Source organism: Pedobacter sp. AC190, assembly GCF_979258025.1.
In genome coordinates this window covers 1,730,146-1,787,816 of the sequence record NZ_OZ409824.1, presented here as the reverse complement: position 1 = coordinate 1,787,816, position 57,671 = coordinate 1,730,146, and the positions used below count along the sequence as shown (strand labels likewise).

The window sequence follows — 57,671 nt, the reverse complement described above, 5'->3', positions numbered from 1 at the left end:
TCGTTTTCGTATGTGAGTCTAAATTATGTAACCGTATTTAATTAAAATGTATATTTACTGTTCGGAGATATAATAAATGGAAAAAAGATGGGTGCAATCGTCAAATTGTAATGATGATACCATAACAACAATAGCAGAACAACTCAATATAGATAAATCGCTTGCACAAATATTAGTACAAAGAAATATTTGTGATTTCGATTCGGCAAAAGACTTTTTTAGACCTGATTTAGACCATCTTCACAATCCTTTTTTAATGAAGGATATGGATTTAGCAATCGAAAGAATTGAAACAGCTTTAGCTACTCATGAAAAAATTCTGATTTATGGCGATTATGATGTCGATGGAACAACCTCTGTTGCATTAGCTTATAGTTTCTTTTCTCAGCTCACTAAAAATATCGAATACTATATTCCAGATAGATATTTGGAAGGATATGGCATTTCTAATGCTGGAATAGATTATGCAAATGAAAATGGTTTTTCGCTAATTATTGCGTTAGATTGTGGCATAAAATCTATCGATAAAATTGATTATGCAAATACATTTGGAATCGATTTCATTATTTGCGATCACCATTTACCTGGAGATGAGCTTCCTAAAGCTGTAGCTGTTCTCGATCCAAAACGTTTGGATTGCGAATACCCTTTCAAAGAACTGGCTGGCTGCGGAATTGGTTTTAAACTGGCTCAGGCTTATGCACAAAAGCATAATTTACCCAAAGAAACCTATTTGCAATATCTTGATTTAGTGATGGTAAGCATTGCTGCCGATATTGTGCCTGTAGTTGGCGAAAACAGAATTTTAGCTTATTATGGCATCAAAAAACTCAATACAAATCCATGCGAAGGTTTAAGAGCTTTAATGGAAGTTTCGGGTAAAACCGAAAACTACACAATTACCGATGTGGTTTTTACTTTAGGTCCACGGATTAATGCTGCAGGTAGAATAGATCATGCAAAACACGCCGTAGCTATGTTGCTTTGCCAGGTTGATGGCAATTCATCAGAACAAAGCGAGCTGATCAACTTAAAAAATACCGAACGCAAAACTTACGATCAGGATATAACCCGAGAGGCTTTGGCTTTGATAGGCGACAGCGAAGTTTTAATTAATAAAAAAACAACCGTGGTTTTTAATGAAAACTGGCATAAGGGTGTAATTGGAATCGTAGCATCACGCTTAACAGAAAAATATTATCGACCAACGATCGTTTTAACCAAGTCGAACGGACACGTGGCAGGCTCTTGTCGCTCGGTTGTTGGTTTCGATTTATACGAAGCTTTAAGCGGTTGTGCACATTTGCTCGATCAATATGGTGGACATAAATTTGCCGCAGGCTTAACCATGCAGGAAAGTAATGTTAATGCCTTCGCTGATAAATTTGAAGAAATTGTTTCCGCAAGTATTACAGATGAGTTATTAATCCCAATGATTCGGATTGATGCGGAAATAGATTTGGCTCAAATTGATGGTAAATTTTATCGTGTTTTGGCACAAATGGGCCCTTTCGGACCAGAAAACATGGCGCCTATTTTTGTAACACATAATGTTTACTTAGCTCAGCACGCAATGGTAGTTGGCGCAAATCATTTAAAAGTTAATATAAAACAACAAAATTCGAGTATTTTTGAAGGCATTGCTTTCGGACTAGCAGAATTTGAAAAACTTTTACAACCAAAAGTACCTTTCTCTGTTTGTTATACTATTGAAGAAAATGTGTGGCGTGATAAAAAACGTTTGCAATTAAATATTAAAGGAATAAAAGTTAATTAGTAAATCTACAAAAGATGTCATCCTGAGTTTATCGAAGAACTCAACAACGACATCAACTGTTAAGTTATATATGATATTAAGAGCCGAAAATCTGGTTAAAAAATATAAGCAGCGTACTGTTGTAAACGATGTTTCTTTTAATGTAAGCCAAGGTGAAATTGTTGGTTTATTAGGACCGAACGGTGCTGGTAAAACAACCTCATTTTATATGATTGTTGGTTTAATTAAGCCAAATGAAGGTCGCATATTTTTAGAAGAAGAAGACATTACCGAAGATGCAATGTATCGCCGTGCACAGAAAGGTATAGGTTATTTAGCTCAGGAAGCATCGGTTTTCAGAAAACTTACAGTAGAAGATAACATTCTTGCCATTTTGGAAATGAGTAATATGAGCAAGGAAGAACAACGGGATAAGCTGGAAGAATTAATTAACGAATTCAGTTTACACAAAGTTCGTAAAAACCGCGGCGATTTATTATCTGGAGGCGAGCGAAGACGTACAGAAATTGCCCGTGCTTTGGCTGCAAATCCTAATTTTATCCTTTTAGATGAGCCTTTTGCAGGTGTAGATCCAATTGCTGTTGAAGAAATTCAAAGTATTGTAGCGAAGCTTAAACATAAAAATATTGGTATTTTAATTACCGATCATAACGTGCAGGAAACCCTTTCGATTACCGATCGAGCATATTTACTTTTCGAAGGAAAAATTTTAGAGCAGGGCGTTCCTGAAGTGTTAGCCGAAAACGAAATGGTAAGAAAAGTTTACCTGGGTTCGAATTTTGTTTTGAAGCGTAAGAATTTTGATGTTTAATATTAACCACAAATAAGGATGTGCACTGATAATATGACTTCAAAAAAAGAGATGAAATTAATTATAACACAAATAAATCAATGTTTATCTGTGTTCATCAGTAGTAGAAATCAGAAGTTTAGGGGTTAATATGGCATTTGTAAATTCAATTTTTACCTGGCTAATGAAAAAGCGGATCCATCAGATCGAGCTTTTTATGAAATATCCTCACGATGTTCAGCAAGAGTGGTTTCATACTTTAATAGATAGTGCTGAAAATACCGAGTGGGGAAAAAAATACGATTACAAAACGATTCTAACCACTTATCAATATCAGGAACGGGTTCCGATTCAAAATTATGATACGTTAAAGCCATACATCGAGCGAATGCTGAATGGCGAGCAAAATATTTTATGGCCATCCGATATAAAGTGGTTTGCAAAATCATCGGGAACTACCAGTGATAGAAGTAAATTTATACCAGTTTCGGAAGAATCTTTAGAAGAATGCCACTTTAAGGGCGGCAAAGATATGCTTTCCATTTACTGTAATAATCGGCCAGATAACCAGATGTTTACTGGAAAGGGTTTGGTTTTGGGTGGGAGTCATCAGGTTAATCAACTAAATGAAGATTGTTTTTACGGTGATTTATCAGCGGTGCTGATTAAAAACCTGCCAATTTGGGCTGAGTTTTATCGCACTCCAGATATGTCTATCGCCCTGATGGATAATTACGAAATTAAGATCGATAGAATGGCTGAAGCTACCATTCAGGAAAATGTTACCAGTATTTCAGGTGTGCCAACATGGACAATTGTTTTAGCTAAAAAGGTTTTAGAACTCACAGGTAAGAAAAATCTGCTTGAAGTTTGGCCTAATTTGGAGCTTTACGTTCATGGTGCTGTAAATTTCGGACCATATCGCGAGCAGTTTAAGCAGTTAATTCCATCTGATGATATGTATTATCTGGAAACCTACAATGCATCAGAAGGTTTTTTTGGTATTCAGGATCAGGATAATTCAGAAGAAATGCTTTTAATGCTTGATTATGGTATTTTCTATGAATTTGTTCCGATGGAAAACATTGGGGATGAAAATCCAAAAGCATTGTTGTTGGGCGAGGTAGAGTTGCATAAAAACTATGCAATTGTGATATCTACCAATGGGGGATTATGGCGCTACATGATTGGCGATACGATTCAATTTACTTCGTTAGCACCGTACCGAATAAAGATAACTGGCCGAACCAAACATTTTATTAATGCGTTTGGCGAAGAAGTAATTATCGATAATGCCGAACAAGCTTTAACAAAAGCCTGCGGCGAAACAGGTGCAGAAATTAAAGATTATACGGCAGGACCGATTTACTTTAAGGATGAAAAAGCTGGTGGACACGAATGGATTATTGAGTTTGATAAACAACCCAACGACTTCGAGAAATTTATCGATGTGATGGATAAAACCTTACGCGAGGTTAATTCTGATTATGATGCAAAGCGATTTAAAGATATGGCTTTATGTCGTCCAAAAGTACATAATGCTCCTGCTAATACATTTTACAATTGGTTAAAAGCTAAAGATAAGTTAGGCGGGCAACACAAGGTTCCGCGTTTAGCCAACGAGCGGAAGTATGTAGACGATATTTTGGAAATGATAAAAGCGCAGTAGATTAAATATTTTATTCCCTATTTAATCGTTGATTAATAAAGCAATTATGAAATTGGACAGGCAGAAAATATTAGATTTCTTCAAAAAATCAGAAAGCAAAGCTTCGGTTATATTAAAAGATAAAGCCAAAGCTGGCGATACCATTAAAGAGGCGCTGGGTAAAGCCGTTACGAATAAAAGTGATTTGGAAGGAGTTTGGGCAAAAATGCTGTTGCTCTTTGCCGTTGCAAAAGATTATGTAAACGGAGATTATACCGAAATCCCTAAACGCTCCATCGTAGCCATTCTGGGCGGATTAATTTATTTCCTTTCGCCAATTGATGTTGTACCAGATTTTATACCTGTTTTAGGTTTTATTGATGATGTTTTTATATTAAATCTCGTTTATAAACAAGTTATTAAAGATCTGGAGCTGTATAAAATTTGGAAGGATAGTCAGCTAAAAATAGTCGGTACAATTGATGAATCTAATGCATAGCTTTTTAGATTGGTTAAGTCTACACCTGTTAAGTTGCCCATTTAAATCTCACTTCGGGATAGATTGCCCTGGCTGCGGCTTACAAAGATCAGTTTTAGCTTTGCTTAAAGGCAATTTTATCGATTCTTTTAAATTATATCCTGCAACAATACCATTAATTTTTATCGTGGTTTTTACTTTTATTCACCTTAAAGTTGATTTTAAATTTGGCGCTCAACTTATAAAAATCACCTTTGTAGCTATTGCGGTAATTATTCTAATCAATTACATTTACAAAATATACAACCATCAACTTATAAACTAAATTAACTTTATGTCAGAAGAACAAGGAAATCCGCAAGAAAATCAACCTGTTAATCCAGTAAATAATGATGTTCCTGCATTTGGCTCAGTATCTCAACCGCCATTAACTCCGCCACCTTTTCAGCAAAATCCCCAGTTTAATCAATTTGGCGGACCGCAAAATTTACCAAACTCAACTGTCGCTTTAATTTTAGGGATTTTATCAATTCCAGCTTGTTGCTGCTACGGGTTAGGCTTAATTTTTGGAATTATCGCTTGGGTTTTAAGTGCTGCGGATATTAAAAAGTATAATCTTAATCCTGCTAATTACTCAATATCCTCATATAAAAATACTAAAGCAGGTAAAGTTTGTGGCATAATTGGTTCAATCTTAAGTCTACTTTATATCATCTGCCTTGTTGCTATGCTAATTTTATTTGGTTGGGCTGCACTAAGAGATCCAGAAGTTATGAAAGAGCTATTGAGAGAGAAAGGGTTACAATAAATAAATTTACCTTAAAAATATAAATCGAATGGCTCATGCTGTTCGATTTTCTTATTTTTGTACCGTAGAAATTGTAAATAAAAAATTAAAGATAATGTATCCAGAATATTTAGTAGAACCAATGCGTAAGGAATTAACTAACGTTGGTTTTGAAGAATTAAAAAATGCACAAGAAGTAGATCAAGCCATTAAAGGCGAAGGAACTGTTTTAGTAGTCGTAAACTCGGTTTGTGGTTGTGCAGCAGCAAATGCTCGCCCGGCAGCAAGAGCAGCGGCAGCACACGAAAAACATCCTGATAAATTGGTTACTGTATTTGCAGGCATGGAAAGAGAAGCAGTAGATCAGGTAAGAAATTATATGATGCCTTTTCCTCCATCATCACCAGCAATGGCTTTATTTAAAGATGGTAAATTGGTACACATGATCGAGCGTCATCAGATTGAAGGCCGCCCTGCACAAATGATTGCCGATAACTTAATCGGTGCTTTTGAGCAATACTGCTAGTTTTTTGGCTTTTGGCTGGTTAGTTTTTTGGCTTTACAGGATTCTAACCAACCAACACCCAAACATTAAAAAAACTAATTAAAAATCTTTATTAAGCAGTTTCTCCAGTTCTCCAAAAGAAACATTCATTCTTACACGCCCTTGTTTGGCATAAGATATTTCTCCAGTTTCTTCCGAAATAATTACCGCTACAGCATCTGTAGTTTCAGAAACACCAATTCCAGCGCGGTGTCTTAGTCCAAATTGCGAGGGTAACTGATCGTTATCGGTTAGGGGTAAAATACAACTTGCGCTTTTAATTTTATTCTCAGAAATTACAACAGCACCATCATGCAGCGGACTGTTTTTCTGAAAAATACTTTCCAGTAAACGTTTTGAAATTTTAGCATCAACAACCTCGCAGCTATTGGCAAAAAATTGTTCATCGTAAAACTTAACAAATACAATTAATGCACCTGTTCGGGTTTTCTTCATCGTTTTACAAGCATCAATAATTGGCTTAATCCGTGTTAAGTTATTTCTTTCTATCTCTTTCCTGCCGAATAAATAACCCCACCAAGCTTTATTTTTTTGTAAAAAGGCATTTTTTCCGATTAGCAACAAGAACCTTCGAATCTCCGGATGGAAAATTACAATCAAAGCGATAATACCAACACTCATAAATTTATCTATGATGGTTGTTAGCAATTCCATATGTAATCCTTTTACTATCCAGTAGAAAACCGTGATAATAAACATGCCCACCAATAAATTTACGGCAAGCGTGTTACGAATTAACGTATAAACGTAATAGATTAATAATGCAACTAAAATAATGTCAACGGCATCCGTTACAGATAATTTAAGAAAATCGAAGTCGAAGCTTTTCATCAATGCCAAGATAGTTGTTTTTTGGGAAACTGTTTTAATTGATGTTAAATTGGTTGATTGTGGGAATTGTTTAGCTTTTATGTATTAATGTCTAATTTTTCAAAATCGATTTTCGTAATGCATTTAATTTATTAGTCAATTGGTCGAGCTTTTGTCTAAAAAGTATATAATCATCAGTCGATATATAACCCAAATCATGTGCCCAATTATATGATTAATTGTTTCCATTGCACTTGCATAAGACATTGAAACAAAATGGGCTTTATCTTTAGCTGTGATGCGGGCTGAGCCTTCGGCTAAACAACCTCCAATACTACTTGCTGATCTTTTAATTTGACTTGTTAAGCCAAAGATTTCATCTTTTGGGAAATTCTTGACCAGTAAGTAGATTTCTTTTCTGAAAACTCTGGCTATTTGCCAAGTCTCCAGTTTTTCAAATGAATAAATATGCATAATAATTTAATTAATCATTAATGCAATCCTAACAATAGGTAGATGTTTTGTTCTGCAGTTTTACAGTAGTAATTTATCAAATAACCAATTCAAACAAATAATAGTTAAGTTTTTCAGAAAATGGTAATTAACGATTTAAGCAAATAACCAATTTAAACAATTAACCCTTTTATCCCAGCATTTCCACTAGCTTCACACATTCAACAGCTTCTTTTACATCATGCACCCTTAAAATTTTTGCGCCTTTTTGGAGTGCAATGGTATTTAAAATTGTTGTGCCATTTAATGCTTCTGCAGCTGTATTTTTTAAAACTTTATAAATCATGCCTTTTCTCGAGAATCCTGCTAAAACAGGCAATTTGAAAATTTTAAATTCCTGCATTTGATTTAACAATTCGTAGTTGTGCTCAATCGTTTTTCCAAAACCGAAACCTGGGTCAATAATTACATCATGAACTTTTAGTTTTTTTAACATATCGATTTTCTTTACGAGATAATCAATAACGTCCAATAAAACATTATCGTAAACAGGATTTTGCTGCATGTTTTGCGGTGTACCTTGCATATGCATCATAATGTAGGGTACTTGAAGACGGGCAACGGTTTCGAACATTTTATCATCCATATCGCCTGAAGCAATATCATTAATAATGTGTGCTCCTGCAAAAATGGTTTCTTCTGCTACCTTTGCTCTAAAGGTGTCGATAGAAATTATCGCTTCTGGAATATTTTTGTTTATTGCCTCAATTACAGGAATAAGTCTGCTAAGTTCTTCATCTGTTGAGATATCTTTTGCACCTGGCCTTGAAGAATAGCCGCCAATATCAATAAAAGTTGCGCCATCATTTAAGAAAGTTTCCGTTTTTCTAAGTGCTTCATCAATCGAATTTGTTCGGCTATTGTTATAAAAAGAATCGGGCGTAATATTTAAGATGCCCATAACTTTAGGCTTACTTAAATCGAAGATTTTACCTTTAATATTTAGGCTTTGTTTTGGTTCAAAAAAGTTTTTTTCTGCCATATTAAACCCTTTCGGGATTTGGGTTTCGCTTTAAAAATGTATCTTTAGCTTTTGTTTTTCCACTACAAAAATACACTAAAACTAAATAATTATTGGCCTTGGCACAAACAAATACCTCTTCTGAATTCGATGCTGTGATTGCAGTTTGCAGATCACTATTTCTTAAAAAAACTAAAGATTATGGCACTGCATGGCGCATTTTAAGGCCAAGCTCTATCACCGATCAGATTTTTATTAAAGCGCAGCGCATTCGTACTTTAGAAGAAAAAAAAGTAAGTAAAGTAGGCGAGGGCATTATTCCAGAATATATTGGCATTATTAACTATTGTGTTATCGCCATGATGCAATTGGAGTTAACGGAAAATGATCCATTAGAAGTGCCGTTTGCAGAAGTACAATCTATATTCGATGGCAAAGTGCAGGAAACAAAGGATTTAATGTTTGCTAAAAACCACGATTATGGCGAAGCCTGGAGAGATATGCGAATCAGCTCTTTAACGGATTTAATTTTACAGAAAGTTTTTAGAGTTAAGCAAATAGAAGATAACGAAGGGCAAACACAAGTATCAGAAGGTGTAAATGCAAATTACCAGGATATGTTAAACTATTCGGTTTTTGCATTAATTAAACTAGGCGTAAAATAATGAAGAATATACTTTTAACCTTTTCCAGAATTTTTGTCGGGGTATTATTTATCTTTTCAGGATTAATAAAAGCCAATGATCCATTAGGATTTGGTTATAAGCTTCAGGAGTATTTTGATGTCTTTCATATTAGTTTTTTAAGTCCGATTGCTACGGGAATAGCGATTTTACTTTGCACTTTAGAAATTATTTTAGGCGCATTGCTCTTGCTGGGTTTCTGGGGTAAAAAAGTTTCCTGGGGATTGTTGATACTTATCATTTTCTTTACCCTTTTAACTTTTGTTTCTGCCTTTTTTAAAGTAGTAACCAGTTGTGGTTGTTTTGGCGATGCCATTCCACTTACGCCTTGGCAATCTTTCGGTAAGGATCTTGTATTATTGGTGCTGATCGTTTACGTATTCCTTAAAAAGGATTTTATTAAGCCTGCTGTCCAAAAGGCGAAATCGCAACGGAATATTGCAATTGTAGTTTCAGTTGTTTCGTTGCTTTTTGGTTTATACACCTATAATTTTTTACCCGTTATCGATTTTCTGCCTTACAAAGTCGGAGCGCATATACCTTCTTTAATGGTTATCCCGCCAGGAGAAAAACCCGATGAGTTTCAAATCATGTATCACCTTAAAAATAAAAAAACTAAGGCTGAAAAAGACATGAGTGATAAGGACTACCTTAAAACTGAAATCTGGAAAGATGATAACTGGGAAATTGTTGGCGAACCTTCGAAAACATTGGTTAAAAAAGGGTACGAGCCTAAAATTAAAGATTTGATTATTACCGATGCATCGGGAACTGATTATACAAAAGAGCTGATCGAAAACCCGTATTATAGTTTGGTTTTTGTGGCTTATAACTTAAACGATACGAATGAAAAAGCTATAGGCGATTTAAATGCCTTAGCACTAAATGCCACGCAGCAATTTAATATCAGAAGTGTTTTACTTACCTCCAATTCGGCTAGTGATGCAGAAAAATTCATCAAAAAATATAACCTTTTCTCTGAAGTTTTTTATGCAGATGCAGTTCCATTAAAAAGTATGGTAAGGGCTAATCCAGGTGTTTTGCTTTTAAAAAATGGAGTAGTTATAAGTAAGTGGCATTTTCATAATGTGCCAAGCTTCGAACAATTGGGCAGTAAATATTTTAGCAAATAATGTTAGGTTACGCGATTAAAAAACTCTTATACGGATTACTGGTTATGGCTGGGGTTGTATTGGTTGTTTTTGTATTGTTTAACATTTTGCCTGGCGACCCTGCAAGAATGACGATGGGGCAAAGAGCTGACGTGCAATCGCTGGAAGCCGTACGTAAAGAGTTTGGTTTAGATCGTTCGAAACCTATGCAATTTGTTTTGTACATCAACGATTTATCGCCAGTTAGTGTTTTAGACAATGATAGTTTGACACAAAAAAAATATCACTATGCAAAACTTATTAATTTCGATAAAAAGGCTTTGGTGATAAAATCGCCATATTTACGAAGTTCTTACCAAACGAAAAGAGATGTTACGGCTATTCTTTCCGAAACTGTTCCAAATACTTTTATTCTGGCCTTAACCGCAATGATTTTTGCAACGCTAATCGGCGTATTCTTAGGCGTGCTTTCCGCAGTTTATAAAGATTCCTGGATCGATAAATCGGCCAATGCATTTGCTATTTTAGGCATTTCGGCGCCATCATTTTTCGCAGGAATTATAATTGCCTGGCTTTTCGGCTTTGTATTAAGTAATTACACTGGATTAAAAATGAGTGGTAGCTTATACAGTTACGACCCTTTTAACGGAGAAATTTTAACATTAAGAAATCTTTGGTTACCCATGATAACTTTAGGTTTAAGGCCTTTGGCAATAATTGTTCAATTAACTAGAAGTGCTATGCTTGACGTTTTAGCTCAAGATTACATTCGCACAGCAAAAGCAAAAGGTTTGAGTAGAAATGCTATTATCTACAAACACGCCTTAAAAAACGCAATGAATCCTGTTATAACCGCTATTTCTGGTTGGTTTGCGTCGCTACTGGCTGGTTCATTTTTTGTTGAATATATATTTGGATATAACGGATTAGGACGAACTACAGTAACCGCCCTCGAAATGTCTGATTTCCCTGTCGTAATGGGTTCCATTTTATTTATTGCCTTTGTATTTGTGGTGATAAATATTTTGGTTGATATTCTTTACGCGTATGTTGATCCAAGAGTTAAATTGGTTTAAAATGATTGAAGAATTTATTGCCTATACAAAACTAGCCGACACAAAGGTGATGGATGTTTTTTCTTCCATTGATAAAAATCTACCTGACGCAGAAAGATTATTTAGCCACATTCTAAATGCACAGCATATCTGGGCCAACAGAATTGTTGGGTTAAAACCTGTATTTGAAGTTTGGCAGGAACATGATAAACATAATTTTCAAGCAATTTCTAAAGACAATTTTGCATTGATAGAATCTTGCCTGGATAATTTATCGCTCGAAACCTTAGTTTTGTATTATGATTCTCGTGGCAATGAACATAAAAATACGATAGGCACCATGTTTATGCAGATGTTAAATCATTCAACTTATCATCGCGGGCAAATTGTGTCGATGCTTAAAGCTGCTGGAATTGAACCACCAGCAACCGATTATATCTTGTTTAAACGTAATAACCTTTTATGATAATTTTTCTGATCGGCTACATGGGCTGTGGCAAAAGTACCAAAGCTAAACAACTTGCACATAGATTAGATTGCCCAGTAATTGATTTAGATGCAGAAATTGTTTCCAGAACAGGGAAAACAATTGCCGAATATTTCGAAGCTTTTGGTGAAAGCGGTTTCCGGGATTATGAAAGTGAAACGCTTAAAACACACAGCTATCCTGAACATTGTGTTGTAGCAACTGGTGGTGGATTACCTTGTTTTTTCGATAATATGGATTGGATGAATCAAAATGGCATGACCGTTTACCTCGAAATGGAGCCTGCTCAATTGGTATCTAGGTTGCAGAATCGACATAAACGACCTTTAATAAAGGATTTAGATGATGAGCAACTATTAGACTTTATAAATGTAAAACTTGCTGAGCGCAATCCTTTTTACACCCAGGCAAAAGTAATTGTTAATGCTTTCGATTTGGATGCAGAAAAATTAGAAGAAGCAATTAAAGAGAAAACAAATAGCTAAGCATTGCCCTCGTCTTCCTGCGCAAATTGTTCTTCAATATATTTTATTTTCGTTTTGCCATGTGGTGTTGGCTCGCCGTAATCGTTAATGTTTACGAAAACAATTTTATCGATTGTTAAAATACTTTTACGGGTAATTTTGTTTCTTACCTCGCAGCACATCGTAATCGAAGTGGTACCAAAATTTGTTGCTGTGATACCCATTTCAATAATGTCGCCTAACTTGCCTGAGCTAACAAAGTTAATTTCCGACATATATTTGGTTACTACCTTTGGGTTTTCAAGTTGAACAATAGCGTAAATTGCTGCTTCTTCGTCAATCCATTTTAAAAGACTTCCGCCAAATAATCCTCCGTTAGGATTTAAGTCTTCGGGTTTTATCCATTTGCGTGTGTGAAAATTCATAAAGTGATTTTTTATTGAAAGACATTTCAGATGCCTTGCAAGCAAATATATCCTTTTAGGCTTTGGGAAACTTCAGATTATCGTCAATAATTTTAGCAGATAATAAAGCCAAAGGAATTCCGCCTCCTGGATGCACACTTCCACCGCAGAAGTATAAATTTTCTATTTTTGAACTGAAGTTAGAATGCCTTAAAAATGCTGCAAACTGGTTGTTAGAGCTGTTGCCATATAGTGATCCTTGATAAGAGCCCGTTTGTTGCTCAATGCTTCTTGGGTCGAGAATTTGCTCGCAAATAATATCTTCAGCTATGTTTTTCTTTAATAACCTGCTTAGCTTTTGAATGATATTTTGTCTTGCTTTAGCGATAAGTTCGTCCCAGTTTTGATCATTATTTGCAGGAACATTTATCATTACAAACCAGTTTTCGCAATTAACTGGCGCATCGTTTTTAATATATTTCGATGTGATGTTCAGGTAAATTGTCGGATCGGTATGAATTTTTCGATCATGCCATATTGCATCGAATTCTGCCTTGTAATTTTCTGCAAAAAAAATGTTGTGTAACCCCAATTCTGGATATTCGTTTTTTATACCCCAATAAAAAATTAGGGCAGAACTGCTTCTTTGCTGAGCAAGCAATTTTTCAGGTGCTTCAAATTTTGGGAGTAGGTTTTTGTAAGTAAACCAGATATCTAAATTCGAAACAACTAAATCAGCTTCAATGGTCGAGTTTTTAATTCTTATGCCTTTTACAACATCTGCCGAATAGATGATCTCTTCGACTCTGGAATCAAATTGAAATTTTACGCCCAAATCTTTGGCAAGCTTTACTAAAGACGTGATGATACTATACATCCCTTTATCAGGAATGAACGCACCAAAATGATATTCAAAATGCGGAATTACATTTAAAGTTGCAGGCGCCTGATACGGATTGGAGCCATTATAAGTAGCATAGCGATTGAAAAGCTGAACAATTCGCTCGTCTTTAAAAAAGCTTTGATTTGCCTTATTTTGATCTCTAAAAGCATCGATTTGACCAAATCGGAGTGCCGATTTTAGCGTGTCCCAATGTAAATAACTTTTGAGTTTGTGTAAAGTTCTTTCTAAAAAAACCTTATGTGTTATCTCATATATGGTTTCACTTTTAGAAAGGTATTTATGAACTTCCCTTGCCGATGAATTGGTTTTTTGCTCAATTTCTTTGGCAAATTCATTTATATCGGCTGATGCAGTTAAGTTTAAGCCATCTTCATAGAAATACTTACAAATTTCTTCCAGTTTCTCATATCGAAAGTAATCCCAAGGATTTTTACCCGCAAGCGTAAAAAGTTCATCTACGTATTGAGGCATGGTAAATAAGCTCGGTCCAGCATCAAAACGAAAACCATCGATATTAATTTCAGTAAGTTTTCCGCCAGGATAAGAATTTGATTCGAAAACCATTACTGCATAACCTTTTACCGCCAATCTTATTGCAGTTGCAATTCCTGCAATTCCCGAACCTATAATTACTGCTTTTGGCATTTAATGCAATTGAACTACTTTAACTCTTCTAAATAAGTTTTTGTTTGTTTTTCAATTTCGCCAGTAGCAACTTTTATAGCTGAACCCACTCTTGTTGTTTCGGGTTTAACTGGCATTTTATTAATCGTAGCCAAAGCATCAATATACCATTTACTCCAAACCTCTATAATGTGTTTTTCATCAGTCGCAGATTTTCCGTCTGCAATTGCTTTTTTACTGAGGTCAAATTCAGTTTTAAGTCGAACCAAAGCGTCAGCTTTAACTTGCGAAACCGTTGCGGTTGCTGTGCTTTCATCGGCAGAAATTAAAGTATAAGCAGCGGTTAAAGCGCTTATACCAACGTTCTTCATTTCCGTTGGCGATACTTTATCTAATCGATCATTATCTGTATGATAAAAAACATCTGTAAAGTGCCACATTAACAAGCCTGGAATTTTATTTTGCAGAAAAGGCGTGTGATCGCTTCCACCTTCAAAAGGATTATAGTTAACCGTCCAGTTTGCGAATTTCCCTTGAGCTTTACAGATATCGAAAATAAAATCGTTGAAATAATGCGGGAAAAGGTCTTTCTCCGTCACATCTCCAGCACCCCATTCCGTGTGTTTATCCGTTCCTCGTGTCCAGATTGCAGATGGGTCTGGCATTTTTTCAATTAAGAAAGAACCACCCGTTTTTTGCGTGTCTTCGCCAACCATATCTAAACTCATTCCCCATAAAATACCTTTTGCACGAGTGGTATCTTCTGTAATGTATCTTTTGGTCGATACAATTTCATCGCCCCATAAAAAGGTTAAGCTGCGCTTTGGACTAATCTTTTTTGCCTTGTAAAGCTCAGCCGTTAATCTGGCCATTTCTGCAAGCGTACCTACACCGCTGGCATTATCATTGGCGCCAGGTTCCTGAACGTGGGCACTGAATACGAAGCGTTCATCAGGTTTTTCACTGCCTTTTAAATTGGCTACAATGGTTAATTCCTCAGCCTGATAGATTTTAGTTTCAATATTAACCTTCAGTTTTGTAGAACCCTTTAAACAAGCTGCTTTTAGCTTTTCCTTAGCGCCGTAAGATAACAACAGGGTCCATACATCACTATTAGCAGCCATTCTTCCAAACTGAATTGAAGTTTGATGAATTTCTGGTTTAGTATAGGCAGGCATAGAATAACCTAAAACGCCAACAGCACCAGCTTTCGCTGCCATAGCCAATAATCGGGCTGGATTTGTTTCTGAAAAAAGAATTTTACCTTTTAAATCCATTTTATCGATTTCGGCTTGAACAACTTTGGCAATGTAAACCACCTCTGCCGTAACGCCTTCTGCTGGTGTAGATTGGCAGTTAATCGGAATCATGTTGCGATTGGTTTTGAAAGAAATCAAAGGCTGTTGTTCTCCAACGATATCGATATTTGCGTTAACAGGTTCCCAGGTTTTGTTTTTCATCGCTCGTTTTTCGATGCGATAAGTTAACGGTGCTTCAAACTCATTTTGTTTTTGCGCTACAAAACCTGCTTTTTTTAAAATATCTTCTACATGATGAATACTTGCATCAAAACCCGTGTTGCCAGGCAAGCGAAAATACTTCTCTACAAAGGCCGTGATTTGAAACGCATTCTGTTCTTTAAATGCAGGGCGGGTTAATTTGAAATTTGCCTCTGGCGAGTTTTGCGCATAACTCGAAAATCCCGCTAAAAGCAGGCCTAAAAATATCTTAGTTTTCATGAAAATCAGCTATAAAGGCTGAAAGATACTAAGAATAGTTTTTAATTAGGCTAAGCTTTTTGTTAATCGTAACGCTTGCCTTTTTTGTTTTTTAAACCTTCATCAACAGATAATGGTCCTGAGCCAACAACCCAAAACAGAATTAGCATAAATAACACTATAACCGATAACCAAAGCTCAGAATTTAGCATCGAAAATCCTCTGGTAAGGTTTACAAAAAATACCGCAAACAGTAGTATTGGAATTTGAATAACCACTGCAAAACGTGTTACCAAACCAAGCGTTATTAAAATGCCGCCTACTAAATGAGCAAACGCAACGATATGTATCGCTACACTGATTAATACGCCCGAGAAGCCAAAAACATTGTTCTCTGTAATTAGATTTTGAAGTGTTGTAGTGTCGCTGATAAAAGAAACGCCCCTTCCAAAAATAATCAAGCCTAATATAATTCTGAGAAAATCAAGCCATTTTGTTTGATGAACATCGCCCCAATGTTCAATTTTACGGATTACGTTCATGATGAACCTCCTTTTTAGGTGAAATGATGTATTAAGTTACGGATTTAATAAACGTAATCCAATAAAAATCAGTTTATTGTGACGTTTTGATTGTCAGTATTTTTGTCGTGTTCAAAACGAAAATATGGTCGTTTCTTGTTCGTTAAACCCCAGCAAGATAAATGTGATTTTTCTTTCAGCGAAGCGCCTCTTTTTTGAGACTGTTATCGAAATTTAGTTCCTTTTAAATTTAAAATAATATATTCGATTTTTATAAAGACTAAAGTAGTAAAATAAGGCCTCCCTACCATAATTATGCATCGTGTCACTTTACGGAATCACTATCTTTTAATAAAGCAAAACTTATTATCTATTGTATTATATCTTGTAATAATTACCATTGCATTGTTAGCACAGTTTAAAGGTTCTGAATTGTTTATAATATTCATGACACTTGGTTTCTCTCCAGTCACAATTCTTCACTACACTTACTATATGCAAGCTAAAGATATGCAGATAGAATTTACCACTGATGGCATGAAGGTTTTTCAAGGAGAAGCTTTGCAGATTATAAAAGATGAAGATATTGTGCGAATTGATCTTTATATGTCGGTGTCGATGTATGAAACAGGCTACGCTTCAGGTAGGCTTCTTTCAGAGGAATACTACTATGCAATAATTGTAACAAACTCTGGAGAAATTATAATCAACAACTTACTTTATCCTGATCTTCTGAATATTGACAGGTATTTGAATCTCAGTAAATTTAAGTATCATACAAAACTATTCGCATTTTTGCCATGAAAATTAAATTAATATTGCTCTTTACATTTCTTTACTTTTTCCTCATTATGGTTATTTACGCTGGATGGGCGGATACTAAAAATAGTGATGGAGCTGTTGCCAAAATTTTCAGTGGACTTACAACATTTTTTTCCTATCCTTTGATTGTTTTAAGAGATTCTTTGGGAGTAAAATTAAATCCATACTTATTGACAATTAATTACATTATTGTTTCCCTAATTTTAGCAGTCATCACAGAGAAAATTAGAAAAAAATATGGCAAGTAATTTATAACAATTTGAATAAATAGCTCATTCTTTTCATATCCCAAAAGATATAGATCTTAATTAAACCTTAATTCTATCATTCATGTAATTTTAACTTAAATTTAATTTGAACCGTTTGGGTTTTTGGTCTGAATTTTGTATTATTGCTTAAATAGATTAAGTTTTTTATCATGAGCAAAGAAATATTAGAGTTTTCTGTACAGGTAGATGAAAAATTTGACTTAAAATTTAACTGGTTAGATGGCTTTTGGGGCGCGGCATTTAAGTTTTTTGGCAAATAATCATTCATAGCTAAAAATTACCAAATCAAACGCTACTGTTTGAGCGGGTTTTTATTGCCTTTTATTTTCAGATTACATTCGTATTTCACATTTTTCTACTGTACTTATTTGTATTCATTCTTACCTTAGCTTTCCACTTTAGTCTTTCAGGTTTTACCCTTATCTTTGCGGCATAATGAGTAGAAGAAAACCAGGTACGGTAACTATAATTCCGAACGTACAAATAATTGATATCGCCGAAGAAGGAAAGGGTGTAGGTAAAGCCGATGAATTGGTAATTTTTGTGGATAAAGCCGTTCCAGGAGATGTGGTTGATGTTCGCTTAACCAAAAAGAAAAAGAATTTTGCTGAAGCCATTATCGAACAGCTACATGAGAAATCAGCTTTGCGTACTGATCCGTTTTGTCCTCATTTTGGTACTTGTGGAGGTTGCAAATGGCAACACATGGGTTACGATTCTCAATTAAAATTTAAACAAAAAAATGTTGAGGCCGCTTTACAGCGCCTTGGAAAAATAGATACTTCGTTTGCCGAGCCGATTTTAGGTTCGGAAAAAAACAGATATTACCGCAATAAATTAGAGTTTACGTTTTCGAATAAACGTTGGTTGGATAGAACCGATATAGAACGCGACGAAGATTTCGATATGAATGCACTTGGCTTTCACGTTCCATTGCGTTTTGATAAAATTTTGGATATAGAACACTGCTATTTACAAGACGAGCCTTCTAATCAAATTAGAAATTCCGTTCGTAAATATGCACTCGAAAATTCGCTTTCATTTTATGATTTAAGAAACCATGAGGGGGTTTTGCGCAACCTGATTATTCGTACTTCATCAACTGGAGAGGTAATGGTTGCAGTCGTATTTGCATATCCAGAGCAAGAACAAGTTGATGGTTTAATGAATTTCCTGAAAACCGAATTTCCCCAAATCACATCTTTATTGTACATTATTAATCAAAAGAAAAATGATACAATCTTTGATCAGGATGTTGTTACCTTTTCAGGTCGCGATCATATTTTTGAAGAGATGGATGGTATTCGATTTAAAATTGGCGTGAAATCTTTCTATCAAACCAATTCTGAACAAGCTTTCGAATTGTATAAAATTACAAGAGAATTTGCTGGCTTTAAAGGCGATGAACTGGTTTATGATTTATATACGGGTGCAGGAACCATTGCAAACTTTATAGCTAAAGATGTTAAACAGGTTGTAGGGGTAGAATATGTACCAACTGCAATTGAAGACGCAAAATTTAACTCAGCATTAAATGGAATTAATAATACCATTTTTTATGCTGGCGATATGAAAGACATTTTAACAGGTGAGTTTATTACAGAACACGGCAAACCTGATGTTGTAATTACCGACCCGCCAAGAGCAGGTATGCATGCCGATGTTGTGCAACGTTTATTAGAAATGGAAGCCGAAAAAATTGTTTATGTAAGTTGTAATGCAGCTACACAAGCAAGAGATTTAGAGTTATTAAAGGATAAATACGATGTTGTTCGTATTAAACCCGTTGACATGTTTCCACATACACAACATGTAGAAAATGTAGTATTGTTAAGGTTGAAGGCATAAGGTATGATTGCCTTAAATTAATTGTCAAAACCTTATCCCTTAAACCATATACTTTTACTATAAATGGATAGAGAAGAATTATTAAACGCAACGCCAGAAGATAGCGGAGCACCGAAAAAACAAGAGAGCCCTTTAGTTAGTTTAGAAAAAGATTTAGAATTTTATTCAGATACAATTAAAGAAGTAGCAATAGAAATTATGGTTGAGGGAATTTCAGCTCATCCAATTTTTATAGCGCATCAACACCAGGTAAGCATTGGCGAACTTATTCTGAATAGGGAAGAGCTGAATACCGATTGGTCTATTCAAGCATCAACATTAGAAGAGTTTGTAGAAAAAGGAATTATTAATAAAGAGAAAAAAGAGCCGTTTTTAAAGGTTTACAAAAAGCCAGAGAACTTTATGTGTGTTTTTGTAATCGTACCAGAAGGAGCGAATTTTATTTATTATCCTTATAAAAAAGCTTAGAAAAGAGAACGACCGTAGGTTTCAGAAATGATTGGCAGTATAACCTTTTAACCTGTCGTCACCTTCAAAAAAAAGCGCTGTCTTGCCCAGGCAAAACAGCGCTAATAAAATGATTTAAACTAAACTTACTAATTTACTTTAGTAACATCGCCACTTTTAGATGATGATGTTTTCTTTAATGAAGCATTTCCTTTATAATGTACATCGCTTCCGCCTGAAGCACCTGCCTCTAAACCTTTTGTTACGTTTATATTTGCATCAGAACCTCCAGATGCAGTTACTTTTGCATAATCGACAACGAAATCATAAGCATCAACATCGCTACCACCACTAGTTTGTAATACCATATTTTCTGCTTTTCCTGTTAATTTAACATCACTGCCGCCACTAGTTTGTAATTGTAAATCTTTACAGATTAAGTTAAGTTTAACATCGCTGCCACCAGAAGAACGTAAAGCAAATTTATCTGCCCTAACCTGATTCTGACTGTAAACATCGCTTCCACCTGAAGCCGTTAACGCCGACAATATTTTAAAGTTTAAATAAGCTTTAATTGTCTGGTTTTTAAACATGCTACCCCAGTTTATGCCTTCCTTCATTTTAATCGTTAGATTTCCTCCACTTGACTCAACAACAACGTTTTTTAATAGATCGGAACTTGCTTTAATGTTTAAACTTTCGCTATTGCCTTGCGTTAGGTATAAATCAATGCCGCTACTTACGGTTACACTGTTGATGTTTTTTATCTCAACAGTTTTAGTGTCCTGTGCTTTCGTTATATAACTGCTTACAACGATAAATAATAAGGTAGCGGATGTTTTTAAGATGTTTTTCATAATATGTTTAATTAAATGCTTCGGGTTTATTTTAATTTTTATGAGCCGAAATAGTGGATTGATTTTGTTTTTTGGTTAATCATTAGACGTTGCCATTGGCAAAACGTTGCAAACGATTTAAATTATTTTTGAAAATGCTTGAATTTAATCCTTAAAATCGTTCTTTTTGTATTCAAACCTTTTTGAAATGGCCGCATCGCAATTCCTTATTCTGAATAAAAAACAAATACAACAAAAAATAGATCGTATAGCCTACCAAATTTTGGAAGATAACCTAAACGAAAAAGAAATTGTACTTGCTGGAATTTGGGATAGAGGTTATAAACTGGCCTTAAGATTGGAAAAAGTGCTAAAAAAAATCTCTGACTTTAAACTCACCTTACTTCGCATCGATCTGGAAAGAGAAGCAAGTAAACTTATCGCATCAACAGATTTAGATGAAAGCCAGTGGAAAAACAAAGTAATTATTCTGGTTGATGATGTTTTAAACAGTGGAAAAACTTTAGCTTATGGCTTAGGTGTTTTCTTAAATACGCCACATAAAAAGATCAGAACCGTTGTACTTGTTGATAGAAGTCATAAAATTTTCCCGATTGCTACCGATTTTGTAGGACTGGAGCTGGCTACCATTTTAAAAGAACATGTAGATGTTGTAATGGATGTAGAAGGCGAGGAAGACAGAGTTTATCTGAGTTAAATCGAAGTTCATTTGCAATTAACCCCAATTTTTTGCAATTTCCCGAAATGTATCAGCCCCGAAGAAATACAATCATTCATAAATTTTTCAGCTGGTATATTCAATTCATTATAGATAAAGATTTCGCCGCTTTTAATTTTGATCGGGCAGCACTTAAAGAAGATTCATCCGTTTTAATTCTCGCAAACCACTTTAGCTGGTGGGATGGTTTCTTTATATTTTACATCAACAAAAAGATTTTTAAAAAGCAATTTCATGTTCTGGTAAATGCGGAGAACTATAATAAAGTTGGTTTTTTAAAATACCTTGGCGCCTTTGCTGCAGAACATAGTGGGAAAGATGTTTTAGAAACTTTAAATTATGCAGGTAAATTGCTCGATAATCCCGATAACCTGGTGTTAGTTTTTCCTCAAGGTAAATTGTATTCCAATCATTTAAAAAATATTTCTTTTGAAAAAGGCGTGATGCAAATGATTAATGCAAGCCAAAAGAAAATCAATATCATTTTTGCGGCTACCTTTATCGATTACTTTGCCAAACGAAAAGCATCGGCTTATACCTATTTACAAAACTGGGAGAGCGAAGAATACATTAGTTTGCAACTCCTAAAAAGTGCCTTCAATAAACATTACGATCATTCGCTTGCTAAACAAACAAAAATAACCGAATGACAGTTTTTATCTACGCTATTCTTATTTTTTTAGTCATCAGGTTTTCGGTTACTGTTTTTAACTTCCTTTCTAATCCGAGATTGCCCAGAGCGATAAAACATTATAAGGATAAAGTTTCGATTCTAATTCCTGCAAGAGATGAGGCCGAAAATATTCTTCAGTTACTTCAATCTATAAAAGAACAAGATTATTCTAATTATGAGGTTATTGTTTTAGATGATGGGAGTAAGGATGCTACATTTAATATCGTTAACGATTTCTCTAAAGAAAATCCTCAGTTTAAAGTGGTACGGGGAGCCGAATTACAAAAGAATTGGTTAGGTAAAAATTTCGCTTGTCATCAGCTTGCAGAAATGGCTAATGGCAAATATTTCTTATTTATTGATGCAGACGAGGTTATTAAAAGAGGTTTAATTAACAGCCTTATTTTCAGAATGGAAACGAACGAGTTAAGCTTGCTTAGTTTGTTTACCAACCAGCAAATGATAACAACGGGCGAAAAATTAACGGTTCCGCTAATGCATTTTATTTTGCTGAATCTTTTACCGCTTCGGCTGGTTCGGCTTTCTAAAAACCCAGCCTTTGCCGCTGCAAGTGGTCAGTGTATGTTTTTTAATGCCACTAATTATCGCGAAAACAACTGGCATTATCGGGTTAAAAACCAGGTTGTGGAAGATGTAGAAATTATTAAACAACTTAAACAAGAAGGTTTTAAAGTAGAAGCTTTATTGGCTAATGGGTTAATTTACTGTAGAATGTATAAAAACCTGGGCGAAAGTGTAAACGGGTTTAGTAAAAATTTACTTGCAGGTTTTGGTAATAACATCATAATATTATTACTTTACCAGCTTTTGGTAATTGTTGGGCCACTTATTTTAATTTTAAACCTTAATGTAAGTTTTCTGGTTTTACCACTAACATTAATTGTTTTAAGTAGATTAATGATATCTTTTTTATCGGGACAGAACGTGGTTTTAAATTTAGTTTTACACCCTTTACAGATGTTGTTTTTTTTCTTAATTTCAATGATTTCAATAAAAAATTATTTATTTAAAAAAGGCACATGGAAGGGCAGATTGATCAGGCAGATTTAAGAATAAAACGTTTGGCGGTCGCCGTTATCCTAATTTTTCATGCTGTCGGTTTGGTTGGTTTTTTAATTCCTGCTGCGCAACCGTATTTTATAAAATTAGTTCCTTTTCATCTTCTATTAATGTTTGCCGTTATTGTTTTTTCGTACAATGCAGATGTTAAAAGGCTTTTACTTTTTGTTTGTGGTGTATTTCTATGCGGGTTTTTGGTCGAAGTTTTAGGCGTAAAAACAGGTAAAATTTTTGGCAGCTATTATTACGGCACCACATTAGGTGTTAAAGTTGGTACAGTTCCACTGTTAATGGGCGTTAATTGGGTAATTCTAATCTTTAGCACAGGGCAAATGATAAAAAGCCTTAAAATTAGAAATGGCATTTTAGCTTCGCTTCTGGGTGGCTTGTGCCTGATCATTTTCGATTTCTTTTTAGAACCTGTAGCGATGAAATTCGATTATTGGCACTGGGATTGGCATAAAATTCCTGTTCAAAACTATATTGCCTGGTTTATTGTGTCGGTAATTTTACTGAAATTTTATTACGCTTTGGGGATTAAGCAGCAAAAGTATATCGGAACTACCATGTACATTTCTCAACTAATATTTTTTGTTGTCTTGTACATGACAAGATGATAGGATATTTTTGCTTAATTTTGCAATACAATGAGTTACAATTTACAAGTTACCATCGATAAATCATCAGGCTTTTGCTTTGGCGTAGTTTACGCTATCGAAATGGCCGAAGATATTTTGGCAAATGAAGGCAGTTTATATTGCCTTGGTGATATTGTACACAACGATGAAGAGGTGGAGCGCCTAACCAATATGGGGCTTAAAATCATCGATCATGAAGTGCTGAAAACTTTAAAAAACGAAAAAGTTTTAATTAGAGCACACGGTGAAGCACCTTCTACTTACATGCTTGCCCTAGAAAACAACCTTACATTAATAGATGCATCATGTCCTGTTGTTTTAAAATTGCAAAACAGGATTAAGAATTCTCACGATGATGAGGAACAAATCTTAATTTTTGGTAAACACGGGCATGCTGAAGTTATTGGCTTGCAAGGGCAAACCGATGGAAAGGCTATTGTTTTTCAGGATTTGGCAGAATTGGATCATGTAGAATTGCCATCAAAATTTACACTCTACAGCCAAACCACAAAAAGTGTAGATAAGTTTTATCATATAAAAGATCAGTTGTTATCTCGTGGTTACGAAGTTAAAGCGAACGATACCATTTGCAGACAGGTATCAAACCGTTACCAGGAATTAGAGAACTTTGTAAGCAACTACAATAAAATAGTTTTTGTTTCAGGTAAGAAATCATCAAACGGAAAAGTTTTGTATGATGTGTGCAAAAAGTATAATGAAAATTCTTATTTCATTTCTAATGTAGAGGAATTAGATCAAAATTGGTTTGCAGCGCATGATAAAGTTGGGATTTGTGGTGCAACATCAACCCCAATGTGGTTAATGGAAAAGGTTAAATCTGCGCTCGAGCAATACTAACCTAATTTACATTTTGTAAATCATTTTCTCGATTTTATTGTTTATCACAATAACTCATCATAAATATTTTTTGAAAACAGCCATAAACCTTACTGGATTTTTCATTGCCTTATCGGTGATTTTCTGCTGGTTCTGTTGTCTGTTTTTTCTTCTAAAATGGGATTTTTCATGGAGTAACCCACTTGTTTATTTAATGATTCTGGTGCAGATGCATTTATTTACAGGTTTGTTTATCACCGCCCATGATGCCATGCATGGTACAGTTTCATCAAACAAGATAATTAATAAGGTAGTTGGTTATACCGCAGTATTCTTGTACGCAGGCTTTTTTTATAATACACTTTTCAAAAAACACCACAAACACCATAACCACGTTCATACCAATGACGACCCTGATTTTGCGCCGCATGGCTTTTGGAAATGGTATTTAAGCTTTATGTTAAATTATGTAACCATTATTCAACTTATCATAATGGCGGTTGCGTATAATGTTTTAAAAATATGGATTGATGAAAGAAACTTACTGCTTTTTTGGGTTTTGCCATCGCTGCTAAGTACGTTTCAGCTTTTTTATTTCGGTACCTACTTGCCACATAAAGGTGAACACGATAACGAATACCATTCTTCAACCTTAAATAAAAATCATTTCATCGCATTTATAACCTGTTATTTTTTTGGTTATCACTTAGAACATCATCAAAAACCAGCAACACCCTGGTGGCAACTGTATAAAACGAAAAACTGATGGTAATTTGACTAAAAAATGTCGGCTATCATATTTTTGAGATAGGTTGAAAACAATAAAAAAACGATATTTGCGGCACAAAACATATTATTTATAAATGAGCAAAAAGGGAATTTTACTGGTTAATTTAGGAACACCTGATAGTCCTGCGGTACCTGATGTAAGAAAGTATTTAGATCAGTTTTTGATGGATGAAAGAGTAATCGATATTCCTGCATTTAACAGAACGTTACTGGTTAAGGGTATTATTGTTCCTTTCCGCAGTCCTAAAACAGCCAAGCTTTATAAAGAAATATGGAATGAAAATGGTTCGCCATTATTGTATTACAGTAGGTTGCAAGCTAAAATGCTGCAAGAAAAACTGGGAGATGATTACCATGTAGAACTGGCCATGCGTTATCAAAGTCCATCTGTTGCATCTGCTTTAGCAAATTTAAAAGCAGGCTTGGTAGAAAGCATTCAGGTAATTCCAATGTTTCCTCAATATGCTTCAGCAAGCACGGGTTCGGTAATGCAACTCGTTATGGAATTGGTTAGCAAATGGCCAACTGTGCCACCCATTTCTTTTGTTAATTCGTTTCATGATAATGAATTGATGATTGAGGTTTTTGCTGAAAACGCCAGAAAACATAACCCCGAAACTTACGATCATATTTTATTCAGCTTTCATGGTTTGCCTGAAAGACAACTTTTAAAGTGCGACCATACAGGTAACTATTGTCTTAAAAATGCAGATTGTTGCCAAACTTTAAACGACACCAATAAATTCTGCTATTCTGCTCAAGGGCACGACACGGCAAGATTAATCGCTCAAAAGCTAAATATTTCAAAAGATAACTATACCGTTTGTTTTCAGTCACGCCTGGGTAAAGAGCCTTGGGTTCAACCTTACACAACTGATGTTTTAAAAAGATTAGCTTCTGAAGGTAAAAAACGATTATTAGTTTTTAGTCCTGCTTTTGTAGCCGATTGCTTAGAAACCCTGTATGAAATTACAGTAGAGTATCACGAAGAGTTTAAGGCTTTAGGTGGCGAACATGTTCAGTTAGTGGAAAGTTTAAACGATAATCCGAAGTTTATTGATGCTTTGGCTGGAATGGTGAAGTAATATATTATGATTGATATACAACAAACAAGCGCAGATAAACTTAATAAACTAAGGGAACTTACTGCTGGTGATTACGAAGGTTTCTTATACGATTGTGATGGAACATTGGCTGATAATATGGAAGCGCATAGGTTATCGTATAAGCTTGTTGCTGCGAAGTACGGCTTCGATTTAGATACCGCAATTATTGATGAGTTAGCAGGTTGGCCAACCGTTTTGGTTGTAGAAGAAATTGCTAAGCGATATCAGGTACAACTCCCGGTAACTTTTGCTATTGAAAAATCAGAAGCTTTTTTTCAGAACTATATTGAGGCCACACTCCCTATAGAATTTGTAGCCGAGCACCTTAAAAATAATGTGGGTAAAGTTAAAATTGGTGTAGTTTCTGGCGGAAGCAGGAAAACGGTTGAGAAAACTTTAGCCGTAATTGGTTTGCTACCCTATGTTGAAGCTCTGGTTTGTGCAGGCGAAACAGAAAGAGGTAAACCTTTTGCCGATCCTTTTCTGGCAGCAGCAGAAATTTTAAATGTAAACCCGGCAAAATGTATGGTTTTTGAAGATGGAGAACCTGGCGTGCAAGCTGCTATCAGTGCAGGTATGGATTGGGTTAGGATAGATCAGATATAAGTTAAGTCTTCCCTACTTTAATTATCTACTACATTACAAATTAATATTCGACAGGATTATTTCAGTAGCACCTTGTTTACTGTTAACATATTTTTTTGCTGCAATTGATGATTCTTCATTTCGATTGAAATGCTCAAATGCGGCGATCAATTCTTCATTTGATGAAATGCTTTTTGCAGCATCAATGGCTATTAAATCTTTAGCCTCTTGAAACTTACTGTATTTAGGGCCGAAAATTACTGGCAAACCAAATGCCGCCGCTTCAAGTGTATTGTGTATTCCCGCACCAAAACCGCCACCAATGTAAGCCACCTTGCCATATTGGTATAGGGAAGAAAGCATGCCTATATTATTAATAATTAAAATCTGAGTTTCCGTGCCTGGAGTTTGAGATTTTAAATCCGAAAATTTTATCGCTTGCGGAAATAAAGCCTGAACGCTTTGAATATGGCTATCATCAATTTCGTGTGGAGCAATAATCAATTTCCAATCCAGGTATTTTGCCGCTAAACTGGTCAATAACTTTTCATCTTCCGGCCAGGTACTTCCGCAGACTAAAACAGGCGCAGCTGCACAAAAAGCTGCAATTTCTGGTAATTGTTTAGGCGCAACCGCGTTCTCAAATACCCGATCAAATCGAGTGTCGCCACTTATCGTTGCATTACTTAACCCAATTGATTTTAATAACAAATCACTTTCTTCATTTTGAACAAAGAAATGAGTAACACATTTTAATATATCCCTGTAAAAACCGCCATAACCCTTAAAAAAAATCTGTTCTTTTCTAAATATACCAGATATTAAATACAAGGGGATTTTGTTTTTATGCAGCGCTTTAAAATAGTAATACCAAAACTCATACTTGGTGAAAATGGCCATTTCAGGATTAATGATCTCAATAAATCGCTTCGCATTTTTGCTACTATCTAAAGGCAAATAAAAAATTCCATCAGCCAAAGCATAGTTTTTTCTGATCTCATATCCCGAAGGAGAAAAAAAAGTAACAATTATTTTTTTTTGAGGATGTAATGATTTTATTTTCTCTAAAACTGGTCGGCCTTGTTCAAACTCCCCTAAAGAAGCAAAATGAAACCATATGTTTTGGTTATTTGGGCTTACTTTTTCTGCTATCTGACTGAAAATCTGTTTTCTGCCCAAAATAAATTGTGCCGCCTTTTGATTAAAAAAGGCGAAAATCCAAATAATTAAGTTATAAAGTTTAATTCCTATTGTATAAAGTAAAAGCATTGATTGGATTTTATTATCTTCGTGGCAAGATAAAACGAAAATATATATAATCCCCTATTAAATATATGAAAATAGCCGTAGTTGGTACTGGATACGTAGGTTTAGTTACTGGAACCTGTTTAGCTGAAACAGGTAATAACGTAATTTGTGTAGATATAAATGAAGCAAAGGTGAAAAAAATGCAAAACGGCGAGGTTCCGATTTACGAACCTGGTTTAGATTTGCTTTTTCACAGAAACATTGAGCAAGGCAGATTACATTTCACCACAAATTTGGCGGAAGCAATTGAAGAAGCTCAAATTATTTTTATGGCATTGCCAACGCCTCCAGGCGGTGATGGTGCTGCAGATCTCTCTTACATTTTAGGCGCAGCGAAAGATATTTCTAAAATTATTAAGGAATATAAAGTAATCGTTAATAAATCTACAGTTCCTGTAGGAACTGCGGATAAAGTAAGAGCAGTTTTTGCTGAAAACACCGACATCGAAGTGGATGTAGTTTCTAATCCTGAGTTTTTACGCGAAGGTGTTGCTGTAGAAGATTTTATGAAGCCTGATCGCGTTGTTTTAGGAACAAAAAGCGAAAGAGCTACAAAATTAATGACCGACCTTTACGGACCATATGTTCGCCAGGGAAATCCGATTTTGTTTATGGATGAGCGTTCATCAGAATTAACAAAATATGCGGCTAACTCGTTTTTGGCTACAAAAATCACTTTCATGAACGAGGTTGCAAATCTTTGCGAGTTGGTAGGGGCCGATGTAGATGCAGTAAGAAAGGGAATAGGTTCTGACGAAAGAATTGGTAAACGTTTCTTGTTTCCAGGGATTGGCTATGGCGGTTCTTGTTTCCCTAAAGATGTTCAGGCATTGGTTATGGCGGCAGATGAGAATACCTACGATTTCCAGATCCTGAAATCAGTTATGGAAGTAAACGAACGCCAGAAAACAATTTTGGTTGATAAAGTTTTGAAATACTACAAAAATGATATTCAGGGTAAGCATTTTGCACTTTGGGGCTTAGCTTTTAAACCTGAAACAGATGATGTTCGTGAAGCACCAGCTTTATATATAATTGATGCATTAGTTAAAAACGGTGCAACTGTAACCGTTTTCGATCCAGAAGGAATGGCAAATGTTAAAGGTGTAATTGGCGATAAAGTTGAATATGCCGATAACCAGTACGATGCCTTGGAAAACGCTGATGCACTTTTAATTGCGACAGAGTGGTCTGTTTTCCGTAATCCTGATTTTGATAAAATGGATGCAACATTAAAAAACAAAGTGATTTTTGACGGACGTAACCTATACAGTCTTGAAAAAATGATTGATTTAGGATATTATTATAACAGCATAGGCCGTAAACTGGTAGATTAACATGAGCAATAAAAGAATTTTAATTACTGGTGCAGCTGGATTTTTGGGTTCACACCTTTGCGATCGTTTTATAAAAGAAGGTTATCACGTTATCGGAATGGATAACTTAATAACTGGAGATTTAAGCAATATTGAACACTTGTTTCATTTAGAAAACTTCGAATTCTATAATCACGACGTTTCTAAGTTTGTTCATATCCCAGGAACATTAGATTACATATTACACTTTGCATCGCCTGCAAGCCCGATAGATTATTTAAAAATTCCAATCCAAACCTTAAAAGTTGGTTCATTGGGTACCCATAACTTATTAGGATTAGCGCGAGCAAAAGGAGCAAGAATGCTTATCGCATCTACTTCAGAAGTTTATGGCGATCCAAGTGTAAATCCACAACCAGAAGAATATTGGGGTAATGTAAACCCAGTTGGTCCTCGCGGTGTTTATGATGAAGCAAAGCGTTTCCAGGAAGCCATTACTATGGCATATCATACGTTTCACGGTGTAGAAACACGAATTATTCGTATTTTCAATACTTACGGACCAAGAATGCGCTTAAATGATGGTCGTGTGTTACCTGCTTTTATTGGCCAGGCATTACGTGGCGAAGATTTAACAGTTTTTGGTGATGGAAGTCAAACCCGTTCATTCTGTTACGTTGATGATTTGATTGAAGGTATTTACCGTTTGTTAATGAGTGATTATGCGCAGCCAGTAAATATTGGTAATCCCGATGAAATTACGATTAAACAATTCTGCGAAGAAATTATCAAATTAACGGGTACTTCACAAAAAATAGTTTACAAAGAACTTCCTCAGGATGATCCTAAACAGCGCAGACCAGACATTACTAAAGCAAGGGCTTTATTAGGCTGGGAACCAAAAGTAGGTAGAGCTGAAGGATTAAAAATTACATACGAATACTTTAAATCATTGCCTGAAGAGGCTTTGGCGAAAATAGAACACAAAGATTTCCAAAAATATAATCGTTAAAAATGTCTAAAATTTTAGTTACTGGAGGCACAGGATATATTGGCTCCCATACAGTTGTAGAATTACACAATGCTGGATACGAAGTTGTAATTGTTGATGATTTATCGAACTCAAGTATTAAAATTTTAGATCAGATTGAATCGATAATTGGAATCAAACCTGAATTTCATCAATTTGATTTATGCGATACCCAAAAGGTAAAAGATTTTGCAGCAAAGCACACTGATATTACAGGTATCATTCACTTTGCTGCTTTTAAAGCCGTTGGCGAATCGGTAGAAAAACCTTTAAAATACTATAGAAATAACTTTTTTAGCTTAATCAATTTATTAGAGGTTTTTAATAAGAATATTGATTTTGTGTTCTCTTCATCTTGTACCGTTTATGGGCAACCAGATAGTTTACCCGTAACAGAAGCTGAAAAAGTAAAACCCGCAGAATCGCCTTACGGAAATACAAAACAAATTGCAGAAGAAATTTTAGTAGAAACTGCTGCGGTTACACCAGCTCTAAATATTGTAGCGCTTCGTTACTTTAATCCGGTTGGCGCACATAAAAGTGCTTTGATCGGTGAATTACCAAACGGCGTTCCAGCGAATTTAGTACCTTTTATTACACAATCTGCAATTGGAAAGCGTGGTCCGATTATGGTACACGGAAATGACTATAGTACCCTAGATGGAAGTGCGATACGCGATTATATTCATGTTGTAGATTTAGCGAAAGCACACGTAGCTGCAATAAAAAGATTAGAAGAAAAGAAATCAGCATCTAATTACGAGGTTTTTAACATCGGAACAGGTAAAGGTTCTTCTGTATTGGAAATTATTAATGCTTTTGAAAGTTCAACAGGTGAGAAATTAAATTACCAGATTGGCCCAAGAAGAGGCGGCGATATCGAAAAAATTTATGGCGATGTTAGCAAGGCTAAAGAATTATTAGGCTGGCAAACGGAACTGGATTTGAATGAAATGATGCGTTCTGCATGGGAATGGGAAAAATACATAAAGGCTAATCCTTTTTAAATGAAGCTTGCAGAGCACAAAGACTTAAAGATTGCTATAACAGATTTACCCGTTAAAGAAAAAGATAAGTTATTGCTGCGCTTAATTGCAAAGGATAAAGTGCTTACAGAACATCTTCATTACAAGTTGCTTGAAGATGAAAGTGATTTAGACCTTCGCAAAGAAAATATAAAAGCAGATATTGAAGCTCAGATCGCAGAGCTAAAAAAGCTGAATGTTAAGGAAGCGCTTGTTAAAGTTCGAAAAATGATAACAAGCGTTAACCACTTTTATAAAGTTACTAAAGACCCATTCGGGGAGGTTGAACTTAAGCTCTTTATCTTAAGTGTTATTCCATTAGATTATAAAAGATCGTTATTTGGCTACAAAGACTTTGGTTTTTTGTTTGCCACATATTACGTCAAAACCGTGTCTGTAACTTTAAATAAGTTTCATAAATTACACGAAGATCTGCAATTCGACTTATCAGAAACGATAAATCAGTTGCTCTCCAAAATTTATTCTTCTAAATTAGCAAGCGCTGCAGAAGAAGCGAATTTGCCTAAGGAAATTTAATTTATAAACTATTCTAATGTTCGGATTCTTTAAAAAGAAACAAATCGTTCCCGAATTTAATTTTTCGAATATCGGTATTGATATGCATTCGCACATTATTCCTGGTATAGACGATGGTGCTCAAACATTAAACGATTCTTTATTACTTGCAAAAAGGTTTAAAGCATTGGGTTTTAAAAAATTAATTGCAACGCCACATATTATGGCCGATTATTTTCGGAATACACCAGATACCATTAATCGGGGCCTGGATATTTTAAGAAAAGGACTGTATGAAATTCAAATAGATTTAGAAGTTGAGGCAGCGGCAGAATACTATTTGGATGAAACTTTGGAGAAAAAGATTAATCAAAAAGACGTTTTAACTTTTGGCGATAATTTTCTCCTTTTTGAATTGTCGTACATCAACCAGCCTCAAAATCTGGTAGAATTTATTAAGAGAATGCAAGATGCAGGTTATAAGCCTGTTCTAGCTCATCCTGAAAGATATCCTTATTATTACTCCTCTGTAGAAAACTATCATCAAATAAAAGAAACAGGCTGCCTTTTACAATTAAACTCTATTGCTTTAACTGGCTATTACGGTTCGGGAGCTAAAAAAGTAGCCGAAGAAATGGTCGAACATCACCTGGTCGATTTTATCGGCAGTGATATGCATCATTTAAAACACGCTAAAGCCTTAGAAGAAAGCTTAAATACAGCTGCGATGCAAAGCCTTTTAACAGTGCACCTGCTGAATAACGTTTTGCTTTAAATCTTCAATTTTTTTATTCGTATCTCAACGCTTCAACAGGATCTAGCTTAGAAGCTTTTTTAGCAGGGTAATAACCCGATAAAATTCCCACACCAACGCATATTGCAAAACCGCCAATTATAAATAACCAGGGGATTATAAACGAGCCGCCCATTGCAAGCGATATTAAATTGCCAATTAGAATACCTAAAAATATTCCAAAGCTACCACCCATTAAACAGATTACTACGGCCTCAATTAAAAACTGGCGACGAATAACCTTCGGATTAGCCCCAATTGCCTTACGGATTCCAATTTCGCGGGTACGTTCAGTCACCGATACCAGCATGATATTCATTAACCCGATCGATGCACCAATTAATGTAATAACACCAATTGCAACACCACCATAAACCACAAAAGCTAAGTTTTCAAACAAGGTTTGTGCTACGGCATCACTTTTGGTAATTTCAAAATTATTCGTTTCAGCAATTTTAACCTTACGGATGTTTCTAAAAAGTGCGGTAGATTCTCCAATTATGTTTTCCTGCATTTCATTTGTAGGCACCATAACGGTAATGGTGTAAGAAGGATTTGCATTTGAATTAATTTGCTTGGCTTTTAAAAGTGGAACATAAACTGCTCGATCACCACTAAAACCCATACTCGAACCTTTTGTAGCTAAAACGCCAATAATTTTAAAACGATTATTACCTACGCTAATCATTTTGTCCATTGGATCTTCACTTTTAAAAAGCTTATCTACAACTTCACTGCCCACTATACAAACGTTATTGCCCATCTGGATCTCCGAAACGCTGAAATTTCTTCCGAGCGATAGGTTTAAACCCTGAGAAGCCAGTCCATTTTCATCTATCCCCTGAACATTAATATTTGGATTGGTTTTTAAGCTGCCATTTTTTACAGTAGAACCACCACTGGCAAACACACTTACAGCAACAGTTGCTGGCGTGTTTAAGCTATCTTTAAACCGAATTGCATCTTCATACCTTATTGCTTTAAAAGGTTTTGGCCTTTTACCTTGTCCACCAATTCTTATGCCGGTACCACGATTACGGATTGTAAATGAATTAGCGCCCATGCTGCTGAAAGCATCAGTCATGCTGGTTTTTACAGCGTCTAACGTAGTTAAAATACCAACCAAAGCACTTAAGCCAATCGCGATAATTAGCGCTGTAAGCATGGTACGTAAGCGATTGCTTTTGATAGATTGTAATGCCAGCCTGATATTTTCTCTGTAATTCATTTAGTTATATAGCGTAATTGCGATGGATATTTCAAAGACTATTGCCCTAAAAATAAAAAAGTCCCGATGTTTAGACAAGGGGACTGTGCAATATGTTACAATAATATTTTCTTTATGCCGAAAAACTTGTACCGCAACCGCAGGTACTTGTTGCATTTGGATTAACAAAAGTAAAACCACGAGAGTTTAAACCGTCTTGCCAGTCAATCATCATACCCATTAAATACATTTGATGTGCTTTATTCATAAAAACACGAATGCCATCAATTAAGAATTCCTGATCGCCATCTTTTCTTTGATCGAAACCTAAAATATAATTCATGCCTGCGCAACCGCCACCTTCAACGCCAACACGTAAGCCGTAATCCTCACCAATTTCTTGCTGATCTTTTAATTTATATAACTCTTTTGCTGCGCCTTCTGAAAAAGTAACTGGTGCAAATGCGGTATCAACTGTTGTGCTCATGTTATTTAAATTTTATCTGTTACAAATATAAATAATAATGCACATTTTTGCTTTTATCCGGATGTTAATATTACCGTAGTTAAACAATACCATGAACGCACAACAAATAATTACAGATATTGTAACCTTATTTACAGGGATTTTTCTTTCGCTTTTAGCTATTTATTATGTGCTGAAGAATGATATTCAGCGATTTTTTAACCTGAAAACTATTGAATTGGATAAAGAAAGCAGAGCCCATATTTTACCCCTTCGGTTACAGGCGCACGAGCGTTTAATTATTTTCGTTGATAGAATTAATCCCGCAAACCTATTGGTTCGTCTTCACCAGCAAGGCATTGGTATTTCTACTTTACAAGCAGGTATTTTAAATGAGGTGCGTTCAGAATATCAGCATAACATTACACAACAGCTTTATGTTGGTAGCGTTACCTGGAATGTGGTTCGCAAATTAAAAGACGATACAATTGCAATGATAAATAATGCGGTACAAGGTTTACCTGCCGATGCAAATGGTATTGAACTTAGTAAAGCAATTTTGCAACACATGGCAAGTATTGATGAAAATCCATACGATTTAACCATTGAGTTAATTAAAAAAGATATTGAAAAACTGTTTTAATCAAGTGTTAAAATTGGTTAATTGTTTTAACTGTTTAATCATAACCCCGCAAACTGAGTTAACTAATAAATTCTTGAACAGTTAACCAACCAGACACTTTATCAGTTAACCAAGCATAACCAAATATGAGCGATAAGAAACATACGACCACATCGGGCATCGAAATAAAAGAACTCTACATTTCTTCGAAGCCGATGGATGAAAAACCTGGCGAATATCCGTTTACCAGGGGGATTCAGAAGGATATGTATCGCGGACGTTTATGGACAATGAGGCAGTATGCAGGTTTTTCAACCGCCGAAGAATCGAATAAGCGTTATCATTATTTATTAGGTCAGGGTACAACGGGCTTGTCGGTTGCTTTTGATTTGCCCACTCAAATTGGTTACGATTCCGATCATGAAATGGCCGACGGTGAAGTAGGAAAGGTTGGTGTCGCCATCGATTCGCTAAAGGATATCGAGATTCTGTTTGATGGCATTGAGCTTAAAAATATTACCACTTCGATGACCATCAACGCTACGGCATCGATTTTATTAGCCATGTATATTGCTTTGGCTAAAAAACAAGGAGCAGATTTAAAGCAAATTTCGGGAACTATACAGAACGACATACTTAAGGAGTACGCGGCCAGAGGGACATATATTTATCCGCCTAAGCAGTCGATGCGGCTAATTACTGATATTTTCGAATTCTGTAGTAAAGAGGTGCCTAAATGGAATACGATATCCATTTCGGGTTATCATATTCGGGAGGCAGGTTCAACCGCGGTGCAAGAACTGGCTTTTACTTTAGCTAATGGTAAAACTTATTTAAGGGCCGCCATTGATAAAGGTTTAGATATAAATGTTTTCGCTAAGCGATTATCTTTTTTCTTTAATTGCCACAACAACTTTTTCGAAGAAATAGCAAAATTTAGAGCCGCAAGGCGGATGTGGGCAAAAATAACCAGGGAACTTGGTGCAACAGATGAAAAAGCGCAGATGCTTCGTTTTCACACGCAAACTGGCGGTTCTACACTAACTGCGCAACAGCCTTTAAATAATGTAATACGCGTAACCAATCAGGCTATGGCGGCTGTTTTAGGAGGCACCCAATCGTTGCACACCAATGGTTACGATGAGGCATTATCGCTCCCAACCGAAGCTGCAGCAAAAATTGCCCTTCGTACCCAACAAATTATTGGTTTCGAGAGCGGAGTAACCGATACTGTGGATCCGCTTGCGGGTTCTTTTTTTGTAGAAAACCTAACTGACGAAGTTGAAGCAGCTGCCTGGGCTTATATTGATAAAATTGATGCTATGGGTGGTTCTGTAAATGCAATTGAAAGCGATTACATGCAGCAGGAAATTGCGGCTTCGGCTTATGCCTATCAAAATGAAATAGAAGATGGAACCCGCATTTCAGTTGGAGTGAATAAGTTTACTCAAAAGGAAGAAGGCTTTACCGAAGTTTTTAATATCGATGATTCTATTCGCAAATTACAAACCGATAAACTTGAAAAACTAAAAGCCGAAAGAAACAACATTGCGGTAAAGGAAGCGTTAGATTTAATACAGGTTTCGGCCATGGGTAATTTGAATTTAATGCCACTTATTATTGATGCTGTTGAAAAGTACGCAACCCTTGGGGAAATTGCCGATGCCTTGAGAAATAGCTTTGGTGAATACTAAATTTGTAATACGCTAAATTAATCATTCTTGTTAAGCCTTTTGACCAGAAAAGGGGAAATAGTACCACGGTGTTTTGTGTAATAAACGGGATGGCCGCGATAGCTTTTTATTTGCGTTGGTGCAACCCCTTTGGTTTCAGTGGGTTTTAGGTTGCAGCAAATAAAAACTAAAGCAAACAGCCCGATTAACAAAGATAGTGGCTTGGAATTTGCTTTTCTGTGTCTGATTTGCAATAAAGGGGTAAAAGGATTAAGAAATCAGTTTTAAATGTGGAAAACCAATGTTAATAAATAGTTATCCACATTAAAAATTCAGGTTAAGGAGGGTAGTTTCCTGCTTATGAATATGTTACGAAATATTTGAGATTTTTGTTTCAAATGTTGATAATTTTCTCAATATTCGTAGTCCCGAAACGGACCATCCCGTAAATTCGAATCGGCACTGAAAACCAATAAATTATAGAAATCGCAATGGAAAAAACTTGTACAGAAGTGTGGAAGAACTGTCTTCAAATTATTAAGGATAACATCCCGAACCAAAGTTTTAAAACCTGGTTCGAGCCAATAACAGCCCTTAAATTGGAAGGTAAGGTTTTAACCATTCAGGTACCGAGTTTGTTCTTTTACGAATGGCTTGAAGAGCACTATGTAGGCTTACTACGTAAAACAGTAAAAAAACAACTTGGAGAGGATGGCAGGTTGGAATACAATATCGTTGTAGACAAATCGTCGAATAGCGGTAATCCTTACACCACAAACATGCCATCGAACGGAAACGGGGCAGAAGCTAAGGTGCAATCCATGCCAATTCCGGTATCGATAAATAAGGATATTAAAAATCCGTTTATCATTCCTGGACTAAAAAAATTAAACGTAGATCCACAATTAAACTCTAATTATACTTTCGAAAATTACATCGAAGGAGATTGCAATCGTTTGGCTCGCTCGGCAGGTTACGCTGTTGCTGCAAAACCAGGTGGTACATCTTTCAACCCTTTGATGATTTATGGCGGAGTAGGTTTAGGTAAAACACACCTTGCACAAGCAATTGGTAATGAGATTAAGCGCAGCATGCCTGATAAGCTTGTTATTTATGTTAGCTGTGAGAAGTTTTGCCAACAATTTGTAGACTCGTTAAAGAACAACACAATTAACGATTTCGTTAATTTCTATCAGGCAATGGATGTAATCATCATGGATGATGTACACAACTTTGCCGGTAAAGAAAAAACTCAGGATATTTTCTTCCATATTTTTAACCACTTACACCAATCGGGCAAACAGGTTATTTTAACCTCTGATAAAGCACCGAAAGATTTAGCTGGTTTGGAAGAACGTTTATTAAGTCGTTTTAAATGGGGCTTATCTGCAGATTTGCAAATTCCTGATTTGGAAACCCGTATTGCCATTTTAAGAAAGAAAATGTATGCCGATGGTATTGAATTGCCAGGTGAAGTTGTTGAATACGTTGCGCATAATATTGATAACAACGTACGTGAATTAGAAGGTGCAATGGTTTCTTTGTTGGCTCAGGCTACTTTGAATAAAAAGGAAATCGATTTGAATCTGGCAAAACAAATGCTGAAGAACTTCATCAAGAATACTTCAAAAGAGATTTCGATGGAATACATTCAGAAGTTGGTTTGCGAATATTTCGAAGTACCAGTTGATATGGTTAAATCGCAAACCCGTAAAAGAGAAATTGTTCAGGCTCGCCAAATTTCGATGTACCTGTCAAAAAGCCATACCAAATCATCACTAAAAACAATTGGTGCTTTCTTTGGTGGCCGCGATCACAGTACGGTAATTTATGCTTGCCAAACGGTAGAAGACTTAATCGATACCGATAAAAAGTTTAAAGCTTACGTTCACGATATCCAGAAAAAACTAAAAATGAGTTAATTTAAGGCGAAAGCCATTAAACTCATCACAAATAAAAGAGGCCTGATTTAATAAAAATCAGGCCTCTTTTATTTAATTAACCCTCTGAAATACTTAGCTTTTCTAAGCTTTCGACGATAGTGAAATCTTTTAGTGCAAAGTTTGCACTCTTTAATACTTAGATGCCCTAAGCTTTCTTAGATGGTGAAATCTTTTCGAGCTTGTACTATTAAAATACTTAGATGTTCTAAGCTTCCTTAGCTGGTAAAATCTTTTATTGCAAAGTTTGTACTACAAATACTTAGATGCCCTAAGCTTTCTTAGCTGGTAAAATCTTTTATTGCAAATTTGTACTATAAATACTTAGATGCCCTAAGCTTGCTTAGCTGGTGAAATCTTTTATTGCAAAGTTTGTACTATAAATACTTAGATGTCCTAAGCTTCCTTAGCTGGTGAAATCTTTATTGCAAATTTGTACTATAAATACTTAGATGCCCTAAGCTTTCTTAGCTGGCGAAATCTTTTATTGCAAAGTTTGTACTATAAATACTTAGATGCCCTAAGCTTTCTTAGCTGGTAAAAACGTTTATTGCAAGTTTATACTCTGAAAATACCCTAAGCTTCCTTAGCTGGTACAATCTTTTACAGTAAATTTAACCTTTATCGATTTCCGCCAAACCATAAAGTAATGCAGCAACGTGAAGAGCCTGGGCAATTTTATTATCCTTTAAAAATTGTTTAACCTCTTCAACGGTGTATTCCTCTACATTTAGAATTTCATGTTCATCCAGATGTTGCTCATGAGTTTTTACTCCGCCTGTTAAAAAATAAGTATAAGTAATATTATTAGCTGTTGCAGGATTAGGATAGAGCTCGGCAAGCAGTTTACAGGTTTTAAAACTATAGCCAGTTTCTTCAAGTAATTCCCGTTTAATCGCAAATTCAGGTGCTTCATCACCATCAATTACCCCGCCCGGAACTTCTAACGAAATTAGATCTGCGGCGTGACGATATTGACGGACCATAATTATTTTTCCCTCCGCTGTTAAGGCAATTGCGTTAACCCAATTCGGATATTCCAAAACATAATAATCATTTTTAATAATTCCATCAGGTAATTTTACTTCATCCACACGAAGGGTTGCCCATTTCTCTTTCACTAAATATTTAGAAGCAACTCTTTGCCACTTTTCTATGTTGATCATAAATCGTTAATTAAATATATTGTTGTATGGTTTTCTGCCGATGCAGGTTGACCAGGTGAACAATTTTGTGTTTGTCGGCCAGCAGATTATAAATTAAATTGAGTTTTGGGGCTATGGCTTTATTTCTTGCATCACTAACACCAAGTTCGTAGTATAAAAATTCACTTAAGGAGTCAAGTTTATCGGCAGGAATATCACTTTCGTTTAGCCACTTTTCAAATGATGAAAGGTTATCCCCATCCAGAATTTCTTTTGGAATAGCAAAACTATTCTGCATGGTATCATTAAAAATAACTTCAGCCTCTGCAAATTTACCCTCCAGTTTTAAACCCATTATTTTGGCTAAAACTTCAGCCAGTTTCTGGATTTCTGCCGTAATCAGATCTTTTCTATACACTTTAACAAAGTTAATTTAAACTATAACATTGGGCTAATATTCTCCAATAACCAATCACCAAACATGACTACCAGCTTCCGCTAGAACCGCCGCCGCCAAAACTTCCTCCACCGAAGCCACCAAATCCGCCACCGCCTGATGATCCGCCGCCACCCCAGCTACTTCCTCCACCAAAACCACTTCCGCCTCGGCCACCGCCTCCGCTTCCAAATAGCATAGCCCAGAATAAAGCGTTCGATGCACCACGACTTCCTATGATTTCGCCATTTCCACCGCCACCGCCTTTGCGCATAATAATTATTATAACAATGATGATGATAATGATTACAACTACACTTCCCGAACCTCCCTTTTTAGAAGAAACCCGTGGATTGTCGTTTTTGTACTCACCTTTGGTATATTTTATTATGGAAGTGGTACCCGCATCCAGGCCAGAATAATAATCGCCAGCCTTAAAAAAGGGTTTAATATCATTTTCAATAATCCTTTTGGCATAAATATCAGGTAAAGCACCCTCTACGCCATAACCAGTTTGAATGGATATTTTTCGATCGCCAACAGCAACAACAATCATAATACCGTTGTTTTTGCCACTTTGACCAACACCCCATTTTCTGCCCAGGCCTACCGCATATTCATTAATGTCATAATCGCCAACCGATTTTAAGATCGCTATGGCAATTTGAGTAGAAGAAGAATCATCAAAGGCAACAAGTTTTTGTTCTAGCGCCTGTTTCTGACTTGCAGATAAAACCCCCGAGTAATCATTAACCAGAGTTGAGGGCTTTTCAGGGAAATCTTGAGCAAAGGCAAAAGAAAATAATAAGCTGAAGAGCGATAAAAGGAATAATTTTTTCATCGGTTATTAATTTTCTTTATGATCCATATATACAATGTCATTTGGCAATTCATTTATATCTCCTGGTTGATAAGGAAAAAATAAAGCTAACTTTTCGCCAGCTAAAGAAACACCTGCAATAATACCATCTGCCAGATTACCTTTGGCAAAATGCGCTGTCATGGCCACTTTAGTTGTTTCCCAAAAATCAGCAGGAACAACTTTATTAATCCCGCTATCGCCGATAATGGCAAATTTATGGTCGGCGTGAGCCAAATAAATTAACACCCCATTTCGTTGAGCCGTCTTATCCATATCTAACTTGGAAAAGTATTCAATAGCTTTTTCGTATGGGTCTGATTCGCAACGTTTATCTATAGCAATTCTGATTTCTCCTGAAGTTGCTTGCTCTGCATCTGCAATTGCCTTGGCAATTTTTTCTTGTTCAATATCCGAAAATAACGACATGTTTTTATTCTAAAATGATGTAAAAAGGGTAACAAATGTTCAACTGAATAAACATCTATTACCCTCAAATGTTATAGTCAGAATATTAAAATTCTACTTTAGGCGCATCTTTGGCTGTAGCATCGGCTTCGAAATAACCTTTAGCCTTAAAGCCGAACATGCCAGCCGTCAAGTTATTCGGAAACGATCTGATTTTGCCATTATATTCCTGTACCGCATCGTTAAAATCTTTACGGGCAACCGTAATACGGTTTTCAGTACTTTCCAATTGTGCCGATAAATCGCTGAATTGTTGAGTTGCTCTCAATTCTGGATAAGCTTCGGTAATGGATAACAATTTACCCAATGCCTGACTTAACTGACCTTGTGCAGCCTGATATTTTTGAATGTTCTCTGGTGTTAAATCATCCGCTTTAACCGTCATTTGAGTTGCTTTAGCACGAGCCTCCACAACTGCAGTTAAAGTACCCTGCTCAAATTTAGCCGCACCTTTTACTGTGCTCACTAAGTTTGGAATTAAATCTGCCCTTCTTTGATATTGGGTTTGCACGGTTCCCCATTTAGATTTTACATTCTCATCAAGTTTAACCATGCTATTGTACCCGCATGAACTTAAAGTGCTAACTGCAATTACAGCAGCTAAAATTCCAAATACTAATCTTTTCATTTTTATGGTTTTTGTTTTATGTAATCAAATTGAATTAAGGTCAATTTACTAATAAGATTGCAAAATCTGTACCTTTGTTACAATTCGGGATAAAAACCTGACAGATTATGCAAAAAGATATCGAAATTACACTGCTCCCACACGAGGTCGAGCAAACTGAAATCATCAATCAAAAGTTAGCTGATGGTTTAAAACTGCCACAGAACCATATTAAAGGCTACGAAATTTTAAAACGTTCTATTGATGCCCGTTCCAGAAAGGTAATATACCGTGTGCTAATAAAAGTTTTTATTGATGAAGAACTAGTTGTCGAAGTTCACACCATAAACTATCAAAATGTCAGTAATGGCAAACCTGTAATTATTATCGGTGCTGGGCCAGCAGGATTATTTGCCGCTTTGCAATGCATCGAAAATGGTTTAAAGCCAATTATTATCGAACGCGGTAAAGATGTAAAACAACGTCGCCGCGATTTAGCCGCTATAAATAAGCAAGGACTTGTGAATACCGAATCCAACTATTGTTACGGTGAAGGTGGAGCAGGAACCTATTCCGATGGGAAATTATATACACGATCTAATAAACGTGGTGATATTAATAAAGTACTCCAGGTTTTTGTAAACCATGGGGCCGAACCCGATATTGCGATTGATGCCCGTCCGCATATTGGTACCAATAAACTTCCGCACATCATTACCTCCATAAAAGATACCATATTAAATGCTGGTGGTGAAGTGATGTTTGATAGCCAGATGACCGATATTTTAATCGAGTTTGGCAAAGTAAAAGGCATCGAAATTAATTTCGAAGATAAATTGTACGCAGATGATATTATACTGGCAACAGGTCATTCCGCAAGAGATGTATACGAATTACTCCATCACAAAAATATTTTAATCGAAGCCAAACCCTTCGCCTTAGGCGTTCGGATAGAACATCCGCAAGAAATTATCGATACCGCACAATACCATTGCGATACCCGTTCCGAATTTTTACCCCCAGCTTATTACAGTTTGGTTGAGCAGGTAGGTGCAAGAGGTGTGTTCTCATTTTGCATGTGCCCAGGCGGTATTATCGCACCATGCGCAACAGGCGAAAACGAAATTGTAGTTAATGGCTGGTCGCCTTCCAAAAGAAATAATCCCTTTGCCAATTCAGGTACAGTGGTTCAGGTTACTTTAGATGATGTTCAGGGTTATGATCCGCTACGGATGCTGAACTTTCAGTCTCAAATAGAAAAACTAGCTTTCGAAGCTGGCGGCGGTAATTTAGTTGCACCCGCACAACGAATGATGGATTTTGTGAACAACAAACTTTCGATCGATTTGCCAAAGAATTCTTACTTGCCAGGAACAAAAAGTGTAATGCTCGATAATATTTTACCAGAATTTGTATCCCAAAGTTTAAAATCAGCGCTGCCCTTATTTGGCAAAAAGATAAAAGGTTATTATACAAACGAGGCCATATTAGTGGGTGTAGAAAGCAGAACCTCGTCGCCCGTACGCATTCCGAGAGATAAAGAAACTTACCAGCACCCTCAGGTGCGTGGATTGTATCCATGTGCGGAAGGAGCAGGGTATGCAGGCGGAATTGTTTCGGCCGCTATCGATGGAATTAACTGTGCAAATGCAATCCTTAACGCAAAATAACAAACATTATAAGCGCTGAGTTTGTTGTTTGAATATGTTTAGTATTACAAACGAGATCAAAAAAGCTTTTAACGGTGATGCGTGGCATGGCAATCATGTAATGCAAACCTTTAATAACGTTAAGCCCGAAAATGCTTTCGAACATTTTATCCCAAATGCCCATAGCATTGCCGAAATTGCGCTGCATTTAACGTCCTGGACGGAGGAAATATCTTCCAGACTAACTGGTAATGCTGCTGCGGAACCAGAATTGGGCGATTGGCCGAAACCAGGGGAGCAGACGGCCAGGGCCTGGGAGAAAATTATATTCGATTTTAAAATCGCAAACGAAGAGCTAATTCGGATTTGCGAATCAATAAGAGGCGATGAGTGGGAAAATACAATTAAAGATGAAAGAAACCTTGCTTTAGGTACAGGTATAACCAATATCGAACTGGTAAATGGTTTGGTACAACACCATGCCTATCATTCCGGACAAATCGCATTACTTTCCAAATTTTAAACACCATGAAAAAGACATTAATTATAGGCGCTTCGCCAGATCCCTCAAGATATTCGTACAAAGCCGCACACATGTTAACCCGTTTCAAGCACGAAATTGTTAATGTGGGCATCAAACGCGGCGAAGTTGCAGGCGTAGAAATCGAGAAGCCAGGAACAATTCACGACGACATTGATACGGTTACACTCTATATCGGACCAGCACTGCAGGCACAGTATCACGATTACATTCTGGATACCAAGCCGAAACGCGTTATTTTCAACCCAGGTACAGAAAATTATGAACTCGAAAAATTATTAGATCAGCATAATATTGAGCCTATGCGAGCTTGTACTTTAGTCCTTTTAAGTACAGGTCAGTATTAAATTTTAGTAAATCACGTTCCATCGCTCATATTAAAGTACGTCCCGCCCTCCATTCCAAATCCTCGGTTATGGTGTGTGCCGATCTCATCGTTACTTCAACCTGCGGGTTTCCATTAGGGTCGGGTTTAATTCATTCTGGCTGGTATTTCAAAGGCCAGGTTGCACGGTTGCAGATCCTGCAATTCTTATTATATCAAAAAAAGTATTCTGATAACTTATGTTATAATAATTAGCCAAAAAATCTCTTGGCTCCAACCCCGTTACCACTCTTATTGGCCATTTAAAACCTTCGCGGATAATTCCCCATTTGTCATCAGGATTTAGCCAGGGTAAATACAGGCTTTATACAGGGTTACGCACCCTGTTGTAACCGAGTCCTGACCGAGTTTACACCCTGTTATCACCCTGTTAACCCTAGCCAAAAAAAATCCTGGTCAGCTAAGAAACTTTGCCCAAATACACCTGTCCCCCTCATCAATTTCAGAACACTCAACTAATTAACTTCGAAATCCCCTTTAATCGATGTTATTTACCCGATTACTGCTGCGGAGCAAATCCTTGTAACATCTGTAGAAAATAATTTCAACATCTGACATCCACTATATATTACTAGTAACCCTTCTATATGTCCTATCTACCTATATGGCTAAAAAACCCGCAATATGCAAACTAATCCGCCATCAACTTAGATGTTCTAAGACTACTTAGATGGTTAAATTCGGGCGACATATAACTAAATCCGCCTTTAACATAAATGTCCTATCTATCTATATGGCTAAAAACCGCAACATGCAAACTAATCCGCCATCAACTTAGATGTTCTAAGACTTCTTAGATGGTTAAAATTCGTGCAACATATAACTAAATCCGCCTTTAACATAAATATCCTATCTATTTATATGGCTAAAAACCCGCCATGTGCAAACTAATCCGCCATCAACTTAGATGTTCTAAGACTTCTCAGATGGTTAAAATTCGTGCAACATATAACTAAATCCGCCTTTAACATAAATGTCCTATCTATTTATATGGCTAAAACCCGCAACGTGCAAACTAATCCGCCATCAACTTAGATGTTCTAAGAGTTCTTAGATGGTTAAAATTTGTGCGACATATAACTAAATCCGCCTTTAACATAAATATCCTATCTATTTATATGGCTAAAAACCCGCCATGTGCAAACTAATCCGCCTTTAACATAAATGTCCTATCTATCTATATGGCTAAAAACCGCAACGTGCAAACTAATCCGCCATCAACTTAGATGTTCTAAGACTTCTTAGCTGGTTAAAATTAAGACAACAGGGCACAAACCTTCCTGAGCCCTGGTTTTCCAACCGCCAAAAACGCCATCCAGGCCTGCCAAACAACCCAGGTTTAAAAAAGTTTTCATTTTTTCTTATTGATCTTCATGGAGTTAGTGTGGTGGTGTCAAATAAAAGCGGGGCAGGCTTTGCTGGAGCGAATAATTTTTCTACTTTTGCATCCCGCTTCGGAAGGAAGGGAAAAGATGTTTGAGGTATTGTAGGGCAGGAAAAGAAGCTTAAATTATTTTAAAATAAGCTTTGCAGGAATGCTAAATATTATTACCTTTGCATCCCGCTTCGGAAGGAAGAGGGGAAAAAATGAAAGACTGGGAATAAGGGTTGTTAGCGAGAGAAATAAGTGATAATGATTAACCTTTAAAACGAACGAAAAAATAAAAATTATTTTATTTGGAAGTTTAAAAAAGATTCCTACCTTTGCACTCCCAACGTAAACGAAGGGAAAACAAAAAGATCGGAACGGCGGATGTCGGGAAGATAAAAAAAAACGAGATTGAAACGGATGAAACATATGCAGGACGAATAAGACCAGCAGAAACTGAAACCCGAAGATATATAAAAAGGCCGCCGCGAGGTACCGAGCCGAATAAGTTCTTAAAAGAGATGTCAATGTAGCGCAAGCGGGGTAATGAAGTACGGATTCAAGTACAGAGTACCGAAGCTTGATTTTAAAGTCAATGTCTGACAGACATAATTAAAAAAAAGAAGACTATTTTTAACAATAGTTAAAACTGGTCAGAATCTTACAACACATTTTACAATGGAGAGTTTGATCCTGGCTCAGGATGAACGCTAGCGGCAGGCCTAATACATGCAAGTCGAACGAGATTATCCAGCTTGCTGGATATGAAAGTGGCGCACGGGTGCGTAACGCGTATGCAACCTACCTTAATCAGGGGGATAGCCCGAAGAAATTCGGATTAACACCGCATAAAAACACAGAATAGCATTATTCAATGTTCAAATATTTATAGGATTAAGATGGGCATGCGTGTCATTAGCTAGTTGGCGGGGTAACGGCCCACCAAGGCGACGATGACTAGGGGATCTGAGAGGATGACCCCCCACACTGGTACTGAGACACGGACCAGACTCCTACGGGAGGCAGCAGTAAGGAATATTGGTCAATGGAGGCAACTCTGAACCAGCCATGCCGCGTGCAGGAAGACGGCCCTATGGGTTGTAAACTGCTTTTATCTGGGAATAAACCTTTTTACGTGTAAGAAGCTGAATGTACCAGAAGAATAAGGATCGGCTAACTCCGTGCCAGCAGCCGCGGTAATACGGAGGATCCAAGCGTTATCCGGATTTATTGGGTTTAAAGGGTGCGTAGGCGGCCTGTTAAGTCAGAGGTGAAAGACGGTAGCTCAACTATCGCAGTGCCTTTGATACTGACGGGCTTGAATAAACTAGAGGTAGGCGGAATGAGACAAGTAGCGGTGAAATGCATAGATATGTCTCAGAACACCGATTGCGAAGGCAGCTTACTATGGTTTTATTGACGCTGAGGCACGAAAGCGTGGGGATCAAACAGGATTAGATACCCTGGTAGTCCACGCCCTAAACGATGAATACTCGCTGTTAGCGATATACAGTTAGCGGCTAAGCGAAAGCGTTAAGTATTCCACCTGGGGAGTACGCTCGCAAGAGTGAAACTCAAAGGAATTGACGGGGGCCCGCACAAGCGGAGGAGCATGTGGTTTAATTCGATGATACGCGAGGAACCTTACCCGGGCTTGAAAGTTAGTGAATTATCTAGAGATAGATAAGTGAGCAATCACACGAAACTAGGTGCTGCATGGCTGTCGTCAGCTCGTGCCGTGAGGTGTTGGGTTAAGTCCCGCAACGAGCGCAACCCCTATGTTTAGTTGCCAGCATGTAATGATGGGGACTCTAAACAGACTGCCTGTGCAAACAGAGAGGAAGGAGGGGACGACGTCAAGTCATCATGGCCCTTACGTCCGGGGCTACACACGTGCTACAATGGATGGTACAGAGGGCAGCTACATAGCAATATGATGCGAATCTCACAAAGCCATTCACAGTTCGGATTGGGGTCTGCAACTCGACCCCATGAAGTTGGATTCGCTAGTAATCGCGTATCAGCAATGACGCGGTGAATACGTTCCCGGGCCTTGTACACACCGCCCGTCAAGCCATGGAAGTTGGGGGTACCTAAAGTATGTAACCGTAAGGAGCGTCCTAGGGTAAAACCGATAACTGGGGCTAAGTCGTAACAAGGTAGCCGTACCGGAAGGTGCGGCTGGAATACCTCCTTTCTGGAGCAGAGTTGACTACTCGCTGCGCAACATGATACTCTAATAAGTAAAAAAGTTATAAGTGGTAAGTTGTAGGTTATACGTTGAAGGTTAAAAGTTGAAAGATATTATTCTTATACTATACACCGGTTACGAAAGAACCAAACAACCAACCAACGAAAAAACGAAAAGAAAACAAAGAAACACCCAGAAGAAATGACGGTTGTCCCAATAACCAAAAAGACATCGGCACGGACAGCTAGGTAAGCAAAGGAAGCGGTAGCGGTAATATACTAACCCGCAACTATAAGCAACCTAACAAGAAGTCCCGTAGCTCAGCCTGGTTAGAGCACTACACTGATAATGTAGGGGTCTCCAGTTCAAATCTGGACGGGACTACAAAATCAAATCCTTTGGGGGATTAGCTCAGCTGGCTAGAGCGCCTGCCTTGCACGCAGGAGGTCAACGGTTCGACTCCGTTATTCTCCACGATAACACCGTATTACCGGGATCGGTATACTACATTGACATAACAAGAAAAGAAGAAAACGCCATGGGGCATTTATAATAAATCTATATTATATAAAACGGTTCGAGACCGCAGTTTTTTACTAACAAGATGAAGCTAAAGGCTTGAGCGCAGACAATGAAACCTGCAATCTTATACCCTTTACTTAGGTCTTGGTAAAGTTCTTTGACATATTGGAAGAAGTTAAAAAAGAAGAGCAAACAACAATAGGCGACTGTTGTGTTTGTGCTCACTTAAAGGGATCGCAAGAGACTGATAAGTATGAGACATCATAACAAGAGCAAAAAAGCATACTATACGGCGCAAAAGGCGTATAAGTAGAAGAAAGTAATAAAGAGTACACGGGGGATGCCTTGGCTCTCAGAGGCGATGAAGGACGTGATAAGCTGCGATAAGCTTCGGGTATTTGCAAATAGGAATTAATCCGAAGATTTCCGAATGGGGCAACCCGGCATGTTGAAGACATGTCACATATAATGAGCAAACCTGCCGAACTGAAACATCTAAGTAAGCAGAGGAAGAGAAAATAATAATGATTTCCTAAGTAGTGGCGAGCGAACGGGAAAGAGCCCAAACCTACTTTGTTACGGCAAAGTGGGGGTTGTAGGACTACGATGTGGTATTAACAAACAGAAGTGGAATGGGATGGGAAGCCCAGCGATACACGGTGATAGCCCGGTACACGTATAGAATGTTAGCCTAGTAGTATCCTGAGTACCGCGAGGTCGGAGACGCCTTGTGGGAATCTGCCGGCACCATCCGGTAAGGCTAAATACTCCTGAGAGACCGATAGTGAACCAGTACCGTGAGGGAAAGGTGAAAAGAACCCCGAACAGGGGAGTGAAATAGAACCTGAAACCGTGTACTTACAAGCGGTCGGAGCGTCCAGGTGGCGTGACGGCGTGCCTTTTGCATAATGAGCCTACGAGTTACTCTTCTCTGGCAAGGTTAAGTGTTTAAGACACGGATCCGAAGCGAAAGCGAGTCTGAATAGGGCGTATAGTCAGAGGAGGTAGACGCGAAACCTTGTGATCTACCCATGGACAGGTTGAAGGTGCGGTAACACGTACTGGAGGACCGAACCGATAAACGTTGAAAAGTTTCCGGATGATCTGTGGGTAGGGGTGAAAGGCTAATCAAACTGGGAAATAGCTCGTACTCCCCGAAATGTTTTTAGGAACAGCGTGGATATTAAGTTATATAGAGGTAGAGCTACTGATTGGGTGCGGGGGAGTCAAATCCTACCAAATCCAGACAAACTCCGAATGCTATATAATATGATCTGCAGTGAGGCCCGGGGTGCTAAGGTCACGGGCCGAGAGGGAAAGAACCCAGACCATCAGCTAAGGTCCCTAAGTGTACGCTAAGTTGAACTAACGAGGTCCGATTGCACAGACAGCTAGGATGTTGGCTTGGAAGCAGCCATTCATTTAAAGAGTGCGTAACAGCTCACTAGTCGAGCGATCGGGCATGGATAATAAACGGGCATTAAGTGTATCACCGAAGCTATGGGATTGAAATATATCGGTAGGGGAGCATTCTATATGCAGCGAAGGTATCTGGTAATGGGTGCTGGAGCGTATAGAAAAGCAAATGTAGGCATAAGTAACGATAAGGCGGGCGAGAAACCCGCCCACCGAAAGGATAAGGTTTCCTGATCAACGCTAATCGGATCAGGGTTAGTCGGGTCCTAAGGAGAACCCGAAGGGGATATTCGATGGACAACTGGTTAATATTCCAGTACTTTTTATAACTGCGATGTGGGGACGGAGTAGTGACACTGCCGCGATCTGACGGAATAGATCGTTAAAGGGCGTAGGTATTAGGACTGTAGGCAAATCCGCAGACCTAGCTGAAACCTAATAGTACCGCGAGACTTCGGTTGAGTGGATAGAGCAGGTAAACAGACTTCCAAGAAAAACCGCTAAGCTTCAGGTTATAAAAACCCGTACCGCAAACCGACACAGGTATCCGGGAAGAGGATTCTAAGGTGCTCGAGTGAATCATGGCTAAGGAACTCGGCAAAATGGCCCTGTAACTTCGGGAGAAGGGGCGCTGGCAGTAATGTCAGCCGCAGTGAAAAGGCCCAGGCGACTGTTTAACAAAAACACATGGCTTTGCAAAATCGAAAGATGAAGTATAAGGCCTGACACCTGCCCGGTGCTGGAAGGTTAAGAGGGGATGTCATCCGCAAGGAGAAGCATTGAATCGAAGCCCCAGTAAACGGCGGCCGTAACTATAACGGTCCTAAGGTAGCGAAATTCCTTGTCGGGTAAGTTCCGACCTGCACGAATGGTGTAACGATCTGGGCGCTGTCTCAGCCATGAGCTCGGTGAAATTGTGGTCCCGGTGAAGACGCCGGGTACCCGCAACGGGACGGAAAGACCCCATGCACCTTCACTACAATTTAACATTGACATTGGATACAGGATGTGTAGGATAGGTGGGAGGCTTTGAAGCGGCGTCGCTAGGCGTCGTGGAGCCAACGTTGAAATACCACCCTTTCTGTATTCGGTGTCTAATCCCGCTAAGCGGGAGACATTGTTTGATGGGTAGTTTGACTGGGGTGGTCGCCTCCAAAAAGGTAACGGAGGCTTTCAAAGGTAAGCTCAATACGCTTGGTAACCGTATGAGGAGTGCAATAGCATAAGCTTGCTTGACTGTGAGACAGACAAGTCGATCAGGGTCGAAAGACGGATATAGTGATCCGGTGGTTCTGCATGGAAGGGCCATCGCTCAAAGGATAAAAGGTACGCTGGGGATAACAGGCTGATCTCCCCCAAGAGCTCATATCGACGGGGAGGTTTGGCACCTCGATGTCGGCTCGTCACATCCTGGGGCTGGAGAAGGTCCCAAGGGTTCGGCTGTTCGCCGATTAAAGTGGCACGCGAGCTGGGTTCAGAACGTCGCGAGACAGTTCGGTCCCTATCTGTTGTGGGCGTAGGAATTTTGAGTGGGGCTGACCTTAGTACGAGAGGACCGGGTTGGACTAGCCTCTAGTGAATCTGTTGTTCCGCCAGGGGCATTGCAGAGTAGCTACGCTGGGAATAGATAAGCGCTGAAAGCATCTAAGTGCGAAACTAGCCACGAGATGAGAATTCCATATAGGACCGTAGAAGACTACTACGTTGATAGGCTACAGATGTAAAGCTGGTGACAGCATAGTCGAGTAGTACTAATCATCCGAAGCTTTCAAAAGCAACATACTGTTGTTTGTTCTTCAAAACTTAACTTCTTTCAATAATATGTCATTTAAGTTGTAGGTTATAAGTTGTAGGTGGTACGTTCAAAAACGTAAAACCTGATACTTAAAACGTAACACTTATTTAAAAACATTTAGGTGCCTATATCGGTGGTGTCCACCTCTTCCCATTCCGAACAGAGAAGTTAAGCCCACCAGAGCCGATGGTACTGCGGTAACACGTGGGAGAGTAGGTCGGTGCCAAATCTTAAACTGCTAAAAGCAGATTAATAAAAGAACCCTTGTAGTAACAACTGCAAGGGTTTCTTGGTTTTATACAAGGGTATGTGTAATTTGAATAAACACAGTACGCCTGAAGAATTGAAATTATGATCATATTAATAAAGCGAACAGCTGAAACTAAAGATTAAAGCGAAATACAAATGGCTTTAAGCTTTGAGCTTTCTCCTTTAAGCTTTAAATAAAAATATTTAGGTGCCTATATCGGTGGTGTCCACCTCTTCCCATTCCGAACAGAGAAGTTAAGCCCACCAGAGCCGATGGTACTGCGGTAACACGTGGGAGAGTAGGTCGGTGCCAAATCTTAAAAGAAGAGCCTTGTAACAATTGTTGCAAGGCTTTCTTTGTTTACAGGTTTTTTTATGATGCTTAATGCGGAAAGACTAAAGCAAAAAGCTAAAAGACCAAAGTGGTTAAGAGTAACTGAAAATTAATTTCACCAGCTAAGACATCTAAGGGAATCTAAGGGTAGATCGTTAATTCATCAATATTATCACAGAACGGTTGGATGAAAGGCCTAACTGGAAAGACCAAGATGATTATACTATTCCTCAATCTGACAATGGTGACAGGATATTAATTTCACCATCGAAGACATCTAAGGGAATCTAAGGTATCCAGGTTCATTTAAGGGCTTATTAAATATAATTTCAGGGGATTACTCGGATGACCGCAGATTGTTAGATGCTAAGAGAATAAAACTACAGGTTGGGGATTTCAATTGCTCCCTTATTTATGCTGAAAGCGGAAAGGTTAAAGATCAAAGCTTAAAGACCAAAGTGGTTGAGGGTGACAGGAAATAATTTATCAGCTAAGAAATCTAAGGAGATCTAAGGTTTACAGTTTCATTTAAGGGTTATTATATATAATTCCTTCAGATTACTGGGAAGAGCGCAGATTGTTAGACGCTTAATTTATCAATAATATAGAGTAAGGTTAAAAGACCAATATGGAATGCTTGGGATTTCAACGGATCCATTATTTATGCTGAAAAGCTTAAAGACTAAAGCTTAAGTTGGTTAAGCCAGACATCAATCTACGATGGTGAAAGGATATTCATTTACCAGCTAAGGCATCTAAGGGTATCTAAGGTTTACAGTTTTATTTAAGGGTTATTATAGAGATTACTCGGATTACCTCAGCATTTATAAATGCATATTCATCAATAACATCATGGAAAGATTAAGGCTAAAAAAACAAAGCGGAATGCAGAGAACTTTCATTTGTGTTACATTACTCAGCAAATAGCTACATGGTATTTTATTAATAATGCCGGGATGGTAGTATTATGGTTTATCCAACAAAACTTCTCTACGCATTCGTGCAGTATATGCTTTTCTCATAAACATGACAAGGAAACAAATCATAGTTTTTATTAAAATTATAAACAGTTCATTTTTTTTGGAGGTATATTTTAATTCTTTTATCTAAGATAGTTTCTTTCGCTATTTCTCTAAATGAAAAAGGTTATGTTTTTTTATTTGGTAGATTAACCTGCTCAATACTCAATAAATATTCTTTTATGAGTTGTAAAAGTGTCTATTTATGAATTTTATGGTATTATTAAATATATTATTTCATGTTTATTTATATTGATTGCTATTTATTTATTGATTTTATGTTTTTTTTATCCTAAAACTGTATTATTAGTTATATTTATTTACAATTTTTAGTTACTTTTTAGGTTATAAATTTGTTTTATCTGTGATTATGGTATAGATTAGGCGATTATTAACTATAATTAAACCTAAAACTTAAATTTAATGAAAAAACTTTTACAAAGTTTGTTCGTTTTGATGTTTTTTGCATTTTCTGCAATGGCTCAAGATCGAACAGTGACAGGTACGGTTACATCAAAAGAAGACGGACTTCCCCTTCCTGGTGTAAGTGTAAAATTGACAGGCCTTAAAATGGGGACTGTGACCAATGCTTCTGGTAGCTTCACCATCAACATTTCTTCTAATGCTACAGCAATCGAATTCTCTGCGTTAGGATTTGTTCCTCAAAAGCAAACCATAACTGGAGCATCTACTTACAATGTTTCTTTGTCTGCGGATACCAAAGATTTGGAAGATGTGATTGTTGTAGCTTATGGAACGGTAAAAAAAGAGAGCTTTACAGGTGCAGCAGCGGTTGTGAATGGTAAAGTTTTAGCAGATCGACCGAATACTTCATTTCAAAAGTCGCTACAAGGTGCAGCAGCTGGTGTTCAGGTTACCAGTGTTTCTGGTCAGCCTGGAGCCGCAACCCAAGTTAGGGTTCGCGGTGTTGGATCGATCTCTGCAGGCTCAACCCCCTTATACGTAATTGATGGTATCGCTGTTACCTCTTCAGGGTTAGACCTAACGTCTGTAGCACAAACTGCCGATGTTTTATCTTCATTAAACCCTAATGATATTGAATCGGTAACGATCCTTAAGGATGCAGCAGCATCTGCAATTTATGGATCTCGTGCGGCGAATGGTGTTGTTTTAATTACGACCAAGCAAGGTAAAGCTGGTGCAACTAAATTTACAGCTAGCATAACTGGAGGTTACTCTTATCAAGCTGTAGAAAAACACGACGTTTTAAACGCACAAGAATATTATAAGGTTTATTTCGATAGCTATTATGCTCAGAGAATTGCTGCTGGATTAGCTCCTGATGCAGCTGCAATCGCAGCAAATACCTTAACAAGAAATAGATTGACTGTAAATCCTTTTAATACATTAAATCCATTCGTTGCTGGTGGAGGTTTAGCTCCTGGCGCATCTTTATTATATGATACTAACTGGAGAGATGAAGTATTAAGAAGAGGGCAAACTAAAGACGTGAATGTTTCTGCTAGTGGTGGTTCAGAGAAGCTTAAATATTACGTTTCTGGTGGTTACTTCGATCAGAAAGGTATCGTAATTGGTTCTGATTATAAAAGATATTCAGGGAAGTTTAACCTATCGAATGATGTGAATAAATTCTTTTCATTCGGTATCAATAATACGCTAGCCAGTTCAACACAGAACACGCCTCCTGGTGCAGGTGGTGGTGCAAATCCAGTAAGATTTGGTGATATCGTTGCTAACATTTACTCTTTATACGTTAGAGATGCAAATGGTAACCCAGTTTTGGATGCAAACGGTAATCCTACCTATAGCTATGTTAATCCAGTTTCACCTGATTTTAATCCAGTTGGGTTAAATGAATTAGATACTTATTTAACTAAAATTACCCGTATTACAACTACACCTTTTGCTCAGGTAAAATTTCTTAACGGATTTACGGCTAAATCAACAGTTAGTTTAGATTATTCAGCAGTTAGAGAGAGCCAGTTTTATAATTTATTACACGGTAATGGTGTAGGAGTTAAGGGTAGAGGCTATCGTTATTCAAAAGAAGATATTACGACAACTTACATTAACACTTTAACCTATAATAAAAGCATTGGAAAACATAATTTTGATGTATTGGTGGGTCAGGAAGCTTATCGTAATAAGTTTGATGGTATAACCGCAATGGCTACTGGCTATGGCTTCGCTGGACAAACCGAACTGGTTTCTGCTTCTACGCCTGGAACGGCATCTTCTTCTTATACTGAAGCTCGATTTGAATCTTATTTTTCAAGAGCAAATTATGATTACGAAGGTAAATATTTCCTTTCGGGAAGTTTTAGAAGAGATGGATTTTCGGCTTTCGGACCAGATAATAAATTTGGTAACTTCTGGTCAGTTGGTGGCGCATGGAGACTTAAGCAAGAAAATTTCATGAAAGATGTTCGTTTCATTGACGATTTAAAATTGCGTGCGAGTTATGGTGTTACGGGTAACAATGATATTGGCCGCTATGCTGCGCAGGGTTTATATTCTTTAGCTAATGCTTACGAAGGTCTTGCAGGTATGGCTTATAGTCAGCTTGCTAATAGTGAATTGGCTTGGGAGAAATCAAAAACAACAGAATTTGGCTTAGAGTTCTCGGTTTTAAATCGCAGAATTAATGGTGAAATTTCTTACTTCCAGAAGAAATCTGATGGCTTATTGTTTGCAAAACCTTTATCAAGAACTACTGGTTTTACTTCTATAACAACCAATTTGGCTGAGATGAACAATACTGGGATTGAACTTGCTATCAATGCATCGCCAATTAGAACAACAGATTTTAACTGGAACATCGCTTTTAACATCACTAAAATTAAAAACAAAATTGTTGCTTCAACACAGGATGAAGTTGTTGATGGAACTAAGCTGATAAAAATCGGAGGAGATCGTTACCAGTGGTATTTGAGAGAATATGCAGGAATCGATCAGGCAGATGGTAGAGCAATGTGGTATAAGGATGATGCTTCTGGAAATAAAGTAACAACTAAAGTTTACGCAGAAGCGAAACAATATTCTGGCTTAGGCTCGGCACTTCCAAAATACTATGGTGGTTTCAATAATACTTTAAACTATAAGGATTTTGATTTGAGCGTTTATACTTATTTCTCTTTAGGAGGAAAGGTTTATGATGCGTTATATGCAGCATTAATGCATAATGGTATTACACCTGGACAGCAAATGTCAAGAGATGTATTAAACGCATGGTCGGCTACTAACACGAGTTCAACTATTCCTAGATTTTTACCTACATCAAATACCGATTTATCGAATAGTGCTTCCAGCAGATTTTTGTATGATGGTTCTTACATGAGGGTTAAGAATATTGCGCTTGGTTATACCTTGAAAAAAGAATGGGCTAATAAAGTGATGTTATCGACTGCTCGCTTATTTGTAATGGCCGAAAATCCGTTTACGTTGGCCAAGCACAAAGGGTACGATCCTGAATCAACAATTGATGGAACCAGTAACAATGATATTCCAAATATCAAAACCTTTTCAATTGGTTTAACAGCTGGTTTTTAATTATATAGATAAGATATTATGAAAAAGATTAATAAAATAGGAATTTATAGTGCAATCCTTCTTCTTGCAAGTTTGGGAGCATGTAAAAAAGACTTTTTAGAAGTAACACCAACAACATCAATTAACTCTGCGGAAGCCTTTTCTTCACCTGAAAAAATTGCGGCAGCGCTTACGGGGGTTTATGATCTCTCTACTGGTTCTGTTAAATACAACATGATTTTAAATAATGATGTTAAGGGAGGTGATGTGTTAATTGTAAGTGGAGCAGGGAATTACAGCAGATTTATAA

General features: G+C 37.1%; 54 protein-coding genes, 2 tRNA genes and 4 rRNA genes (1 of these 60 running past the window's edge). 44 read left to right on the top strand and 16 right to left on the bottom strand.

From position 1 onward, the window contains the following. Window positions 1-76 precede the first annotated feature (76 nt). The 7 genes from recJ (at window position 77) to ACZZZI_RS07805 (ending at window position 6,006) form a co-directional block, all read left to right on the top strand. Window positions 77-1,777, top strand: coding sequence for a single-stranded-DNA-specific exonuclease RecJ (recJ, locus tag ACZZZI_RS07835; protein ID WP_463489100.1), 1,701 nt, complete (start codon window positions 77-79; stop codon window positions 1,775-1,777). 70 nt (window positions 1,778-1,847) lie between these two features. Continuing rightward, window positions 1,848-2,588 carry an LPS export ABC transporter ATP-binding protein gene (lptB, locus tag ACZZZI_RS07830; protein ID WP_316762639.1) on the top strand — a complete coding sequence of 247 codons (741 nt, stop codon included), beginning with the start codon at window positions 1,848-1,850 and terminating at the stop codon, window positions 2,586-2,588. Between the two features lie 130 nt (window positions 2,589-2,718). Further along, window positions 2,719-4,236 carry a GH3 auxin-responsive promoter family protein gene (locus ACZZZI_RS07825; RefSeq protein WP_463489099.1) on the top strand — a complete coding sequence of 506 codons (1,518 nt, stop codon included), beginning with the start codon at window positions 2,719-2,721 and terminating at the stop codon, window positions 4,234-4,236. A 46-nt stretch (window positions 4,237-4,282) separates the two neighbouring features. Continuing rightward, window positions 4,283-4,714 (top strand): YkvA family protein, encoded by a 432-nt coding sequence (locus ACZZZI_RS07820; RefSeq protein WP_463489098.1) that lies wholly within the window; start codon window positions 4,283-4,285, stop codon window positions 4,712-4,714. Then, on the top strand, window positions 4,707-5,018 hold the full coding sequence (locus tag ACZZZI_RS07815; protein WP_344769898.1) for a DUF2752 domain-containing protein: 312 nt from the start codon (window positions 4,707-4,709) through the stop codon (window positions 5,016-5,018). The genes ACZZZI_RS07820 and ACZZZI_RS07815 overlap by 8 nt, the downstream gene beginning before the upstream one ends. A gap of 9 nt (window positions 5,019-5,027) precedes the next feature. Then, window positions 5,028-5,501, top strand: coding sequence for a CCC motif membrane protein (locus ACZZZI_RS07810; protein ID WP_344769900.1), 474 nt, complete (start codon window positions 5,028-5,030; stop codon window positions 5,499-5,501). 94 nt (window positions 5,502-5,595) lie between these two features. Beyond that, complete coding sequence (locus tag ACZZZI_RS07805; protein ID WP_316762628.1) at window positions 5,596-6,006, top strand: BrxA/BrxB family bacilliredoxin; 411 nt, start codon at window positions 5,596-5,598, stop codon at window positions 6,004-6,006. A gap of 78 nt (window positions 6,007-6,084) precedes the next feature. On the opposite strand, the gene cdaA is transcribed toward ACZZZI_RS07805, so the two are convergent. From cdaA to folP, 3 genes are all read right to left on the bottom strand, one after another. Further along, entirely contained in the window at window positions 6,085-6,876 is a 792-nt protein-coding gene (cdaA, locus tag ACZZZI_RS07800) for a diadenylate cyclase CdaA (RefSeq protein ID WP_316762625.1), read from the bottom strand. 135 nt (window positions 6,877-7,011) lie between these two features. After that, the gene (locus tag ACZZZI_RS07795) at window positions 7,012-7,329 is read right to left on the bottom strand and encodes a four helix bundle protein (protein WP_463489097.1); all 318 of its coding nucleotides are present in this window, start codon (window positions 7,327-7,329) and stop codon (window positions 7,012-7,014) included. 169 nt (window positions 7,330-7,498) lie between these two features. Continuing rightward, window positions 7,499-8,350 carry a dihydropteroate synthase gene (gene folP / locus ACZZZI_RS07790; RefSeq protein WP_463489096.1) on the bottom strand — a complete coding sequence of 284 codons (852 nt, stop codon included), beginning with the start codon at window positions 8,348-8,350 and terminating at the stop codon, window positions 7,499-7,501. Window positions 8,351-8,448: 98 nt separating this feature from the next. Between folP and ACZZZI_RS07785 the strand changes: the two genes are divergently transcribed. From ACZZZI_RS07785 to ACZZZI_RS07765, 5 genes are read left to right on the top strand one after another with little or no spacing between them, the layout of a single operon-like run. Beyond that, complete coding sequence (locus ACZZZI_RS07785; protein ID WP_463489095.1) at window positions 8,449-8,994, top strand: DUF1599 domain-containing protein; 546 nt, start codon at window positions 8,449-8,451, stop codon at window positions 8,992-8,994. Further along, the gene (locus tag ACZZZI_RS07780) at window positions 8,994-10,145 is read left to right on the top strand and encodes a BT_3928 family protein (RefSeq protein ID WP_463489094.1); all 1,152 of its coding nucleotides are present in this window, start codon (window positions 8,994-8,996) and stop codon (window positions 10,143-10,145) included. Before ACZZZI_RS07785 ends, ACZZZI_RS07780 begins: the two co-directional genes overlap by 1 nt. Further along, entirely contained in the window at window positions 10,145-11,200 is a 1,056-nt protein-coding gene (locus tag ACZZZI_RS07775) for an ABC transporter permease (RefSeq protein ID WP_463489093.1), read from the top strand. Before ACZZZI_RS07780 ends, ACZZZI_RS07775 begins: the two co-directional genes overlap by 1 nt. Window position 11,201: 1 nt before the next feature. Beyond that, window positions 11,202-11,645: a DinB family protein gene (locus tag ACZZZI_RS07770; protein ID WP_463489092.1), complete on the top strand. Its 444-nt coding sequence runs from the start codon at window positions 11,202-11,204 to the stop codon at window positions 11,643-11,645. Further along, on the top strand, window positions 11,642-12,151 hold the full coding sequence (locus ACZZZI_RS07765) for a shikimate kinase (protein WP_463489091.1): 510 nt from the start codon (window positions 11,642-11,644) through the stop codon (window positions 12,149-12,151). Before ACZZZI_RS07770 ends, ACZZZI_RS07765 begins: the two co-directional genes overlap by 4 nt. Here ACZZZI_RS07765 and ACZZZI_RS07760 read toward each other — a convergent pair. The 4 genes from ACZZZI_RS07760 to ACZZZI_RS07745 form a co-directional block, all read right to left on the bottom strand. Next, entirely contained in the window at window positions 12,148-12,555 is a 408-nt protein-coding gene (locus ACZZZI_RS07760) for an acyl-CoA thioesterase (protein WP_316762606.1), read from the bottom strand. The genes ACZZZI_RS07765 and ACZZZI_RS07760 overlap by 4 nt on opposite strands. Before the next feature lie 55 nt (window positions 12,556-12,610). Further along, window positions 12,611-14,083: a 1-hydroxycarotenoid 3,4-desaturase CrtD gene (gene crtD / locus ACZZZI_RS07755; protein WP_463489090.1), complete on the bottom strand. Its 1,473-nt coding sequence runs from the start codon at window positions 14,081-14,083 to the stop codon at window positions 12,611-12,613. A 14-nt stretch (window positions 14,084-14,097) separates the two neighbouring features. Next, window positions 14,098-15,801, bottom strand: a complete 1,704-nt coding sequence (locus ACZZZI_RS07750; protein WP_463489089.1) for a M28 family peptidase — start codon at window positions 15,799-15,801, stop codon at window positions 14,098-14,100. Window positions 15,802-15,863: 62 nt separating this feature from the next. Then, window positions 15,864-16,322, bottom strand: coding sequence for a DoxX family protein (locus tag ACZZZI_RS07745; RefSeq protein ID WP_316762598.1), 459 nt, complete (start codon window positions 16,320-16,322; stop codon window positions 15,864-15,866). A 474-nt stretch (window positions 16,323-16,796) separates the two neighbouring features. Here ACZZZI_RS07745 and ACZZZI_RS07740 point away from each other — a divergent pair, with 474 nt between their 5' ends. The 5 genes from ACZZZI_RS07740 (at window position 16,797) to ACZZZI_RS07720 (ending at window position 19,708) form a co-directional block, all read left to right on the top strand. After that, window positions 16,797-17,105, top strand: coding sequence for a hypothetical protein (locus tag ACZZZI_RS07740; RefSeq protein WP_463489088.1), 309 nt, complete (start codon window positions 16,797-16,799; stop codon window positions 17,103-17,105). Continuing rightward, entirely contained in the window at window positions 17,102-17,371 is a 270-nt protein-coding gene (locus tag ACZZZI_RS07735; protein WP_463489087.1) for a hypothetical protein, read from the top strand. Before ACZZZI_RS07740 ends, ACZZZI_RS07735 begins: the two co-directional genes overlap by 4 nt. 170 nt (window positions 17,372-17,541) lie before the next feature. Beyond that, window positions 17,542-17,652 (top strand): hypothetical protein, encoded by a 111-nt coding sequence (locus ACZZZI_RS07730; protein ID WP_025145553.1) that lies wholly within the window; start codon window positions 17,542-17,544, stop codon window positions 17,650-17,652. Window positions 17,653-17,827: 175 nt separating this feature from the next. Next, window positions 17,828-19,240 carry a 23S rRNA (uracil(1939)-C(5))-methyltransferase RlmD gene (rlmD, locus tag ACZZZI_RS07725; protein ID WP_316762580.1) on the top strand — a complete coding sequence of 471 codons (1,413 nt, stop codon included), beginning with the start codon at window positions 17,828-17,830 and terminating at the stop codon, window positions 19,238-19,240. A 63-nt stretch (window positions 19,241-19,303) separates the two neighbouring features. After that, on the top strand, window positions 19,304-19,708 hold the full coding sequence (locus ACZZZI_RS07720) for a hypothetical protein (protein WP_316762578.1): 405 nt from the start codon (window positions 19,304-19,306) through the stop codon (window positions 19,706-19,708). A 128-nt stretch (window positions 19,709-19,836) separates the two neighbouring features. Here ACZZZI_RS07720 and ACZZZI_RS07715 read toward each other — a convergent pair whose 3' ends face one another. Next, complete coding sequence (locus tag ACZZZI_RS07715) at window positions 19,837-20,544, bottom strand: head GIN domain-containing protein (RefSeq protein WP_463489086.1); 708 nt, start codon at window positions 20,542-20,544, stop codon at window positions 19,837-19,839. A gap of 187 nt (window positions 20,545-20,731) precedes the next feature. Between ACZZZI_RS07715 and ACZZZI_RS07710 the strand changes: the two genes are divergently transcribed. From ACZZZI_RS07710 to ACZZZI_RS07675, 8 genes are all read left to right on the top strand, one after another. Then, a complete protein-coding gene (locus ACZZZI_RS07710; protein WP_316762573.1) occupies window positions 20,732-21,241 on the top strand; it encodes a phosphoribosyltransferase family protein in 510 nt (169 codons plus the stop codon). 32 nt (window positions 21,242-21,273) lie between these two features. Further along, window positions 21,274-21,912: a 1-acyl-sn-glycerol-3-phosphate acyltransferase gene (locus tag ACZZZI_RS07705; protein WP_463489085.1), complete on the top strand. Its 639-nt coding sequence runs from the start codon at window positions 21,274-21,276 to the stop codon at window positions 21,910-21,912. Continuing rightward, window positions 21,909-23,006, top strand: a complete 1,098-nt coding sequence (locus ACZZZI_RS07700) for a glycosyltransferase family 2 protein (protein ID WP_424057813.1) — start codon at window positions 21,909-21,911, stop codon at window positions 23,004-23,006. The genes ACZZZI_RS07705 and ACZZZI_RS07700 overlap by 4 nt, the downstream gene beginning before the upstream one ends. Further along, window positions 22,976-23,632 carry a carotenoid biosynthesis protein gene (locus tag ACZZZI_RS07695; RefSeq protein WP_463489084.1) on the top strand — a complete coding sequence of 219 codons (657 nt, stop codon included), beginning with the start codon at window positions 22,976-22,978 and terminating at the stop codon, window positions 23,630-23,632. The genes ACZZZI_RS07700 and ACZZZI_RS07695 overlap by 31 nt, the downstream gene beginning before the upstream one ends. Window positions 23,633-23,662: 30 nt before the next feature. Next, window positions 23,663-24,511, top strand: a complete 849-nt coding sequence (locus tag ACZZZI_RS07690; protein ID WP_316762561.1) for a 4-hydroxy-3-methylbut-2-enyl diphosphate reductase — start codon at window positions 23,663-23,665, stop codon at window positions 24,509-24,511. A 115-nt stretch (window positions 24,512-24,626) separates the two neighbouring features. Continuing rightward, window positions 24,627-25,256 carry a fatty acid desaturase gene (locus ACZZZI_RS07685; protein WP_316763136.1) on the top strand — a complete coding sequence of 210 codons (630 nt, stop codon included), beginning with the start codon at window positions 24,627-24,629 and terminating at the stop codon, window positions 25,254-25,256. 97 nt (window positions 25,257-25,353) lie between these two features. Continuing rightward, window positions 25,354-26,364, top strand: coding sequence for a ferrochelatase (gene hemH, locus ACZZZI_RS07680; protein ID WP_463489083.1), 1,011 nt, complete (start codon window positions 25,354-25,356; stop codon window positions 26,362-26,364). Window positions 26,365-26,370: 6 nt separating this feature from the next. Then, window positions 26,371-26,991: an HAD family hydrolase gene (locus ACZZZI_RS07675; protein ID WP_424057817.1), complete on the top strand. Its 621-nt coding sequence runs from the start codon at window positions 26,371-26,373 to the stop codon at window positions 26,989-26,991. Between the two features lie 33 nt (window positions 26,992-27,024). Here the strand turns inward: ACZZZI_RS07675 and ACZZZI_RS07670 are convergent, their stop codons facing one another. Next, window positions 27,025-28,239, bottom strand: a complete 1,215-nt coding sequence (locus ACZZZI_RS07670) for a 3-deoxy-D-manno-octulosonic acid transferase (RefSeq protein WP_463489082.1) — start codon at window positions 28,237-28,239, stop codon at window positions 27,025-27,027. Between the two features lie 65 nt (window positions 28,240-28,304). On the opposite strand from ACZZZI_RS07670, the gene ACZZZI_RS07665 reads away from it, so the two are divergent. Genes ACZZZI_RS07665 through ACZZZI_RS07645 form a run of 5 tightly spaced genes read left to right on the top strand, consistent with a single transcriptional unit; the run spans window position 28,305 to window position 32,940 of the window. After that, window positions 28,305-29,615 carry a UDP-glucose dehydrogenase family protein gene (locus ACZZZI_RS07665; protein WP_316762550.1) on the top strand — a complete coding sequence of 437 codons (1,311 nt, stop codon included), beginning with the start codon at window positions 28,305-28,307 and terminating at the stop codon, window positions 29,613-29,615. 1 nt (window position 29,616) lies between these two features. Continuing rightward, a complete protein-coding gene (locus ACZZZI_RS07660; RefSeq protein ID WP_316762548.1) occupies window positions 29,617-30,606 on the top strand; it encodes a UDP-glucuronic acid decarboxylase family protein in 990 nt (329 codons plus the stop codon). 2 nt (window positions 30,607-30,608) lie between these two features. Further along, window positions 30,609-31,631 (top strand): UDP-glucose 4-epimerase GalE, encoded by a 1,023-nt coding sequence (gene galE, locus ACZZZI_RS07655; protein WP_463489081.1) that lies wholly within the window; start codon window positions 30,609-30,611, stop codon window positions 31,629-31,631. After that, window positions 31,632-32,186 (top strand): hypothetical protein, encoded by a 555-nt coding sequence (locus ACZZZI_RS07650; protein WP_463489080.1) that lies wholly within the window; start codon window positions 31,632-31,634, stop codon window positions 32,184-32,186. Window positions 32,187-32,202: 16 nt separating this feature from the next. Continuing rightward, window positions 32,203-32,940 carry a tyrosine-protein phosphatase gene (locus ACZZZI_RS07645; RefSeq protein ID WP_463489079.1) on the top strand — a complete coding sequence of 246 codons (738 nt, stop codon included), beginning with the start codon at window positions 32,203-32,205 and terminating at the stop codon, window positions 32,938-32,940. A gap of 13 nt (window positions 32,941-32,953) precedes the next feature. Here ACZZZI_RS07645 and ACZZZI_RS07640 read toward each other — a convergent pair whose 3' ends face one another. After that, window positions 32,954-34,186, bottom strand: coding sequence for an ABC transporter permease (locus ACZZZI_RS07640; RefSeq protein ID WP_316762539.1), 1,233 nt, complete (start codon window positions 34,184-34,186; stop codon window positions 32,954-32,956). A gap of 112 nt (window positions 34,187-34,298) precedes the next feature. Beyond that, entirely contained in the window at window positions 34,299-34,652 is a 354-nt protein-coding gene (locus ACZZZI_RS07635; RefSeq protein WP_316762536.1) for a HesB/IscA family protein, read from the bottom strand. Window positions 34,653-34,743: 91 nt separating this feature from the next. Between ACZZZI_RS07635 and ACZZZI_RS07630 the strand changes: the two genes are divergently transcribed. The 3 genes from ACZZZI_RS07630 to dnaA all read left to right on the top strand — a co-directional run bounded on the left by ACZZZI_RS07630 (window position 34,744) and on the right by dnaA (window position 38,848). Beyond that, window positions 34,744-35,274 carry a DUF7935 family protein gene (locus ACZZZI_RS07630; protein WP_463489078.1) on the top strand — a complete coding sequence of 177 codons (531 nt, stop codon included), beginning with the start codon at window positions 34,744-34,746 and terminating at the stop codon, window positions 35,272-35,274. A 125-nt stretch (window positions 35,275-35,399) separates the two neighbouring features. Next, complete coding sequence (locus ACZZZI_RS07625) at window positions 35,400-36,947, top strand: acyl-CoA mutase large subunit family protein (RefSeq protein WP_463489077.1); 1,548 nt, start codon at window positions 35,400-35,402, stop codon at window positions 36,945-36,947. Window positions 36,948-37,417: 470 nt separating this feature from the next. Next, on the top strand, window positions 37,418-38,848 hold the full coding sequence (gene dnaA, locus ACZZZI_RS07620; protein WP_109930718.1) for a chromosomal replication initiator protein DnaA: 1,431 nt from the start codon (window positions 37,418-37,420) through the stop codon (window positions 38,846-38,848). Between the two features lie 632 nt (window positions 38,849-39,480). Here the strand turns inward: dnaA and ACZZZI_RS07615 are convergent. From ACZZZI_RS07615 to ACZZZI_RS07595, 5 genes are all read right to left on the bottom strand, one after another. Further along, on the bottom strand, window positions 39,481-40,032 hold the full coding sequence (locus ACZZZI_RS07615) for an NUDIX hydrolase (protein WP_463489076.1): 552 nt from the start codon (window positions 40,030-40,032) through the stop codon (window positions 39,481-39,483). Between the two features lie 10 nt (window positions 40,033-40,042). Further along, on the bottom strand, window positions 40,043-40,429 hold the full coding sequence (locus tag ACZZZI_RS07610) for a hypothetical protein (protein WP_316762522.1): 387 nt from the start codon (window positions 40,427-40,429) through the stop codon (window positions 40,043-40,045). Window positions 40,430-40,496: 67 nt separating this feature from the next. Then, entirely contained in the window at window positions 40,497-41,288 is a 792-nt protein-coding gene (locus tag ACZZZI_RS07605; RefSeq protein ID WP_316762519.1) for a TPM domain-containing protein, read from the bottom strand. A 6-nt stretch (window positions 41,289-41,294) separates the two neighbouring features. Continuing rightward, window positions 41,295-41,735 carry a TPM domain-containing protein gene (locus ACZZZI_RS07600; protein WP_316762516.1) on the bottom strand — a complete coding sequence of 147 codons (441 nt, stop codon included), beginning with the start codon at window positions 41,733-41,735 and terminating at the stop codon, window positions 41,295-41,297. An 85-nt stretch (window positions 41,736-41,820) separates the two neighbouring features. After that, the gene (locus ACZZZI_RS07595; protein ID WP_316762513.1) at window positions 41,821-42,402 is read right to left on the bottom strand and encodes a LemA family protein; all 582 of its coding nucleotides are present in this window, start codon (window positions 42,400-42,402) and stop codon (window positions 41,821-41,823) included. Between the two features lie 107 nt (window positions 42,403-42,509). On the opposite strand from ACZZZI_RS07595, the gene ACZZZI_RS07590 reads away from it, so the two are divergent. The 11 genes from ACZZZI_RS07590 to ACZZZI_RS07540 form a co-directional block, all read left to right on the top strand. Next, window positions 42,510-44,051, top strand: coding sequence for an NAD(P)/FAD-dependent oxidoreductase (locus ACZZZI_RS07590; RefSeq protein ID WP_463489075.1), 1,542 nt, complete (start codon window positions 42,510-42,512; stop codon window positions 44,049-44,051). A 34-nt stretch (window positions 44,052-44,085) separates the two neighbouring features. After that, on the top strand, window positions 44,086-44,553 hold the full coding sequence (locus ACZZZI_RS07585) for a DinB family protein (RefSeq protein ID WP_463489074.1): 468 nt from the start codon (window positions 44,086-44,088) through the stop codon (window positions 44,551-44,553). Between the two features lie 5 nt (window positions 44,554-44,558). After that, window positions 44,559-44,918: a CoA-binding protein gene (locus ACZZZI_RS07580; protein ID WP_316762504.1), complete on the top strand. Its 360-nt coding sequence runs from the start codon at window positions 44,559-44,561 to the stop codon at window positions 44,916-44,918. A 2,082-nt stretch (window positions 44,919-47,000) separates the two neighbouring features. Next, window positions 47,001-48,522 (top strand): 16S ribosomal RNA (locus ACZZZI_RS07575). Window positions 48,523-48,825: 303 nt separating this feature from the next. Then, window positions 48,826-48,900, top strand: a tRNA-Ile gene (locus ACZZZI_RS07570). Between the two features lie 16 nt (window positions 48,901-48,916). Next, window positions 48,917-48,990 (top strand) — tRNA-Ala (locus ACZZZI_RS07565). A 361-nt stretch (window positions 48,991-49,351) separates the two neighbouring features. Further along, window positions 49,352-52,228 (top strand): 23S ribosomal RNA (locus ACZZZI_RS07560). Window positions 52,229-52,366: 138 nt separating this feature from the next. Beyond that, window positions 52,367-52,478: ribosomal RNA gene (gene rrf, locus ACZZZI_RS07555) — 5S ribosomal RNA — on the top strand. Between the two features lie 224 nt (window positions 52,479-52,702). After that, window positions 52,703-52,814, top strand: a 5S ribosomal RNA gene (gene rrf, locus ACZZZI_RS07550). The 16S, 23S and 5S rRNA genes sit together here with 2 tRNA genes alongside, the layout of an rRNA operon. Window positions 52,815-54,274: 1,460 nt before the next feature. After that, on the top strand, window positions 54,275-57,382 hold the full coding sequence (locus tag ACZZZI_RS07545) for a SusC/RagA family TonB-linked outer membrane protein (protein WP_463489073.1): 3,108 nt from the start codon (window positions 54,275-54,277) through the stop codon (window positions 57,380-57,382). A gap of 18 nt (window positions 57,383-57,400) precedes the next feature. Next, window positions 57,401-57,671 carry the beginning of a RagB/SusD family nutrient uptake outer membrane protein gene (locus tag ACZZZI_RS07540; RefSeq protein ID WP_316762479.1) on the top strand. 1,163 nt of this gene lie beyond the right edge of the window, so only the first 271 of its 1,434 coding nucleotides appear in the window; the start codon lies at window positions 57,401-57,403; the stop codon falls past the right edge of the window.

What these genes read in the sequence shown, in the direction of transcription:
- recJ (WP_463489100.1), top strand. Translation starts at nt 77, where the DNA reads ATGGAAAAAAGATGGGTGCAATCGTCAAATTGTAATGATGATACCATA.
- lptB (WP_316762639.1), top strand. Translation starts at nt 1,848, where the DNA reads ATGATATTAAGAGCCGAAAATCTGGTTAAAAAATATAAGCAGCGTACT.
- ACZZZI_RS07825 (WP_463489099.1), top strand. Translation starts at nt 2,719, where the DNA reads ATGGCATTTGTAAATTCAATTTTTACCTGGCTAATGAAAAAGCGGATC.
- ACZZZI_RS07820 (WP_463489098.1), top strand. Translation starts at nt 4,283, where the DNA reads ATGAAATTGGACAGGCAGAAAATATTAGATTTCTTCAAAAAATCAGAA.
- ACZZZI_RS07815 (WP_344769898.1), top strand. Translation starts at nt 4,707, where the DNA reads ATGCATAGCTTTTTAGATTGGTTAAGTCTACACCTGTTAAGTTGCCCA.
- ACZZZI_RS07810 (WP_344769900.1), top strand. Translation starts at nt 5,028, where the DNA reads ATGTCAGAAGAACAAGGAAATCCGCAAGAAAATCAACCTGTTAATCCA.
- ACZZZI_RS07805 (WP_316762628.1), top strand. Translation starts at nt 5,596, where the DNA reads ATGTATCCAGAATATTTAGTAGAACCAATGCGTAAGGAATTAACTAAC.
- cdaA (WP_316762625.1), bottom strand. Translation starts at nt 6,876, where the DNA reads ATGAAAAGCTTCGACTTCGATTTTCTTAAATTATCTGTAACGGATGCC.
- ACZZZI_RS07795 (WP_463489097.1), bottom strand. Translation starts at nt 7,329, where the DNA reads ATGCATATTTATTCATTTGAAAAACTGGAGACTTGGCAAATAGCCAGA.
- folP (WP_463489096.1), bottom strand. Translation starts at nt 8,350, where the DNA reads ATGGCAGAAAAAAACTTTTTTGAACCAAAACAAAGCCTAAATATTAAA.
- ACZZZI_RS07780 (WP_463489094.1), top strand. Translation starts at nt 8,994, where the DNA reads ATGAAGAATATACTTTTAACCTTTTCCAGAATTTTTGTCGGGGTATTA.
- ACZZZI_RS07775 (WP_463489093.1), top strand. Translation starts at nt 10,145, where the DNA reads ATGTTAGGTTACGCGATTAAAAAACTCTTATACGGATTACTGGTTATG.
- ACZZZI_RS07770 (WP_463489092.1), top strand. Translation starts at nt 11,202, where the DNA reads ATGATTGAAGAATTTATTGCCTATACAAAACTAGCCGACACAAAGGTG.
- ACZZZI_RS07765 (WP_463489091.1), top strand. Translation starts at nt 11,642, where the DNA reads ATGATAATTTTTCTGATCGGCTACATGGGCTGTGGCAAAAGTACCAAA.
- ACZZZI_RS07760 (WP_316762606.1), bottom strand. Translation starts at nt 12,555, where the DNA reads ATGAATTTTCACACACGCAAATGGATAAAACCCGAAGACTTAAATCCT.
- crtD (WP_463489090.1), bottom strand. Translation starts at nt 14,083, where the DNA reads ATGCCAAAAGCAGTAATTATAGGTTCGGGAATTGCAGGAATTGCAACT.
- ACZZZI_RS07750 (WP_463489089.1), bottom strand. Translation starts at nt 15,801, where the DNA reads ATGAAAACTAAGATATTTTTAGGCCTGCTTTTAGCGGGATTTTCGAGT.
- ACZZZI_RS07745 (WP_316762598.1), bottom strand. Translation starts at nt 16,322, where the DNA reads ATGAACGTAATCCGTAAAATTGAACATTGGGGCGATGTTCATCAAACA.
- ACZZZI_RS07740 (WP_463489088.1), top strand. Translation starts at nt 16,797, where the DNA reads ATGCAAGCTAAAGATATGCAGATAGAATTTACCACTGATGGCATGAAG.
- ACZZZI_RS07735 (WP_463489087.1), top strand. Translation starts at nt 17,102, where the DNA reads ATGAAAATTAAATTAATATTGCTCTTTACATTTCTTTACTTTTTCCTC.
- ACZZZI_RS07730 (WP_025145553.1), top strand. Translation starts at nt 17,542, where the DNA reads ATGAGCAAAGAAATATTAGAGTTTTCTGTACAGGTAGATGAAAAATTT.
- rlmD (WP_316762580.1), top strand. Translation starts at nt 17,828, where the DNA reads ATGAGTAGAAGAAAACCAGGTACGGTAACTATAATTCCGAACGTACAA.
- ACZZZI_RS07720 (WP_316762578.1), top strand. Translation starts at nt 19,304, where the DNA reads ATGGATAGAGAAGAATTATTAAACGCAACGCCAGAAGATAGCGGAGCA.
- ACZZZI_RS07715 (WP_463489086.1), bottom strand. Translation starts at nt 20,544, where the DNA reads ATGAAAAACATCTTAAAAACATCCGCTACCTTATTATTTATCGTTGTA.
- ACZZZI_RS07710 (WP_316762573.1), top strand. Translation starts at nt 20,732, where the DNA reads ATGGCCGCATCGCAATTCCTTATTCTGAATAAAAAACAAATACAACAA.
- ACZZZI_RS07700 (WP_424057813.1), top strand. Translation starts at nt 21,909, where the DNA reads ATGACAGTTTTTATCTACGCTATTCTTATTTTTTTAGTCATCAGGTTT.
- ACZZZI_RS07695 (WP_463489084.1), top strand. Translation starts at nt 22,976, where the DNA reads ATGGAAGGGCAGATTGATCAGGCAGATTTAAGAATAAAACGTTTGGCG.
- ACZZZI_RS07690 (WP_316762561.1), top strand. Translation starts at nt 23,663, where the DNA reads ATGAGTTACAATTTACAAGTTACCATCGATAAATCATCAGGCTTTTGC.
- hemH (WP_463489083.1), top strand. Translation starts at nt 25,354, where the DNA reads ATGAGCAAAAAGGGAATTTTACTGGTTAATTTAGGAACACCTGATAGT.
- ACZZZI_RS07675 (WP_424057817.1), top strand. Translation starts at nt 26,371, where the DNA reads ATGATTGATATACAACAAACAAGCGCAGATAAACTTAATAAACTAAGG.
- ACZZZI_RS07670 (WP_463489082.1), bottom strand. Translation starts at nt 28,239, where the DNA reads ATGCTTTTACTTTATACAATAGGAATTAAACTTTATAACTTAATTATT.
- ACZZZI_RS07665 (WP_316762550.1), top strand. Translation starts at nt 28,305, where the DNA reads ATGAAAATAGCCGTAGTTGGTACTGGATACGTAGGTTTAGTTACTGGA.
- ACZZZI_RS07660 (WP_316762548.1), top strand. Translation starts at nt 29,617, where the DNA reads ATGAGCAATAAAAGAATTTTAATTACTGGTGCAGCTGGATTTTTGGGT.
- galE (WP_463489081.1), top strand. Translation starts at nt 30,609, where the DNA reads ATGTCTAAAATTTTAGTTACTGGAGGCACAGGATATATTGGCTCCCAT.
- ACZZZI_RS07650 (WP_463489080.1), top strand. Translation starts at nt 31,632, where the DNA reads ATGAAGCTTGCAGAGCACAAAGACTTAAAGATTGCTATAACAGATTTA.
- ACZZZI_RS07645 (WP_463489079.1), top strand. Translation starts at nt 32,203, where the DNA reads ATGTTCGGATTCTTTAAAAAGAAACAAATCGTTCCCGAATTTAATTTT.
- ACZZZI_RS07640 (WP_316762539.1), bottom strand. Translation starts at nt 34,186, where the DNA reads ATGAATTACAGAGAAAATATCAGGCTGGCATTACAATCTATCAAAAGC.
- ACZZZI_RS07635 (WP_316762536.1), bottom strand. Translation starts at nt 34,652, where the DNA reads ATGAGCACAACAGTTGATACCGCATTTGCACCAGTTACTTTTTCAGAA.
- ACZZZI_RS07630 (WP_463489078.1), top strand. Translation starts at nt 34,744, where the DNA reads ATGAACGCACAACAAATAATTACAGATATTGTAACCTTATTTACAGGG.
- ACZZZI_RS07625 (WP_463489077.1), top strand. Translation starts at nt 35,400, where the DNA reads ATGAGCGATAAGAAACATACGACCACATCGGGCATCGAAATAAAAGAA.
- dnaA (WP_109930718.1), top strand. Translation starts at nt 37,418, where the DNA reads ATGGAAAAAACTTGTACAGAAGTGTGGAAGAACTGTCTTCAAATTATT.
- ACZZZI_RS07615 (WP_463489076.1), bottom strand. Translation starts at nt 40,032, where the DNA reads ATGATCAACATAGAAAAGTGGCAAAGAGTTGCTTCTAAATATTTAGTG.
- ACZZZI_RS07605 (WP_316762519.1), bottom strand. Translation starts at nt 41,288, where the DNA reads ATGAAAAAATTATTCCTTTTATCGCTCTTCAGCTTATTATTTTCTTTT.
- ACZZZI_RS07600 (WP_316762516.1), bottom strand. Translation starts at nt 41,735, where the DNA reads ATGTCGTTATTTTCGGATATTGAACAAGAAAAAATTGCCAAGGCAATT.
- ACZZZI_RS07595 (WP_316762513.1), bottom strand. Translation starts at nt 42,402, where the DNA reads ATGAAAAGATTAGTATTTGGAATTTTAGCTGCTGTAATTGCAGTTAGC.
- ACZZZI_RS07590 (WP_463489075.1), top strand. Translation starts at nt 42,510, where the DNA reads ATGCAAAAAGATATCGAAATTACACTGCTCCCACACGAGGTCGAGCAA.
- ACZZZI_RS07585 (WP_463489074.1), top strand. Translation starts at nt 44,086, where the DNA reads ATGTTTAGTATTACAAACGAGATCAAAAAAGCTTTTAACGGTGATGCG.
- ACZZZI_RS07580 (WP_316762504.1), top strand. Translation starts at nt 44,559, where the DNA reads ATGAAAAAGACATTAATTATAGGCGCTTCGCCAGATCCCTCAAGATAT.
- ACZZZI_RS07545 (WP_463489073.1), top strand. Translation starts at nt 54,275, where the DNA reads ATGAAAAAACTTTTACAAAGTTTGTTCGTTTTGATGTTTTTTGCATTT.